The organism is Streptomyces sp. GLSS-08, from assembly GCF_056387915.1.
Map to the genome: position 1 here is coordinate 402,182 of NZ_JBWJAQ010000001.1, position 57,671 is coordinate 459,852.

Sequence of the window (57,671 nt, forward strand, 5' to 3'; positions counted from 1 at the left end):
GGTCGATGCCGATGGCCTTGAGGGGGACGACGATGTCGCTGAAGTAGATCGCCGCGTCCACGTTGTGCCGGCGGACCGGCTGGAGGGTGATCTCGGCGACCAGCTCGGGCCGCATGCAGGACTCCAGCATGGGGATGCCCTCGCGCACCTTCAGGTACTCGGGGAGTGAGCGCCCGGCCTGCCGCATGAACCACACCGGAGTGTGCGGCACGGGCTCGCGCCTGCACGCCTTGAGGAAGGCGGACTCGTACGTGGCTGTCGGCTGCTGGCCCGGGGGGCGGCGATCGTTGGCACTCACGTCGGAAAGTCTCGCACGGCCCGGCGGCGTCCCGTCCCGGGCACCGGACCGCCACGGCGCGGGACGCGTGTTCGCACGGCGCGATCCGGACAGTGGCGCCGTGCACGGGTGTCTCTCCCTGCGCGAAGGCTCCGTTCCCCTTAATCTTCCCCGCATGGCTGCGGCTCAGGGACGACTGTCGGACGGCGCTGGCGGAATGGACGACTCGAAGGAGGGGGACGGGGATGCGGCGGCGCCGCTGCCCTTCCGGGCCGCCGTCGAGGCGCTGAGAGCCGCGCGCCCGCGGCCGGAGATCGAGATCGACCCGACCCGGCCGCCGCAGCGCCTGGCGCCCTACGCGTACGCCCTGGAGGCCGCGGTCGTCCAGGACGACGAGGATCTGGCCGACGGCCGGCTCATCCTGCTGCACGACCCGGCGGGACACGACGCCTGGCAGGGGTCCTTCCGGCTGGTGACCCTGGTCCGGGCCGAGCTGGAACCGGAGATGGCGGCCGACCCGCTCCTTCCCGAGGTGTGCTGGTCGTGGCTGACCGGCGCGATGCAGGCGCGCGGTCTGTCCTACGGCGAGCCCAGCGGCACCGTCACGCGCGCGAGTTCGCACTATTTCGGCGGCCTCGCGGAGCGCCCGTCCGCCTCCCAGATCGAGATCCGGGCGTCGTGGACGCCGCGCGAGGGGCTGGGCGGTGTCCCGGAGACGGGGGCGCACTTCGCCGCCTGGTGCGATCTGCTGTGCCAGGTCGCCGGGCTCCCGCCGGCCGGTCCGGGCGACGCGTCGGTGGTCACCCTCCCGCAGCGCCGGGGTCCGCAGTCCCGCTGAGTCGCGCGGCGCGGCCCCCGTCCAGCGCACCGGCCTTCCCGGCCGGTGCGCTTCTTGCTGCGCCTGCCCGCCCGCGCCCTCTGGCCGCACGCCCTCCGGGCCCGCACGTCCGGCTGCTTCGCGCGGGCGGCCATTGATCGTCCCTTTGTCGATACGACCACTTTCGGACGCGTAATGACGCGGAACGACTCGGTTCGATCTTCGGATGATCGATAGCGTGTCCGAATTGCACGGATTGTTACTCACTAAATCGTGATCATTCTCTAAAGGCGGACGGGTTTGATGCCGAAGACGTCTGTGACCTTGAAAGCACGGTTCATCCCGGCTTCATCCCCACAGCCGGTCCCCCCGTCCCCGCACCCCAGGAGGCCTGGTGTCCGTTCTCCTTGAGCAGCCCGCAAGCCTGGTCGCCTACCGCCCGAACAAGCCGACCGCCATGGTGGTCGTGGCAGACCCACGGGTCCGTTCCACCGTCACACGCCATCTGTGGGCGCTCGGAGTACGCGACGTCATCGAGGCGTCGTCCGTCGCGGAGGCCCGTCCCCGAATCGGCAACCCGCGCGACATCTGTGTCGCCGAAGTCCACCTGCCCGACGGCAGCGGGCTCACCCTGCTGTCCGAGACCAGAGCCGCGGGCTGGCCCAACGGCCTGGCCCTGTCCGCGGCCGACGACATCGGCGCCGTGCGCAACGCCCTCGCGGGCGGCGTGAAGGGCTACGTCGTCACCGGTACGCGGACGAACCTGGGGCTGCCGAGCCGCCCCGGGGCCTCCCCCCTCGGCGGCGCCGCCCGCATGCACCGCCGTCCCCCGGGTGCCCCGAGCCACCCGGGCGGCTACCGCGAGCTGTCCGGCCGCGAGGTCGAGGTGCTCCGCCTCGTCGCGGAGGGACAGTCCAACAAGGCCATCGGTGTCTCGATGGGCCTGTCCGCACTGACCGTCAAGAGCCACCTCGCCCGGATCGCCCGCAAGCTCGGCACGGGCGACCGCGCCGGCATGGTCGCGGTGGCGCTGCGCACCGGCATCATCCACTGACCCTGCGACGGGTCCTCCCCGACCGTGAACCGGATCCTTCACCGCGGTGACTGGTTTACGCCCCCCGGACGCCCGCCGACGGAACGTTCCGTCGGCGGGCGTCGTCCATCCACGGATACCCTTGACAGGTGACCGACGCCCAAGAGACCGCAGCAGACACCTCACTGCGAACCACCGGAGGCGCCCCTCCGGACGACGTCGAACCGGCGCCGATCCCTTTGCTCGAGCCCCGGGACGGCATTCCGCCCGTGATCGCCGACGATGCTTCGCTCGCCGAGGTGGTCGCCGCCTTCGCCGCCGGCTCCGGCCCCGTGGCCGTGGACGCCGAACGCGCGTCCGGGTACCGATACGGCCAGCGCGCCTATCTGGTGCAGCTGCGCCGCGAGGGCGCCGGCAGCGCACTGATCGACCCCATGGCCTGCCCCGACCTGTCGGGGCTCGGCGAGGCGATCTCCGGAGTGGAGTGGGTGCTGCACGCCGCCACCCAGGATCTGCCGTGCCTGCGCGAAATAGGCATGATCCCCACCCGCCTGTTCGACACCGAGCTGGCCGGCCGCCTGGCCGGGTTCCCCCGGGTCGGGCTCGGCGCGATGGTCGAGGGCGTCCTCGGCTTCGTCCTGGAGAAGGGGCACTCCGCCGTCGACTGGTCGACGCGCCCGCTGCCCGAGCCGTGGCTGCGCTACGCGGCACTCGACGTCGAACTGCTCGTCGACCTGCGGGACGCCCTGGAGAAGGAGCTGGACCGGCAGGGCAAGCTCGAGTGGGCCCGCCAGGAGTTCGACGCGATCGCCCAGGCCGACCCCGCACCGCCCCGCAAGGACCCCTGGCGCCGCACGTCCGGCATGCACAAGGTGCGCAGGCGCCGGCAGCTGGCCGTCGTCCGGGAACTGTGGCAGGCCCGCGACCAGGTCGCCCAGCGACGGGACATCTCGCCGGGCAAGGTCCTCGGGGACGCGGCGATCGTCGAGGCCGCGCTGTCCCTGCCCGCCAACGTGCACGCCCTGGCCGCGCTGAACGGCTTCGGGCACCGCATGGGCCGGCGCCAGCTGGAGCAGTGGCAGAGCGCGGTGGACCGCGCGAGGGCGCTGCCGGACTCCGAGCTGCCGCAGCCCGGGCAGCCGGTCACCGGTCCCCCGCCGCCGCGCGCCTGGGCGGACAAGGACCCGGAGGCCGCGGCCCGGCTCTCCGCGGCGCGGGCCGCGGTGTCGGCGCTCGCCGAGGAGCTGAACATGCCGCAGGAGAACCTGATCGCGCCCGACACCGTCCGCCGGGTCTGCTGGGAGCCGCCGGCGGCGCCCGACGCCGACTCGGTCGCGGCCGCGCTCGCCGGACACGGGGCGCGCCCCTGGCAGGTCGAACAGGTCACCCCGGTTCTGGTGGCCGCGCTGCGGTCCGGCGCGGCCAAGGCCTGACGCATCGGGGCCTGACGCATCGCGGCGGGACGCGATCCCGGCGGGATCGCGTCCCGCCGCGTACGCCGGACCCTTCGTGCGGCCGTTCGGCGACGTCGAGATCACGCCAAGATCCGCGGATGCCTCCGGCGGGACGCCGGAGGTCCACGGCACCCCGGTGGTGTGACCTTCGCCGCTCCCGGCCGGGGGACTGGGCAGCATGGTTACCCGCAAGTAGCATGAGGGGTGAGCGCGCGCTCAGGCGTATGCGCCGCGCAGCAGTGCCATCCCGCATCTGGAGGAGAGCCATCGTGCCTCGTACCGTCAGGGACGTCGTCTTCGTCGACGGCGTCCGCACCCCGTTCGGCAAGGCGGGCCCGAAGGGCATCTACCACGAGACCCGGGCCGACGACCTCGTCGTGAAGGCGATCCGGGAGCTGCTGCGCCGCAACCCCGGCCTGGACCCCGCGAAGATCGACGAGGTCGCCATCGCCGCGACCACGCAGATCGGTGACCAGGGTCTGACGCTCGGCCGCACGGCCGGCATCCTCGCCGGGCTCCCCCAGTCGGTCCCGGGCTACTCCATCGACCGCATGTGCGCGGGCGCCCTGACCGCCGTCACGGCCACCGCGGGCTCCATCGCCTTCGGCGCGTACGACGCCGTCATCGCCGGCGGTGTCGAGCACATGGGCCGTCACCCGATGGGCGAGGGCGTCGACCCGAACCCGCGGTTCGTGTCGGACAAGCTGGTCGACGAGTCGGCCCTGTTCATGGGCATGACCGCGGAGAACCTGCACGACCGCTACCCCCACATCACCAAGCAGCGCGCCGACGAGTACGCCGTGCGTTCGCAGGAGAAGGCCGCCAAGGCGTACGCCAACGGCAAGATCCAGCAGGACCTGGTGCCGATCTCGGTGCGCAACACCAACGCGGAGGTCGGTGAGACCGGCTGGGGCCTGGTCACCGCCGACGAGCCGATGCGCCCGGGCACCACGCTGGAGAACCTGTCCGGCCTCAAGACGCCGTTCCGCGTGCACGGCCGGGTCACCGCGGGCAACGCGGCCGGTCTGAACGACGGCGCCACCGCGTCGATCATCGCGTCCGAGGACTTCGCCCGCGAGCACGACCTGCCGGTCAGGATGCGCCTGGTCTCGTACGCCTTCGCGGGCGTCGAGCCCGAGGTGATGGGCTACGGCCCGATCCCCGCCACCGAGAAGGCCCTCGCCAAGGCCGGACTCTCGATCGAGGACATCAACCTCTTCGAGATCAACGAGGCGTTCGCCGTCCAGGTCCTGGCCTTCCTGGACCACTACGGCATCGCGGACGACGACGCGCGCGTCAACCAGTACGGCGGCGCCATCGCGTTCGGTCACCCGCTCGCCTCCTCCGGCGTCCGTCTGATGACGCAGCTGGCCCGCCAGTTCGAGGAGCAGCCGGAGGTCCGTTACGGCCTCACCACCATGTGCGTCGGCTTCGGCATGGGCGCCACGGTGATCTGGGAGAACCCGCACCACAAGGACGCCGGAGGCGACAAGTGACCACCGCTGAACTCCTGAAGGGCGCAGCCGAGCTGTTCCCCGACGAGGTCGTGACCTCGGCGCACGTACGCCACCTCGACCTGCCGTTCAACGCCGGGCGCTTCGCGCTCGTCACGCTGGACAACGGCTTCGACCACACCAAGCCGACCACCTTCGGCCCGCAGTCGCTCGCGAACCTCAACGCCGCGCTCGACCAGGTCGAGAAGGAGGCCGCGGCCGGCGAGATCGTCGGTGTCGGCCTCACCGGCAAGCCGTTCATCTTCGCGGTCGGCGCCGACCTCAAGGGCGTCGAGCTGCTGAAGAACCACGACGACGCGCTCGCCATCGGCAAGGGCGGCCACGAGGTCTTCAAGCGCCTGTCCGGCCTCGCGGTCCCCACCTTCGCCTACTACAACGGCGCGGCCATGGGCGGCGGCGTCGAGGTCGGCCTGCACTGCAGGTACCGCACGGTGTCGGCGTCCATCGCGGCCTTCTCCCTCCCCGAGGTCTTCCTCGGCCTGGTCCCCGGCTGGGGCGGCTGCGCCCTGCTGCCGAACCTGATCGGTGCCGACAAGGCCGTCTCGGTGATCATCGAGAACTCGCTCAACCAGAACAAGCAGCTCAAGGGCCACCAGGTCTACGAACTGGGCATCGCCGACGCCCTGTTCGAGGGTGCCGACTTCCTGGAGCAGTCGCTGCTGTGGACGGCGTCCGTCCTGAAGGGCGAGATCGTCGTCGAGCGTCCGGAGATCGACCGCGGCGAGGCCTGGGACCAGGCCGTCGCCAAGGGCCGCTCCATCGCGGACGGCAAGGTGCACGGCGCGGCCCCGGCCGCCTACCGCGCGCTCGACATCATCGCCGCCGCCAAGAACGGCGACCTCCAGCAGGGCTACGACGCCGAGGACCTGGCGCTCGCCGACCTGATGATGGGCGGTGAACTGCGCGCCGGCATCTACGCGTTCAACCTGGTGCAGAAGCGCGGCAAGCGCCCCGCCGGCGCGCCGGACAAGTCGCTGGCCCGTCCGGTCACCAAGGTCGGTGTCGTCGGCGCCGGTCTGATGGCCTCCCAGCTCGCGCTGCTCTTCCTGCGCCGCCTGGAGGTCCCGGTCGTCCTCACGGACATCGACCAGGAGCGGGTCGACAAGGGTGTGGGCTACGTCCACGCCGAGATCGACAAGCTGCTCGGCAAGGGCCGCGTCAACCAGGACAAGGCCAACCGCCTCAAGGCGCTGGTGAGCGGTGTCCTGGACAAGGCCGAGGGCTTCGCGGACGCCGACTTCATCATCGAGGCCGTGTTCGAGGAGATCGGCGTCAAGCAGCAGGTGTTCGCGGAGGTCGAGGCGGTCGCCCCGGCGCACGCGATCCTCGCCACCAACACCTCCTCGCTCTCCGTCTCGGAGATGGCGTCGAAGCTGAAGAACCCCGAGCGGGTCGTGGGCTTCCACTTCTTCAACCCGGTCGCGATCCTCCCGCTGCTGGAGATCGTGCGCGGCGAGCAGACCGACGACGCCGCGCTCGCCACGGCGTTCGCCGTCGCCAAGAAGCTGAAGAAGACGGCGGTCCTGGTGAAGGACGCCCCGGCGTTCGTCGTGAACCGCATCCTCACCCGCTTCATGGGCGAGATCCAGAACGTCATCGACGAGGGCACCCCGGTCGAGGTCGCGGAGAAGGCGGTGGAGCCCCTGGGCCTGCCGATGTCTCCCCTGGTCCTGCTGGAGCTGGTCGGCCCTGCGATCGGTCTGCACGTCTCGGAGACCCTCAACCGGGCCTTCCCGGACCGGTTCACGGTGTCCCCGAACCTGGCGGCGGTCGTCAAGGCGGGCAAGCGGGGCTTCTACGTGTACTCCGCCGAGAACGGGTTCAAGCCGGAGCTGGACCCGGAGGTCGCCGCGCTGCTCAAGCAGGGCGACGTCGTCCTGACCGAGGAGCAGGTCCGTGACCGCGTGCTCGACGCCGTCGCCCAGGAGATCGGGCTCATGCTCGACGAGGGTGTCGTCGCCGAGGCGCAGGACATCGACCTCTGCCTGATCACCGGCGCCGGCTGGCCCTTCCACCTGGGCGGCATCACGCCGTACCTGGACCGCGAGGGCGTCTCGGAGCGGGTGAACGGCAAGCGGTTCCTGGAGCCCGGCGTGGCGAGCGTTCCCGCCTAGCCGGACCTACGATCCGTACGTTGCCCGGCACACCGACTGGCGTGCCGGGCAACGGCGTTCACGGGGCCGGCCGACCGGGGTCCGTGCCGGGACGCGGCGTCACACCGCCCGCCACGCCTCCAGCGCGAGGCCCGGTTCGTCCTTGCGGCGGGTGAGCAGGAGTTCACCGGCCGGGGCGAGCGTCGCCGCGACCACCCGGCCCTCCTCGTCCCGGGCCAGCGAGACCCGGGCCCCGTCCGGCAGCCGGGGCCCCGAGGGGGCCCACCAGGCGCCCGCGGACTCGTCCTCGGTCGGATAGGCGGCGAAGGCGACCCGGCCGTCGGCGGCGACCTGGGCGAGCAACGTGCAGTCGTGGCCGTCCAGTTCGGTGCGTACGGCCGTCACAGGGCCCGGTCCCGCGGCGGAGAGCAGCGTGACGGGCCCGGTGCCGGGACGCCAGACGCACAGATCCCCGGACTCGTCGGTGAAGAACAGGGAGGTGCGCCCGGGCGAGGTGGCCAGCGCCCGGAGCGTGCCCGGCCGCACCGGTGCCTCCGTGACGTCCTCCAGGACCGGCTGCTTGCCCGGTTCCTCCTGCCGCCAGTGCAGGAGCGCGCCGGGAGCGGACGCGTACAGCTCCACGCGTCCCGACTCCCCCGTCACGGCCGTCAGGGCGGTGTGGACGTCCTGCCCCGCGAGGTCCCGCCACGGCCCCCAGCCGCCCTTCTCCTTCTGGCCGAGCATGCTCACCCCGCCGCCCTTGTTGCGCACGAAGACGTGGGCCCGCCCCTGTGCGTCGACGGCGACGGCCGGGGTTCCGGTGCGGTCGCCGGTCCTGTCCGGGTGTCCGAGCGGGACCCAGTCGAGGGCGGCGAGGTGGGCTCGGTAGTGCGTGGAGTGGACGAGTCCCGACTCCCCGGGGACGGTCGGCCGCCAGGACACCAGGTGGGCGTAGCCGTCCGCGCCCCGGCCGACGGCGAGCACGGGGTGCAGGCGCTGGTCGCCGCCGACGACGCGTGCGGGGTCCCACGGGCCGCCGGGTCCGCGCTCGGCCCGGCACCGGACATCGGCGTCCGACGGCACGTACACACTCAGCCTGCCGTCGCGCCCGCGCAGGAACCAGTCCCCGTTCACCACCGTCGCCACGGGCTCACTCTAATTCGGCGTCCCTGCCGGCGCGGACGGGGCCTCCCCCTGTTCCGGGCCCCGCCGTGTCCGCCGGTCCGGGTACCCGCCCGGCCCCGGCTCTCGGGCACTCTGGCAGGGTGGTTTCCATGACGACCCTGCTCATCGTCGACGGCGCGAACGTGGTGGGCTCGGTGCCCGACGGGTGGTGGCGCGACCGCCGGGGTGCCGCCGTGCGCCTGCGGGACCGGCTGACCGGCTGCGCGGAGCGGGGGCTGCCCGGCCGCCCCGGCCCCCTGGAGGTCGTCCTGGTGCTGGAGGGCGCCGCGCGCGGTGTGGAGTCCGTGCCGGGAGTGCGCGTCGAGGAGGCCCCCGGCAGCGGCGACGACCGCATCGTGGAGCTGACGTCCGCCTCCCTGGGCCGCGCCCGCCTCGTCGTCACCGCCGACCGCGAACTGCGCCGCCGGGTGACCGCCCTCGGCGCGGAAGTGGTGGGCCCGCGCGCGGTGAACGGCCGGGCCTGACGCCCAGGGGGTACGGCCCGCCCCGCCGCCGAGCGCGTACGGCGGGCCCCGGTCGGCGGGAACGACCCGGCCCCGATCCGGCGCGTACGGTTTGCCCCCCACCCGGCGCGCGTACGGCCGCCCCCGACGTCCCGGGCGTACGGTCCGCCCCGGCTTCACGAACGTACGGCCGGAACCGCGTGCGTACGGCCCGCCCCCGCCCGGCGTCCGTACGGTCAGTTCCGGCCTCGCGCGGGTACGTACAGCACCGCGCCCGCCACCTCCCCCACCGCCTCGTACCGGGCCGCCAGCAGCCGGCGCAGTGACGGCACGCGCTCCGGCCGGTACGGCCCGTCGCCCGAGTCGTCGACGATCAGGGTCGGCGGACGAGCGGCCAGTTCCTCGCGGAAGACCGGCCAGGCGCCCTCCACGCCGTACTTCTCGCCGACCCGGGGGCCGCTGCGGCCGCCGCTGTAGTTGGTGAGGAGGCCCGCGGTCAGATAGCGGCTGGCGGGGGCACGGCCGGCGAGCCAGTAGACCTCCGGGTGTATGCCCCACACCAGGACGCGGTCGCCGGGTTCCGTCCGGCGGGCCACCGTGTCCGCGAGGCGCTGGGCGTGCGTGAGGCCGGACCGGGGGGCCAGCACGCCCCACGTCAGGAACAGCGCGCAGCAGCAGACCGACGTCACGACGGCGCGCACCCACCGCACGCGCGGCAGGCTCTGCAGTGCCGCCGTCGCCAACAGCGCCATCGGCGGGACGAGTTGCAGGTAGTAGTGCCCGAAGAAGTGGAATCCCAGGCACACCGCGGCCGCCGAGGAGGCGAGCCACAGCCAGAGTTCCGCCGGACCGCTGCGGGCGAGGCGCAGCACGCGGACGACCGGCGGGATCAGCCCCGCGCAGGCCACGGCCAGGATCGCGGTGTTGACCGAACCCCGTGCCAGCACGTGCAGTTCGGAACCGGTGAAGCTGGCGTACGCGCCCGACCCGGTGACCGTCCAGAACAGGAAGCCCGACGGGTCGGTGAGCAGTGCGGCGCCCAGCACCGGCACCGTCGCGCCCAAGCCCGTACGCAGCAGGGCTGTTCGTGGGCCGGCGTCCCGGTACAGCAGCCACAGCACCGGCACGAGCACCGCTCCGCCGGTCTGTTTCATGAGGAACGCGCACGCGACGGCCGCACCGGCCGCACCCCAGCGGCGCCGGTCCGCGCACCACATCGCCGCGGCCGTGCACGGCAGCATGAACACCTCGAAGGTCGCGGCCTGCGCGTCCTCGGGGTTGAGCCCGACGGAGGCCAGCAGGTACAGCGCTCCCGCCGTACGGCCGGCCGTGTCCCCCCACCGGCGCCGGGCCAGGGACGCCAGGAGTACGGCGGTCAGCAGCTGCGCCAGGGCCGCGAGGACCCGTACCGGGGTCAGCGAGTCCGAGCCGAAGAGCGCGAAGGCGCCCTCGTACAGCCACGGCACCAGCGGCGGCTTGCGGTCCACGACCGTCTCGTACAGCTCTCCCCCGTCGGCGAGCAGCCGCGCCTGTACGGCGAGATACCCCTCGTCCGGGTTCCACAGCGGCCGCAGGAAGGAGGGAACGCGCGTGACGCAGGTCAGCAGCGCCAGCGCGGGGAGCAGCCGTCCCCAGTAGCCGGGGTCCGTGCGCCTCCGGAGCGCGGGGGCGGAGCGGGGCGGGGCGAGGGGGCCGGCGGGCATACGGTGCACGCTATCCGGCCCCGCGGTCTCCGCCGGAGCGGGACATACGGGGCCGGGGCGGGAATCGGTCGGATCACTCGGTGGTGCGGCCGGGCGGGGGAACCGCGCCGCCCGCCGCGGCCTCCTGGCTCCTGCCGAGGCGGCTGTGCGAACGCCCGTACAGGAAGTACACGAGGAAGCCGATCAGCATCCAGATGCCGAACCGCAGCCAGGTCTCGGCGGGCAGGTTCAGCATGAGCCACAGCGAGGCGAGGACCGACAGGATCGGCAGGACGGGCACCAGCGGGGTGCGGAAGGAGCGGGGCAGCTCGGGACGCGTACGGCGCAGGATGATCACGCCGATGGCGACGACGACGAAGGCGAACAGCGTGCCGATGTTCACCAGCTCGGCGAGTTCACTCAGGCTGGTGAAGCCGGCGACGATCGCGATGATGACGCCGAGCAGGATGGTCGGCCGGTGCGGGGTCCTGAAGCGCGGGTGGACCCGCGAGAAGAAGCGGGGCAGCAGTCCGTCGCGGCTCATCGCGAAGAAGACCCGGGTCTGTCCGAGCAGCAGGATCATGCAGACGGTGGTGAGGCCGACGGCGGCCCCGAAGCTGATGAAGCCGGCGAACCAGGGGTGTCCGGTGGCCTTGAAGGCGTCGGCGAGCGGGGCGTCCACGGACAGCTGCTTGTAGTTCTGCATGCCGGTGACGACGATCGACACGGCGACGTACAGCGTGGTGCAGATGATGAGCGAGCCGAGGATGCCGCGGGGCATGTCGCGCTGCGGGTTCTTCGTCTCCTCGGCGGCCGTGGCCACGACGTCGAAGCCGATGAAGGCGAAGAAGACGACCGAGGCTGCGGTGAAGATGCCCAGCACGCCGAAGTTGGAGGGCGCCCAGCCGAACATCAGCTGGATGAGCGGGGAGTCGAGGCCGCCGCCCGCCTCCACGGGCTTCGCCTTCGGGACGAACGGGTCGTAGTTCTTGCCCTCGATGAAGAAGGCGCCGGCGACGATCACGACCAGGACGACCGTCACCTTGATGGCGACCACGACGGCGGTGACCCGCGCGGAGAGCTTCGTGCCGACCACGAGGATGGCGGTGAGCACCAGGACCAGGGCGGCGGCGAGGACGTCGAAGCCGAAGCCGTCGGCGCCCTCCCGTCCGCTGAGCGCCGCGGGCAGATGCCACCCGGCGTTGTCGAGCAGCGAGGCGACGTACCCGGACCAGCCGACCGCGACCACCGCCGTGCCGAGGGCGAATTCGAGGACAAGGTCCCAGCCGATGGTCCAGGCGGGCAGTTCGCCGAGGGAGGCGTACGAGAAGGTGTACGCCGAACCGGCGACCGGGACCGTGGACGCGAACTCGGCGTAGCACAGGGCGGCGAGCGCGCAGACGACGCCGGCCACCACGAAGGCCAGGGCGACCGCGGGACCGGCGTTGTTCTTCGCGACCGTGCCGGTGAGGACGAAGATGCCGGTGCCGATGATGACACCCACACCGAAGACGGTGAGATCCAGAGCGGACAGCGACTTCTTGAGTGCGTGCTCCGGCTCCTCAGTGTCCGAGATCGACTGTTCGACTCTCTTCGTCCTGAAGAGGGTGCTGCTCACGGGCGTACCTCCCACGCTTGTCGTGCTCGACATGATGCGAGGGGGCTCCCGCTGCGCATGCCGCGGCGCGTGGAGGTTCACGCGAACGGGCCGGTTCCACCACCCTTACAGGGCGGGGAACCGGCCCGACGGACCAGTGGCGCGTCAGTCGCGGGCGGACTCCACGGCGTGGGCCGCCGGGCGCTCGAACCGTCCGTCCAGCTTGGCGACGAGACCGGTGACCTGCCGGGCGATGTCCGGGGCGGTCAGGCCGATCTCCGCCATGACCTCCTTGCGGGAGGCGTGGTCGAGGAAGCGCGGCGGGATGCCGAAGTCGCGCAGCGGCACATCGACTCCGGCGTCGCGCAGGGCCTGCGCGATCGTCGAACCGACACCGCCGACCCGGGAGTTGTCCTCGACGGTGACGACCACACGGTGCTGCTCGGCGAGCGGGGCCATCGCCTCGTCGACGGGCTTGACCCAGCGCGGGTCGACGACGGTCGTGGAGATGCCCTGCTGGTCGAGGAGGCCGGCGATCTCCAGGCACATGGGCGCGAGGGCGCCGACGGAGACGAGCAGCACGTCGGGTGCGTCCGTGCCGGGTGCGCGCAGGACGTCCATGCCGCCGACTCGGCCCACCGCGGGTACCGCCGGGCCGACCGCGCCCTTGGAGAAGCGGACCACCGTCGGCGCGTCGTCGACCTCCACGGCCTCGCGCAGCTGGGCGCGGACCTGGTCGGCGTCGCGCGGGGCGGCCAGCCGCAGGTTCGGGACGACCTGGAGGATCGACATGTCCCACATGCCGTTGTGCGAGGCGCCGTCGGTGCCGGTGATGCCGGCGCGGTCCAGCACGAAGGTGACGCCGCACTTGTGCAGGGCGACGTCCATGAGGACCTGGTCGAAGGCGCGGTTGAGGAAGGTCGCGTAGACGGCGAAGACGGGGTGCAGCCCGCCGGTGGCGAGGCCGGCCGCGGAGACGGCCGCGTGCTGCTCGGCGATGCCGACGTCGTACACCCGCTTGGGGAAGGCCTTGGCGAACTTGTCGAGGCCGACCGGCTGGAGCATGGCGGCCGTGATGGCGACGACGTCCTCGCGCTCCCGGCCGAGCTTGACCATCTCCTCGCCGAAGACCGAGGTCCAGTCGGCGCCGGAGGTGGAGATCGGCAGGCCCGTGTCCGGGTGGATCCTGCCGACGGCGTGGAAGCGGTCGGCCTCGTCCTGGAGGGCCGGCTGGTAGCCGCGGCCCTTCTCGGTGAGGCAGTGCACGATGACCGGGCCGCCGAAGCGCTTGGCACGGGCGAGCGCCGACTCCAGGGCCTCGATGTCGTGGCCGTCGATCGGGCCGACGTACTTCAGGCCGAGGTCCTCGAACATGCCCTGCGGGGCGATGAAGTCCTTGAGGCCCTTCTTGGCGCCGTGCAGGGTCTCGTAGAGGGGCCGGCCGACGACCGGGGTGCGCTCCAGGAGGTCCTTGCCGCGGGCCAGGAAGCGCTCGTAGCCGTCGGTGGTGCGCAGGGTCGCGAGGTGGTTGGCGAGGCCGCCGATGGTGGGGGCGTAGGAGCGCTCGTTGTCGTTGACGACGATGACCAGGGGGCGGTCCTTGGCGTCGGCGATGTTGTTGAGCGCCTCCCAGGCCATGCCGCCGGTGAGGGCGCCGTCGCCGATGACCGCGACGACGTGGTCGTCCCGCTCCAGGACCTGGTTGGCCTTCGCCAGGCCGTCGGCCCAGCCGAGGACGGTGGAGGCGTGGCTGTTCTCGATGACGTCGTGCTCGGACTCGGCCTGCGAGGGGTAGCCGGAGAGGCCGCCCTTCATCTTCAGCTTCGAGAAGTCCTGGCGGCCGGTGAGCAGCTTGTGGACGTAGGACTGGTGGCCCGTGTCCCACAGGACCCGGTCCTTCGGCGACTCGAAGACGCGGTGCAGGGCGATGGTCAGCTCTACGACACCGAGGTTCGGGCCGAGGTGGCCGCCGGTCTTGGAGACCTCTTCGACCAGGAAGGTCCTGATCTCCTCGGCCAGCTGCGTCAGCTCTTCCAGGCTGAGCCGGTCCAGATCGCGCGGTCCCCTGATGCGGGTCAGCAGCGGCACCCGTGCCTCCTTGCAATAGAGCTGTTCGAGCTTTGCCGGGTCTGTCGAGTCTAATGTTCCGCCTCTGCCGCCGGTGCCGGGGCCATGCGTTGTACGTCACGCGAACGGTCTTACCCATTCTCGTACAAACGTTCCGCCGCGAGACGTCGGGGTGCGGGGACGGCGAAGTGCCCGGCACCGCCATGGGTGCCGGGCACTTCGGTCCGGGGCCGGAAGGAGCCGGGGCTGCTAGGCGCGGCCCGCGGTCTTCTGGGTCTTGCGGGTGACGGAGTCGATGACGACGGTCGCCAGCAGAACACCACCGGTGATCATGTACTGGATCGGCGTGGCGATGCCTTCGAGGGCCAGGCCGTACTGGATCGAGGTGATCACCATGACGCCGAGCAGGGCGTTCCACGTGCGGCCGCGGCCGCCGAAGAGGCTGGTGCCGCCGATGACGGCCGCCGCGATGACGTTCATCAGGAGGTCACCGGCACCGGCGCTCTGGTTGGCAGCGGCGATCTTGGACGACCAGAACAGACCGCCGACGGCGGCGAAGAAGCCCGCGATCGCGAAGACCGAGATCCGCACGGCCGTGACGTTGATGCCGGCACGGCGGGAGGCCTCGACGCTCCCGCCGAGCGCGAAGATCTTGCGGCCGTATCCCGTGCGGCGCAGCAGGAAGTCGGAACCGACCAGAACCACCAGGAAGAGCAGCAGGGCCAGGGGCATGCCCTTGTACTGGTTGAACATGATTGCCGCGGCGTATCCGACGATCGCGAGGAGCACCGTGCGCAGCACGATCTCGCTGAGCGGCCGGGACGGGACGCCCGCGGCCTCGCGGCGCCGGCTGTCCAGGAACGAGGTGACGAAGAAGACCGCGACCGCGACCGTGGCGAGGCCGTAGGCCACCGCGACGTCCGAGAAGTAGTACGTGGTCAGCTTGCCGACCACGCCGTCGCTGTCGATGTTGATCGTGCCGTTCTCGCCCAGGATCTGGAGCATGAAGCCGAGCCAGAACAGCAGGCCGGCCAGGGTGACCGCGAACGCGGGCGCCCCGATCCTGGCGAAGAAGAAGCCGTGGATCGCGCCGATGGCCGCGCCGCTGGCGAGCGCGATGACCACCGCGAGCCACTCGTTCATGCCGTGCGTGACGCTGAGCACGGCGGTGATGGCGCCCGCGACACCGCTGACCGAGCCGACCGACAGGTCGATCTCACCGAGCAGCAGCACGAAGATGATGCCGACGGACATCATGCCGGTGGCGACCATCGCGACCGCGATGTTGTTGAGGTTCTCGGAGGAGAGGAACGCCGAGTTCAGGCTCTGGAAGATCGCGCAGATGACGATCAGACCGACGACGACCGGGAGGGAACCCAGGTCGCCTGCGCGCATCTTGCGCTTGAACTCGTCGAGGTAGCCGGCGAAGCCGCGCTCGCGCACGAGCAGCCGGGGGTCGACGGCGGTCACCGCGGCGGCGGCGGCCTCGGGGTTCTCGACTGCGTGCTCGTCGGAGGTGGCGGAGGTCTTGTCGATGCTCACTTCTGAGCCTCCCCGTTGCTGCGCGCCGCACGACGGGTCACGGCGTTGTCCGTGGCACCGGTGATGGCGGAGATGATCTCTTCCTGCGAGGTCGTCTTGACCTCGAAGATGCCGTTGTTCCGGCCGAGCCGGAGCACGGCGACCTTGTCGGCGACAGCCTTCACGTCGGCCATGTTGTGGCTGATGAGGAGGACTGCGTGGCCGCGCTCGCGCAGCCGCTCGACCAGGTCGAGGACCTGTGCGGTCTGTTCCACACCGAGGGCCGCGGTGGGCTCGTCGAGGATGACCAGCTTGGGCTCGCCGAGCATGGAACGGGCGATGGCCACGGTCTGGCGCTGACCGCCGGAGAGCGAGGCGATCGGGATGCGCACGCTGGGGATGCGGATCGACAGCGTCTGGAGCAGCTCGCGGGAGCGGCGCTCCATCTCGACCTCGTTCAGGATGCCGCGCTTCTTCAGCTCACGGCCCAGGTAGAGGTTGCCGACGACATCGATGTTGTCGCACAGCGCGAGGTCCTGGTAGACCGTCGCGACGCCCAGGTTCTGCGCGTCGTGCGGCTTGTTGATCTGTACGGCCTTGCCGTCCCACTCGATGACGCCTTCATCGATGGGATGCACGCCGGCGATCGTCTTGACCAGCGTGGACTTTCCGGCGCCGTTGTCGCCCACCAGGGCGACCACTTCACCGGCGTGGACCTCAAGCTCTACGTCGGTGAGCGCCTGGACGGCACCGAACCGCTTGGAGACTCCGCGCAACGCCAGCACGGGCGTAGCGGACACGTGAACCATCTCCTTCGCCGCCTGGCCGGGCGGGAGGTTGTGCAGAAGTGTGGGAGGGGGTTGTTCGCTCCGGCGCCCCGCCCGAGCTTGCGGGGCTGGTGAGTGCGGGGCGCCGGAGGAGCTCTTGTGCGCAGGTCCCGTGGGGGAATCCGGGAGCGGATTCCCCGTACGGGAAGGAACCTGCCGCTGGCTACTTCAGGCCGGCCTTGTCGCAGGCGGCCTTGTACTTGGCGGTGCAGATGTCGTTGACCGTGTAGACGCCGTCCTTGACGACGGTGTCCTTGACGTTGTCCTTGGTCAGCGAGGTGACGGGGACGAGCACCGACGGGACACCCTTGGTGGTCGGGCTGTCGACCGAGTCCTTGGCGACGTCGCCGAGGTCCTTGCCCTGGGCGAGCGCGACGGCCATCTCGGCGGCGGCGTCGGCCTCGGGGGCGTAGGGCTTGTAGACGCTCATGTACTGCTCACCGGCGATGATGCGCTGCACGCCCGCGAGCTCGGCGTCCTGGCCGGTGACCGGCGGGAGCGGTGTGACGCCCGCGGCCTTGAGGGCGGTGATGATGCCGCCCGCCATGCCGTCGTTCGCCGAGTACACGCCGACGATGTTCTTCTTGCCGACCGCGGAGATCGCCGCGTCCATGTTGCTGTTGGCGTTCTCCGGCTTCCACTCCTTGGTGTCGTACGACTTCGCGATGGCGACCTTGCCCTTGAGCTCGGCCAGCGCGCCCTTCTTGAAGAGGGCGGCGTTCGGGTCGGTGATCGCGCCGTTCATCATGACGATCTTGGCGGAGGGCTTGGCCTTGTCACCCAGGGCCTCCAGGAGCGCCTTGCCCTGGACGTGACCGACCTCTTCGTTGTCGAAGGAGGTGTAGGCCTTGATCGGGCCCTCGGCGAGGCGGTCGTACGCGACGACCGGGATGCCGGCCTCGTCGGCCTTCTTCACCGAGTTGGCGATGGCCTTGGAGTCGACGGCGTCGACGATGAGGACGTCCACCTTGTTGGTGATCATCGTGTCGACCTGCTGCGACTGGGTGGTCGCGTCCTGCTTGGCGTTGGCGTAGACGACCTCGCCCTTGTTGTTCGTCAGCTCCTTGATCTTCTTCTCGATCAGGGGCTTGTCGAACTTCTCGTAACGCGCGGTCTGGTTCTCCGGGAGGAGCAGACCGACCTTGATCGCGTCACCCTTCTTGGCCGAGCTCGAACTGTCACTTCCACCGTCGGCCTTGTCCGCACTGCCACAAGCGGCCAGCGAAACGGCCATCGCACCAGCGGCAACGGCTACAGCTGCACTACGCATACGCGTGTTCACTTAAGAACCTCCCTGACGAGGCCGCGACGTTGCGGCCGAGGTGGCTGGAAGTCAACTCGGCCGCACGTGCGACGTCAAGAAGTAAATCCTTAACGAGATGGCAACGGTGCCATCCGTTCTCTAAGTGAAGGCAGGCGTGGCGGCTGTCAGAGACCCGTCCAAAAGGGTCGAATCACCCATCTCGCTGAGCGCGAGAGCGAGTGCCCCGAGGACCTCCGCACGGCCTCCAAGAGCCCCTGGCAACACCGAGAGTTGACGCGCGGCGCTGGGGATCGCGTACCGGCCGACCGACTCCCTGATGGGCCCGAGCACCAGCTCCCCGGCCTCGGCGAGATCGCCGCCGAGAACCACCCGGCTCGGGTTCAGCAAGTTACAGAGATTCGCGACTCCACTGCCGATGTGGCGGCCGACGTCGGCGATCACCCGACGGCAGCCCGGATCACCGTCCCGCGCCAGCCTGACGACGCCTTCCATGGTCAGATCCGTACCGTGACTGGACTGGAGGAGCGGCAGCACATAGCGCGCCGCCGCGAAGGTCTCCAGGCAGCCGCGGTTACCGCAACGGCAGACCGGGCCGGACTCGTCAAGAGTAATATGCCCGATTTCTCCCGCCGTGCCACCCGGGCCGCGGTAGATCTTGCCGCTGATCACCAGACCGGCTCCGACACCGCTGGCGACCTTGATGTACGCCAGGTCCCTGACGCCCCGGCCGCTCCCCCACACCAGCTCGCCGAGGGCGCCCAGGTTCGCGTCGTTGTCCACGTGCACGGGCACGCCGAGCCGCCCCCGCAGCTCCTCCGCGGGCCGCGCGCCGGTCCAGCCCGGCAGGATCGACGTGGAGCCCAGCGTGCCGGACTCCACGTCGATCGGGCCGGGCACGCCGAGGCCCACGCCGGCGATCTTCGACCGGTCGACTCCTGTCGCCGCGATCAGGCGGCTGACCAGTTCCTCGGCCCGGTCGAAACCCTGCGGCGCGGAGGCGTCGACATCCAGGGGCTCGGACTCCTCGGCGAGCACCTGATGGGCCAGATTCCCGATCGCGACGCGCAAATGCGTGTGCCCGAAGTCCACGCCGATGACGATGCCGGCGTCGCCGCTGAGCGACACGCTGCGGGCTCTGCGACCGCCCGCCGACGTGGGCGTGACCTCGACCGTTCCCCCGTCCTTCAGCTCCCGCACGATGTTGGAGACCGTCGCTGCGGACAGGCCCGTCGTCCTCGCGATCTCCGCCTGCGTGAGCGACCCGGCAAGGCGCACCGCACGGACGACGCGCTCCAGATTTGCTCGGTGCAGTGACGACTGCGACCCCGGAGTCTCCATCGACTCATCCACTCCTGCCCTCAGCCGGACGGCCACGAAGCCGCCCGTGTGACCCGGGCCACAGCAGCGGGACCCGGGTCACTTACAAGTTGTGAACTCCAAGCTCCGCTGAACGGGTTACCGGCGTCAAGTCCTTGAGGGAAATCGGGTGCAACCCGCCGGACCGTACACGGACGTGTCGGCGCCGCCCCGGGTTCACGGGCACGACGCCGACGCGTGAGGGCACACGGCCCTCCAGGACACCGCCGGGCTGCTGATCCGCGCCGACGGACGCTGCGTAGTCACACTGCTACTTCAGCGCTCCCGCGGTCAGACCCTGCACCACCTGGCGCTGGAAGACGATGTACGCGGCGAGGACGGGCAGCATCGCCATCACGAGTCCCGCGAACAGCCCCGACCAGTCACCCTTGTACCCCTGGCTGGTCGCGAGCTCCACCAGTCCCTGGGAGAGCACCTTCTTGTCCGGGTCGGTGTTCAGCACCGTCGGGAGCATGTACTGGTTCCACTGCCCGAGGAAATTGAAGATCCCTACGCTGATCAGGCCCGGCTTGGCCATCGGCAGCATGATCTGGAAGAAGGTCCTGGTGTGCGACGCCCCGTCGACGAACGCCGCCTCGGCGATGGAGCTCGGCAGCGTCCTGAAGAACGAGGTCAGGAAGAACACCGTGAAGGGCAGCGAGTAGGCGATGTAGACGAGGATCAGACCCGGGAGCGTGTTCAGCAGCCGCATGTTGTTCAGCACGTAGAACAGCGGCACCAGGGCCAGCATCACCGGGAAGCTCATGCCCCCGACGAAGAGGTAGTAGACGAAGCGGTTGCCCGGGAAGTCGAAGCGCGCCAGGACATAGGCCGCCATCGAGCCGAGCACGAGCGTGCCGGCCAGCGAGAAGCCCACCACGATCAGGGTGTTGGCGAAGTAGTCGCTCATGTGCGCCTGCGACCAGGCACGCGACCAGTTGTCGAAGTGCAGCTTGTCGGGCAGCGACCAGGGGGAGCTGAAGATCGAGTCGTCATCCTTGAAGGACGTCATCACCGCCCACAGCAGCGGCATCACGACCATGATCGCCCAGAGGACGAGGACGCCGTGGGAGAAGACGTTGAGGACGCCTCGCTCACTGCTCTTCGCCGGCTGGAGCGCGCCCGGCGCCCTGGTCACCGGGGAGTGGTCCTGGACCGGGCCCGCCGGCGGCGGGATCTCAGTGGTTTTCATCAGAACTCCAGCCGCTCGCGCCGGCCCAGCCGCATCACGACAGCCGCGAACAGCAGCGTGACGACGAGCAGGGCGACCCCGATCGTTGTTGCGTAGGCGGCGTTCGCGTCGCGGAACGCCGATTGGTACACGTACAGCGGAAGGACCGTGGTCGAGTAGTCCGGTCCGCCGGGGCCCACCGTCATGATCTGCACGGCGGCGAACGCCTCGGCGCCGAGGGACAGGATGCCCATGTAGACCCAGCCGGACTGCACGGTGTCCCAGAGCAGCGGCAGGGTGATACGGAAGAACGTGGTGAATCGACTCGCGCCGTCGAGGAGAGCGGCTTCGTAGAAGTCCTTCGGAATGGAGGCCATTCCCGCCGAGAACAGCACCACGAAGAATCCGACGGTGCTCCACAGGAGTACCGACATCACGCACCAGAGGGCGAGCCCTGGATCGCCCAGCCAGTCGGGCTGAACACTCCCGAGACCGATGGCCTTGAACGTCCCGTTGACCACGCCGTCATTCGGGTTGTACGCGAACTGGAAGAGAAGGGCGACGATCGCGATCGAGAGCACCTGCGGGAAGAAGTAGGCGATCTTGTAAAAACCTGAACCCCGCACTCCGGTGATGGCGGCGCCTTTACGGCGCCGCCCGCCGACATTGAGCATGAAGGCGAAGAAGAGCGCGAGGCCCAGCGTCACCAGCGGCAGCAACAACGCGAATACGAGGCTGTGCTGCAACGACTTCCAGAAGACGTCGTCGTCCAGCATCCTGGTGTAGTTCGCGAAACCGACCATCTTGAAGTCGGGGCTCAGGCCGGTCCAGTCCGTGAACGAATAGTAGATCGCCTGGATGAACGGCCAGATCACGAAGATCGCGTACAAGGCCAGAGGGGTCACCAAGAACCCCGTGATGAACCGGTACTTGCCGTGTTGCATGGTCACCGACCCCGATCGTTTCGCGGGTGCCGCCGCTGATGACGCGTCCGCACGTGCTGTTACTGGTGCTTGTAGTGCTTGATGGACTGGTCCTTGGCCGCCGCGTCCGCGTACGCCTGGATCTTCTTGATGGCCTCGACCGGGGTCAGCCGCCCTGCCATCATCTCGCCGAGACCGGAGACACCGATCTGCTCCTTCTGGAGCTTCACGTACCAGTCCTGCAGACGCGGGTTGACCACGTTGTCGCCGGCCTTGTCCAGGGCCGCGACGCCGGACTTGAGACCCGGCGTCAGCTCGATTCCGTCGGTGCCGCCGTTGAACGCGGTGAGCGACTTGACCTGGCTGGTGAAGTTCTTCGACGAGGCCTCGCTGAGCATGATGCGCAGCTGCTCCATGCCGCCCTCGGGGTTGTTCGCCCTGGCGGGCACGATGAAGGGTTCACCGCCGGACGCCCAGATGGTGCCGAACGGCATCTTGTCCGAGCCGTCCAGGCCGGACGGACCGCTGACGGCCAGGTTGAAGTCCGCGGGGATGACCTTCGCGGACTCGTTCTCCACCCAGGATCCGTTGGGGATGAAGAGCGCCTTGCCCTTGGCCCACGCGGTCTGCGACTGGATGTGGTCGATGCCCGGGGTGCCCTTGAGGATGTAGCCCTTCTTGTAGAGCTCGTAGTACGCCTCGAACGCGGCCTTGACGGCCGGGTCCTTCCAGGCGTTCGGCTCCAGGTTGTCGATCCTGTCGAGGACCTCCCGGCCACCGATCTTCGCGATGAAGGGGTACAGCGAGAACGGCAGGTAGTACGGGTACTTGCCCGCGTACGTCCAGCCGGCGATGCCCTTCTTCTTCGCCTTCGCGCACAGCGCGAGCATGGCGTCCCAGTCCTCGGGATACTCGGAGTCGAGCTTCTCCAGGGCGGTCTGCGAGTACCAGACGCCGTAGACCGTGTACGCGTAGTACATGATCCAGACGGGGTCGCCGTCGAACTGGCCCATCTCGACGATGCCGGGACGCAGTGTGTCGCGGACCTTCTTCGCCGGGTCGTCGATCGACGGCGCGTCGAGGAGCGGGGTGAGGTCGGTCAGCTGCTTCTTGCCGACGAGTACGCCCATGTCCATCTGCTGGGCGCCCGAGTTGTCGATCAGGTCCGGCGGCGTGCCGCCGTTGAACTTGGGCTGCAGCTCGGACTGGATCTTCTGGGTCTTGTGGAAATCGATCTTGACCTTCGGGTACGCCTTCTTGTACTCGGCGTTCGCGTCCGTCGCGTACTTCGTACCGAAACCACCGTCGAAGATGACGACGGCGAGCGGGGCGGTCGCGTTGACGCCCAGCGGGTTCTTCGTCGTCTTCTTGCCGGTCTTGGCCTTGTCCTCGGAACCGCTGTCCCCGCTGGCACACGCGGACAGGAAGCTCATCGTCGGGACGGAGATCAGGCCGAGCGCGGCGGACCGCTTGATCAGTGCGCGGCGGCCGACACCTTCGGTGTTGCTGTTCTCGGCGGAAGTGGATCCCATGCTCAAGTCCTCGCCTTCTCCAGGACTCAGGCGGTGAACCGGATCCTCCCCGGCACCGCGGTGTGGTGAAGCTGGGGTTGTGCGTGGGGGATTCAGCTGGACGGCACGGCGTTCGGCGCACTGGGCGCGGTTCGCGACATCGAGATTCCCCCCGGGGCCTGCCTGCCTCCCGACCATCGGAGACGGCGGAGCAGATGCCGACAGGTATAGTCCACTTCCCGTCGGCGGAGCAAGATCGAATGCAGGTTTGCCCGTGGGTCTTTTCCGAGTTGAGACCTCACGGAAATATGGGGCGCCTGTGCACTCCCACAGAGGGAAATCCTTGACATCAGGCCCGAATGCCGCATCCAACACCCTTGACATCTCTGGCAACTTGACTCCCTACTGGTCCTTGCGCAGCGAAATTGACAACGTTGTCCAAGCGCAGGGAGGGTGCTCGCGCATGCAGAGAACTCGGCTCAGACGGGGTTCCACGGCGGTCGTCGCAACGGCCGCCTTCGCTCTGGTGGTGGCCTCGCAAGGCGCCGCCGTCGCGCGGCCGGCCGAAAGGGCGGCCGCCGACCAGGAGTTCGCCTCCTCTTTCGAAACAGCCGATCCCGCACCGGACTGGCTGAACACGGTCGATACCGCACCGGACGGGACGAAACGCGCCTCCGGGGTCGACGGCGGCTACAGCAGCGGCATCCCGGGCAACGTCAGTGATCACGTCACGGACGTCCGGGCCAGCGGCGAGAACGCGGGCGGCGGCGAGGTGAAGGAGAACCTCGTCGACGGGGAGTCGAGCACCAAGTGGCTCACCTTCGCGCCCACCGGCTGGGTGGAGTTCGACCTGGACGCCCCGGTCAAGCTGGTCACGTACGCGCTGACGTCCGCCAACGACCACGACGAGCGCGATCCGAAGGACTGGATCCTGCAGGGCTCGGCGGACGGCAAGGACTGGAAGGACCTGGACAGCCGCTCGGGCGAGTCCTTCCCCGCCCGGTTCCGGACGAAGTCGTACGACCTCGCGGCACCGGCCGAGTACCGGCACTTCCGGTGGCAGGTCACGAGGAACAACGGCGCCTCGGACGCCACGCAGCTCTCCGACCTCCAGTTCTCCGTCGGCGGCAGCGACGACCCGGCGCCGAGGGACATGCTCTCGCTGGTGGACCGCGGCCCGAGCGGCTCCCCGACCGCGAAGGCGGGCGCGGGCTTCACCGGCAAGCGGGCCCTGCGCTACGCGGGTACGCACAAGGCGGACGGCCGCGCCTACTCGTACAACAAGGTCTTCGACGTGAACGTCGCGGTGGGCCGGAACACCGAGCTGTCGTACCGGATCTTCCCGTCGATGGCGGACGGCGACCGGGACTACGACGCCACCAACGTCTCCGTGGACCTCGCGTTCACGGACGGCACCCACCTCAGCGGCCTGAAGGCGACCGACCAGCACGGGTTCGCGCTGACCCCGCAGGGCCAGGGCGCCTCGAAGGCCCTGTACGTCAACCAGTGGAACAACGTCCGCTCGCGGATCGGGTCCGTCGCCGCGGGCCGGACGGTGGACCGCATACTCGTCGCCTACGACTCCGCCAAGGGGCCGGCGAAGTTCCGCGGCTGGCTGGACGACATCGCCGTGCGGGCGGTGGCGCCCGAGAAGCCGAAGGCGCACCTGTCGGACTACGCGCTGACGACCCGCGGCACCAACTCCAGCGGGGGCTTCTCGCGCGGCAACAACTTCCCGGCGACGGCCGTGCCGCACGGCTTCAACTTCTGGACGCCCGTCACCAACGCGGGCTCCCTGAGCTGGCTCTACGACTACGCCCGCGCGAACAACTCGGACAACCTGCCCACCATCCAGGCGTTCAGCGCGAGTCACGAGCCCAGTCCCTGGATGGGCGACCGGCAGACCTTCCAGGTGATGCCGTCCGCGGCGTCCGGCGCCCCGGACACCGGTCGCACCGCCCGCGCGCTCGCCTTCCGGCACGAGAACGAGACGGCCCGGCCCTACTACTACGGGGTCACGTTCGAGAACGGGCTCAAGGCGGAGATGGCGCCGACGGACCACGCCGCCGCGCTGAGGTTCACCTATCCCGGCGACGACGCGAGCGTCGTCTTCGACAACGTGACCGACCAGGCCGGTCTCACCCTCGACAAGGAGAGCGGGACCTTCACCGGCTACTCGGACGTGAAGTCGGGGCTGTCCACCGGGGCGACCCGGCTGTTCGTGTACGGCGTCTTCGACGCGCCGGTGACGGACGGGAGCTCGTCGGGCGTCAAGGGCCACCTGAAGTTCGAGCCGGGCGCCGACCGCTCGGTCACCCTGCGGCTGGCCACCTCGCTCATCAGCATCGACCAGGCGAAGGACAACCTGCGCCAGGAGATCCCCGAAGGCACCTCGTTCGGCACGGTGAAGACGCGGGCGCGGCAGCAGTGGGACAGGATCCTGGGCAAGGTCGAGGTGGAGGGCGCGACCCCCGACCAGCTGACCACGCTCTACTCCAGCCTGTACCGGCTGTACCTCTACCCCAACTCTGGTTTCGAGAAGGTCGGTTCGAAGTACCAGTACGCGTCGCCGTTCTCGGCGATGCCGAACCCGGACACGCCGACGCACACCGGGGCGAAGATCGTCGACGGCAAGGTGTACGTCAACAACGGCTTCTGGGACACCTACCGGACCACCTGGCCGGCGTACTCGCTGCTGACGCCCGGTCAGGCCGGGGAGATGGTCGACGGCTTCGTGCAGCAGTACAAGGACGGCGGCTGGACCTCACGCTGGTCGTCTCCCGGCTACGCGGACCTGATGACCGGCACCTCGTCGGACGTGGCGTTCGCGGACGCGTACGTGAAGGGTGTCGACTTCGACGCGGAGTCGGCGTACCAGGCGGCCGTGAAGAACGCCACCGTGGTGCCGCCCTCCTCCGGCGTGGGCCGCAAGGGCATGTCGACCTCGCCCTTCCTCGGCTACACGAGCACGGACACGCACGAGGGCCTGTCGTGGGCGCTGGAGGGCTACCTCAACGACTACGGCATCGCGAAGATGGGCCGGGCCCTCTACGAGAAGACCGGCAAGAAGCGGTACAAGGAGGAGGCCGCGTACTTCCTCAACCGGGCGCAGGACTACGTCAACCTCTTCGACTCCGAGGCCGGCTTCTTCCAGGGCCGCGACGCGAAGGGCGACTGGCGGGTCGAGTCCTCGAAGTACGACCCGCGCGTGTGGGGCTACGACTACACCGAGACGAACGGCTGGGGCTACGCGTTCACCGCGCCCCAGGACAGCCGGGGCCTGGCGAACCTGTACGGCGGCCGCGGCGGCCTCGCGGACAAGCTCGACACCTACTTCGCGACGCCGGAGACGGCCTCGCCGGAGTTCGTCGGCTCGTACGGCGGTGTCATCCACGAGATGACGGAGGCCCGTGACGTACGGATGGGCATGTACGGGCACTCCAACCAGGTGGCGCACCACGTCAATTACATGTACGACGCGGCGGGCCAGCCCTGGAAGACGCAGAGGAACGTCCGCGAGGTGCTCTCACGCCTCTACACGGGCAGCGAGATCGGCCAGGGCTACCACGGCGACGAGGACAACGGCGAGCAGTCGGCCTGGTACCTCTTCTCCTCCCTCGGCTTCTATCCGCTGGTGATGGGCAGCGGCGAGTACGCCGTCGGCTCCCCCCTGTTCACTAAGGCGACCGTGCACCTGGAGAACGGCCGGGACCTGGTGGTCAAGGCGCCGGGGAACAGCGCGAGGAACGTGTACGTGCAGGGCCTGAAGGTCAACGGCAAGAAGTGGAAGTCGACCTCGCTGCCGCACTCGCTGATCGCCAGGGGCGGGGTCCTGGAGTTCGACATGGGCTCCCGGCCGTCCTCCTGGGGCTCCGGCAGGAAGGACACGCCGGTGTCCGTCACCCAGGACGACAAGGTGCCCGCACCGCGGGCGGACGCGCTGAAGGGTGACGGCGCGCTCTTCGACAACACCTCGGCGACGGACGCGAGTGTGACGTCGGTGGAGCTGCCGGTCTCCGCGCGCACCAGGGGAGTTCAGTACACACTGACCTCGGCGGACCGCACGAAGGCGCCGACCGGCTGGACCCTGCAGGGCTCCTCGGACGGCACCCGCTGGTCGACCCTCGACAAGCGCTCCGGCGAATCCTTCGGCTGGGACAGGCAGACGCGGGCGTTCTCGGTGGCGGCCCCGCGGTCGTACACGCACTACCGCCTGGTCCTGACCGGTGAGGCGACGCTGGCGGAGGTGGAACTGCTGTCCTGACGCACCTCCTCCACGGGAGCGGGGCGGCACGGAGACTTCCTCCGTGCCGCCCCGCGGCGCGTCGGACGCACCCGGGGTGTGCCGGACGCTCGTGGGTCAGCCGACGGCGACCGTGAAGACGTGCAGGTCGTCGTTGCGCGGCAGCCGCACGCTCCTGATGGTCCGCCCGGCCGGTGCCTCGAAGGGCTTCGTGGCGAAGACGTACGTCGCCACCGGGTCCTTGCCGGCTCCCGCGACGTTCCGGTACTGGGCCCTGGCGACGACCTCGTTGCCGTACTGGACGGTGCCGCCTCCGCCGCCGACGGTCCAGTCGGTGAGGGCGAGGTCGACGGTGTCCGTGCCGCCGTCGGTGTAGGTGACCGTCGCCTCGGCACGCTGGTTGCCGTTGACCGCGCTCCCGACGAAGCTCACTCTGGCGACCGCGTCGGGAAGTAGTACGGTCTGGCCGGCCGCCGTCGCGTTGTCGGGGCGGCCCGCCGGGGAGTCGGGCCAGGTGAAGGAGAGGCCCCCGGACACCGTGCCCTGCCTGCCCGGCGTCAGCCCCGCGGCGGCCAGCGCCTGGCGGGAGTAGCTCCAGCCGCCGCCGTCGTAGTCCGCCTCGTCGTGGTCCCCCTCGTCGTCCGAGACACCGGTGTTGTCGTAGGCGGCGAGGAGCGAGCCGGGCGCCGCCACCGTCAGGGCCACCGGCTGCTCGTACGAGGTACTGCCGGAGGTCACGGTGACCTTGACGTCGTAGAAGCCCTGCCGGGCGGTGTCTGCCGCGGTCAGGACGATCCGCTGGGCGCCGCCGGTCACCGTTCCCTGTGCCGGGGTGGCCGTCACGCCGTCCGGCACGTCCACCCAAAAGCGCACCTCCGGGCCCGCGCCGCCGCTCAGCGCCAGCGCCCTGACACCGAGTTCGGTGCTGCCGCCCGGCGCGAGTGTCGCCGTCGTGGGACCGACGCCGATCTGGTAAGGCTGCTCGCCCGTACGGAAGGACGGCGGGGCGTCGGCCGCGGCGCTGCCCCACGCCGTGTCGGGGGTGCCGCTGAGCGTGTAGTCGAGGGTGCCGCCCGTGCGGACGAAGGAGGCGGGCAGCCAAGGGCGGTCACTGGAGCGGCCGTCGACCTTCAGCGAGTGCACGTACGGAGCGTCCGGCGCCGCCCCGGCCGCGCGGATCCTGATGTCCCCACCGCCGGGGCGGGAGATCTCGACGCGCGGGAACAGCGGTGACGCCAGCACCAGTTCGGACCGGGAGGGGACCTGCGGATACATGCCGAGCGAGGAGAAGACGTACCAGGAGGACATCTCCCCCAGGTCGTCGTTGCCGGGGATGCCGCCCGGCTGCGTCGACCAGAGCTGCCGCACGGCGGCCCGGACGGTCTCCTGCGTCTTGTACGGCGCGCCCGCGTAGGCGTAGAGGTAGGGGACGTTGATCGACGGCTCGTTGTCCAGCTCGGACTTGTCGCCGCCGCTGCCCGTGAGGGCCCAGCCGCCGTCGGCGTCGTGGAAGAAGGTGTCGAGGCGGTCGAGCGCCTCGGCCCGGCCGCCCATCGCCGCGAAGAGACCGGCCGGGTTGTGCTGCACCATCCAGGTGTACTGGGCGGCCGTCCCCTCGACGAAGCCGTTGCCGGTGGCCGGGGTGAAGCCCGTGACCCAGCTGCCGTCCGCCTTGCGGTTGGCGATGTAGCCGCCGGTGGTGTCGGCCGCGAGGTTGAAGTTGTTCTGCCACCACTGGGACCGGCCGGCGAAGGTCCTCGCGGTCCGCTTCTCCCCCGCCGCGGCGGCCAGTTGGGAGATCGCGAAGTCCGCTCCGGACATCTCCAGGGTCTCGGCCGCACCGCCCCAGGCGTTGGAGACGGACGGCATGTAGTGGTGCTTCAGGTACTTGTCGAGGGAGGGCCGCTGGCCCACCGACAACACCGGCTTGCCCGCGGGCGACAGATCCTTCTCCGTCGGCACGGTCGCCGCCCTCACCAGCGAGTCCAGTGCCCCGCGCAGGTCGAAGCGGGTGCCGCCGAAGGCACGGATCCCGGCGAGCGCGGCCGGCGAGGGGTCGCCGTTCATGACGTGGGTCCCGCTCGCGCCGTGCAGCCAGCGGTCCCAGATCCCGCCGTTCTGCCGGGCCAGCTGGAGCAGTGACTGCGCGATGTCGGAGCCGACGTCCGGGTCGAGGAGGGTCAGCAGCTGGACCTGGGAGCGGTAGACGTCCCAGCCGGAGAAGGTGCCGTACTGGGCCCGGTGACCCCGGCCGACGGCATGGACCTCGCCGTCGCCGCCCCGGTATCTGCGGTCGGCGTCACTGATGACGTTCGGGTGCAGGAGGCAGTGGTACAGCGCGGTGTAGAAGGTGGTGCGGTCGGTGTCGCTGCCGCCGCCGACCCTGATCGCGCCGAGGCGTTCCCGCCAGGCGCGCCGGGCGGCCTCCCGCACGGACGCGAAGGACCGCGACGGCGGATTCTCCGCCGCGAGGTTCGCCGCCGCGCCCGCCCGGTCCACGTACGAGATGCCGACCTTGACGTGCACGGGGCCCGTGCCGGGCGCGAACTCCACGTAGCCGCCCGCCCCCTTGCCCGCGACGGGCCGTCCGCCGTCGGCGAAGCCTCCGGTGCCGCCGCTCGCCTCGGTGGCGCCCGGGCTCAGCCTGTCGTCCTTCCAGGTGCCCGTCTCCTCGAAGTCCCGGTCGAAGCGGGCGGTGAAGTACAGGGTGTAGTAGCTGCGCCGGCCCTCCGGGGCGAGGTAGCCGCAGAAGTCGCCGGACGTGACGGACCCGGAGACCGTGCGCGTAGCCGGGTCGATGCGCAGGTCCGAGTCGGTGGACCCGACCTCGGAGTTGGCGGTGCGGATGAGCATGGAGGCGGGTTTGTCCGCCGGGAAGGTGAAGCGGCCTGAGCCGGTGCGCGCGGTCGCGGTGAGGTCGGCGGTGACACCGGAGGCGAGGGCGGCCTTGTAGTGGCCGGGTTCGGCCTTCTCGTCGGTGTGCTTGAAGTCGGCGGCGTACACCGCGTCCTTGGTGTCGCTCGCCGGGGAGGACGTCACCTGCCCGGCGTACGGGAAGAACGGGATGTCACCGCTGCCGCCCGCACAGCCGGTGCCGGACATGTGGGTGAGGCTGAAGCCCCGGATGCGGGTGGCGTCGTAGTGGTACCCGCCGGGCGCGGCGGTGCGGGTGGCGTCGCCGCGGGTGTTCTCGGGGCTCCAGGAGAGCATGCCGAAGGGGACGACGGCGCCGGGGAAGACGTTCCCGCCGTTCCTGGTGCCGATGAGCGGGTCGACGTAGGCGGTCGGGTCGCGGACGAGGTCCGGCGGGCCGGACGCGGGGGCGGCCAGGGCCGGAGTGGCACCGCCGGCCGCCAGGGCGACGGCGAGCAGCACGGATGACGGACGGAAACGCATGACGCGGCCCCTCCTCCTTCGGACGGGTCGCGCACCACGGGTCGCACAAGCCGCAGGGACAGTAGCGTGCGCCACCGGTACCACGGAAGACCGCGTCCGGGGCCACCCGGCACGCGGCAACCCGGAGTGGGCTGCCCCGATTCGCGTCGGGGCAGCCCACTCCAGTACGCACGCCCTCCCCGGTCCGGCGCCCACCCCGTGGCGGAGAACCGTTCGTGACCTTCGGTGCAACTGGCTTGACATCGTTGTCCGTTGAGGCGGTAGAGTCATGTACAGACCATTCGACAACGTTGTCGCACACCACGGTCGCCACAAGCCACGCACCACCCCGGGCCGGCACTCCCCCCTTCGGCCGGCCCGGGCTCGCGGACCGGGTGAGTCCAAGCAGCCACCCGGTCCGCCCCGAGCCGTCGACCGCCCGAGGGGCGGTGCGGACGGGCGAGGCGGGGACGGCCCCTCGGGGCGGGTTCCGGTCCGCCACCATGGGAGCGCTCCCACCCCACGGGGAAGTTAGCGCGCACGGGCACCGCTGTAAACGGCTGTCACACGATGGAACCCCACCCTGCACACCTCTCGCACCGGAACGCACGAGAACCGCTCCCGCCCGTCGGGGCGAGGCCGTCCCGGCGAGCGGCGAGGGCCGCACCCCCGTCCTGCGGGGATGCGGCCCTCGAACTGCGTGCGGAGGGGCCTCGTGGTGGGCCTCCCGGTCCGCCTACTTGCGGATCAGGCTGCGCAGCACGTACTGCATGATGCCGCCGTTGCGGTAGTAGTCCGCCTCGCCGGGGGTGTCGATGCGGACGACCGCGTCGAAGTCGACGCCCGTGTCGGTGGTGACCTTGACGGTGCGCGGCGTGGTGCCGTTGTTCAGCTCCTCGACGCCGGTGAAGGAGAAGGTCTCCTCGCCGGTGAGACCGAGGGACTCGGCGGTCACGCCCTCCGGGAACTGGAGCGGCAGGACGCCCATGCCGATGAGGTTCGAGCGGTGGATGCGCTCGTACGACTCGGCGATGACGGCCTTGACGCCGAGGAGCGCGGTGCCCTTGGCGGCCCAGTCGCGGGACGAGCCGGAGCCGTACTCCTTGCCCGCGAGCACGACGAGCGGGATGCCCTGCTCGATGTAGTTGCGCGAGGCGTCGTAGATGAACGACACCGGGGCGCCGTCCTTGGTGAAGTCGCGGGTGTAGCCGCCCTCGGTGCCCGGCGCGATCTGGTTGCGCAGGCGGATGTTGGCGAACGTGCCGCGGATCATGACCTCGTGGTTGCCTCGGCGCGAGCCGTAGGAGTTGAAGTCACGACGCTCCACACCGTGCTCGGTGAGGTACTGGCCCGCCGGGGTGTCGGCCTTGATCGCGCCGGCCGGGGAGATGTGGTCGGTGGTGACCGAGTCGCCCAGCTTGGCGAGGACGCGCGCGCCCGTGATGTCGGAGACCGGGGTGGTCTCCATCGTCATGCCCTCGAAGTACGGGGGCTTGCGGACGTAGGTGGACTGCGGGTCCCACTCGAAGGTGTTGCCGGTCGGGATCGACAGCGCCTGCCACTGGGCGTCGCCGGCGAAGACGTCCTGGTAGGACTTGTTGAACATGTCCTCGCCGATGGCGTTCGCCACGACCTCGTCGACCTCGGCCTCGGTCGGCCAGATGTCCTCGAGGAAGACCGGCTTGCCGTCCTGGTCGGTGCCGAGCGCGTCCTTGGTGATGTCCACCTTCATGGAACCCGCGAGGGCGTACGCGACGACCAGCGGCGGGGACGCCAGGTAGTTCATCTTGACGTCGGGGTTGATCCGGCCCTCGAAGTTGCGGTTGCCGGAGAGCACCGAAGTCACGGCCAGGTCATGGTCGTTGACGGCCTTGGAGACCTCGTCCGGCAGCGGGCCGGAGTTGCCGATGCAGGTGGTGCAGCCGTAGCCGACGAGGTTGAAGCCGACCTTGTCGAGGTAGGGGGTCAGGCCCGCCTTGTCGAAGTAGTCGGTGACGACCTTGGAGCCCGGCGCGAGGGTGGTCTTGACCCACGGCTTGCGGGTCAGGCCCTTCTCGACGGCCTTCTTCGCGACGAGCGCGGCGGCGACCATCACGTAGGGGTTCGAGGTGTTGGTGCAGGAGGTGATCGCGGCGACGGTGACGGCGCCGTGGTCGATCTCGTACGTCGAGCCGTCGGGGGCGGTCACCGTGACCGGGCTGGACGGCACGGTGGCACCGGTGACGGCGGCGTGCTCGGGGGCGCCGGCGCCGTTGTCGTCGTTGCCGTAGGCCGGGGCGTCGCTGGCCGGGAAGGACTCGGAGCTCGCCTCGTCGACCGGGGAGGCCACACCGTGCGGCTTCTCCTGCGCGGGCACGCCCGGCTTGCGGTCGTCGCCGCCGGTCACGCCGGCCTCGACGTAGTTGAGGACGTCCTGCGCGAACTGCTCGGCCGCGTTGGCGAGGACGATGCGGTCCTGCGGGCGCTTCGGACCGGCGATCGAGGGGACGACCGTGGAGAGGTCGAGCTCCAGCTTCTCGGAGAAGTCGGGCTCGGCGGCCGGGTCGAGCCAGAGGCCCTGCTCCTTGGCGTACGCCTCGACGAGGGCGACCTGCTGTGCGTCGCGGCCGGTCAGGCGCAGGTACTTCAGCGTCTCGTCGTCGATCGGGAAGATCGCGGCGGTGGAGCCGAACTCCGGCGACATGTTGCCGATGGTCGCGCGGTTGGCGAGCGAGGTGGCGGCGACGCCCTCGCCGTAGAACTCGACGAACTTGCCGACGACGCCGTGCTTACGCAGCATCTCGGTGATCGTGAGGACCAGGTCGGTGGCGGTGGTGCCGGCCGGGAGCTCGCCGGTCAGCTTGAAGCCCACGACGCGCGGGATGAGCATCGAGACCGGCTGGCCGAGCATCGCGGCCTCGGCCTCGATGCCGCCGACGCCCCAGCCCAGCACGCCGAGGCCGTTGACCATGGTCGTGTGCGAGTCGGTGCCGACGAGGGTGTCGGGGTACGCCTGGCCGCCGCGGACCATGACCGTGCGGGCCAGGTGCTCGATGTTGACCTGGTGGACGATGCCGGTGCCCGGGGGGACGACCTTGAAGTCGTCGAAGGCGGTCTGGCCCCAGCGCAGGAACTGGTAGCGCTCCTTGTTGCGGCCGTACTCCAGCTCGACGTTCTGCGCGAAGGCCTCGTGCGTGCCGAACTTGTCGGCGATGACGGAGTGGTCGATGACCAGCTCGGCCGGGGAGAGCGGGTTGACCTTCGCCGGGTCGCCGCCGAGCTCCTTCACGGCCTCGCGCATGGTGGCGAGGTCGACGACACAGGGCACGCCGGTGAAGTCCTGCATGATCACGCGCGCCGGCGTGAACTGGATCTCCTGCGACGGCTGCGCCTGGGAGTCCCAGCCGCCGATCGCCCGGATGTGGTCGGCGGTGATGTTCGCGCCGTCCTCGGTGCGGAGGAGGTTCTCCAGCAGCACCTTCAGGCTGTACGGCAGGCGGGCCGAGCCCTCCACCTTGTCCAGCCGGAAGATCTCGTACGACTCGTCGCCCACCTGCAGCGTGCTGCGGGCGTCGAAGCTGTTCGCCGACACGACAGTCTCCTTCATATATGTGCGCGTACCCACCGCAATCCTGCCGCCACGACGGCCGGCCGATCCGCTAAGGTAAGGCTAAGTTAGGTAACCCTTACCTGACGTGGCGGCTACGGGGCGCCCCGGCAGATATCTCGATGTCGAGATAACTCTAGTACATGACCCCTGCGCGCGACCAAGCACGTACCCCTGTCATGCCCCCTCATCGTCATACGGGGCGCACAGGTGCACCAGCGCTACAGCGACGGGACGGCCCTCAGCCCGCCTTCGTCGGCGCAGCGCAGCTCCTTCGCCATCGCGAGGGAGAAGGAGTGGGCGACGGTCGCGTAGGCGCGCTTCAGCTTCCGGGGGTCGCCCTCGGGCTCGTGGAGCACGTCCGGGTTCTCGACTTCGACGGTGATGTGGTCGGCTTCGGAGGGGGACTCGTCCTCGGCGCGGCAGGCGAAGGAGACGAAGGCGCCGTCGGTCGCGCCGCCCGCCCGCTCACCCATCGGGAACAGGGTGAACTTCGACGCGGAGGGCCCCTTCGGGGCGGTGTCCCACGTCTCCCAGGTGAGGCGCAGCTCCCCGACAGGGGAGTCGTACGGCGGGTAGATCCGGCAGATGTCGCCGTTCGCCCTGGCCGTGGAGCCGATCGTGCCGGACAGCTCCGCGGCGGCGGCCGCGACCGTGGCCTTCTTGTCCGAGGGTTCGAACCGGTCGGAGCCGGTGATCACCTCCAGGGCCTTGCCGGCCTCCTTCGACACGGCCGAGCCGCCGCAGAGTTCTTCCGCGTCCGCGACGAAGCCGGGCGTCGGCGCCGCGGTCCCGCCGTCGCCGGAGTCGCAGCCCGCGACGGCGAGCACCAGGAAACCGGTCACGAGCGCGCAGCGGACCCCGTGTGTGGTGGTGCGGGTCGTCATCATCAGAGTCCTTCTACGTTCCACGTGAGCGATGCCGGGGAGTGGGGGAAGCGGTGCCCGAGGGGCGGTCGGGAGCGGGCTCGAGGGGGCGGGCTCAGCCCGTTTCCGGGTCGTTGCCCTGCTGGTTCTCGCGGTCGTTGCCGGCGCCGTAGCCGACCCGCATGGACTCCTTGAGGTCCTGGCCGAAGGGGCTGTCGGACATCACGCCCCGGCTCCGCATGAACTCCTCCATCGGGGACTCGGCCAAGCTCTCACCCGAGGAGTAGATCTTCCTCCGCTCCTGCGCCGTGAGCTCCTCGATCTTCTCCTTGTGCTTATCGACCGAGTTGTCGGAAATGTCGCCGACCATCTGCCCGATGCCCTGCTCAAGGGCGCCGCTCGCGGTGTCCGTCGCGAGGGGAATGAGGATCGCGGCCGTACCCACCGCCGCGGTCGCGGGCAGGAAGGCCACGCCCGCGGCCACACCGGCGGTCGCCCCGAACTCGATCCAGCCGGCCCGCTTGGCGACCGCCTTCTCGTAGTCCTCGTGGGTCTTGAGGTTGGTGGCCTCGACCTGGTCCGCGCGGGACTGGTCGAGCATGCCCTGCACCTCGGCGCCGACGTGCACGGTCGACCTGGCCATGCCCTCGTCGATCTTGCCGCCGGGGCCGACGGTGCCCTCCAGGACACTGCGGGTGTAGACCTGCTCGGCGGCCGAGACCGTGGCGTAGGCGTCGGGGTGCTGGCCGAGAGAGCTGAGGAAGCCGCGGGCGACGCTGCGTCCGTTGCCGTCGGCTGTGTCCGAGAAGTCGAGGTGGCCCTCGGGGTTCCTGCCCGGCGCGAAGGGGCTGTTCGGGTCGTTCTTGTCGAGGGCCCAGTTGATGTCGTCGATGTATCCGGCGCCCATCGTGCCGAGACTGTCGGAGAGGGCTTCCTGCGTCTTGAGCAGGCCCGCGTCCGACCCGTACTTCTCCATGACCTGCTGCATGACCGCGGCGTTGTCGGCGTCCCTCACGACCCCGCCGTCGGGGTGTCCCGCGGGGTAGCCGAGGGTCGCGGCCTCCAGTGCCTTGCCCAGGGCGTCGGGCATGTGGTTCAGGGAGCCCTCCAGCTCCTTCTGCTCCAGCGAGTTGACGTCGCCGAAGCTCTCCCACTTGTCCGTGCCGAAGAAGTCGAGGTAGTTGTCGACCGGCTGCCCGTCGGCCTTGCCGAGGTCAGCGGTCGCGCCGCGGTTGACCGTGCCGTCCTCGTTGTACGCGGTCGGCGGGTCGGCGAAGAAGTGCTTGGCCGCGTCCGGGCTGTTGCCGAGGGCTTCCAGCATGGCGGTCGTCGGGTCGTAGCCCGCGCCGTTGACTCCGGAGGGGTTGAACGGGTTCTTGAACGGGCTGTTCACCACCTTGTTGCCGGCGAACAGGTACGGGTCCTTCTGGTGGAGCTGCGCCACGTGCTCGGCGATCGGGTTGAGGAACTGCTTGTCGTAGTTCCCGTACCGCATGATGCCGCCGAGGAGCTGGTACCCGTAGGGCCCGCCGTAGTCGTTCTTGGCCAGGGGGATGCGCTCCGTACCCAGCTTGCGCAGTTCCGGGCCCCACTTGTCGCTGAACTCCTTGTCGTGGGAAGCGGTCGCGAGGTTCAGTCCCAGATTGCGCTGGAGTTCCTGGACGTCCTTGAGACGCTCCTTGTCGACCTTTCCGTACTCGTACGTGTCGGTGGAGAGCTGACCGAAGAACGCGAGGGACTTCTCGGGGCCGAGCTTCTCGTAGAAGTTCCTGGCGAACTCCGGTGACTTCCCGTTGTCCTTCAGGAGTTCGTTGAGGGCCTGGAGTTCGGTGTGGGTGATGTCGCGGCCCTTGGCGGCCAGGTCGGCGGCGCGGGCAGCCTCCTCCTGGTCCATCTTCGTGTACTTCGGAGCGCTGAAGTCCTTGCGGTCGGTGACGTTGGCCTCCAGTGAGTTCCTGAAGGACACGTCGGTGTCGTTGCAGTTCTCCACGACGGCGTCGATCCTGCGCTGCCAGGAGGCGATGTTCGCCTTCTCCTGCCGCACCAGCTCGGGGTAGTCCGGGTCGTGGTGGCGCAGGGCGGGCGGCACGTCCTCCATCGGGTGCAGTGCGCTGACCTTGCCCCCGCCGTCCACGCGGATGCCGGCCGCCGGCCCCTGGTGGTCGCGGATGTCGATCAGCTCGTCCCTGGCCTTCTTGATGGCCGCGTGACCTTCCTCCAGGATCAGCTTCACGCCCTTGGCCTCGGCGGCGGCGTCCCTGAACTCCTTGGCGGTCTTGCCGATGAACGCCTTGCCGACACCCGCGTTGACGCCCTCCCAGTCGGCCTTGTTCGCCCGGGCCAGCATCCCGTCCTCGGCCTGACCCGCCAGCCGGTCCAGGTTGCCCGCCATCTCGGTCCAGTCGTCGACGGCGGTCTTCAGCTTCCCCACCGGCGCGTCGATGATGTCCTCGTACTTGAGCATGTCGGAATTCCCCGGGCCCCTACTGCAGATATTCGGAGAGCTTGGATATGGAGGTCAGGTCGCCCTGGATCTTCACGTCGTCCTTGGCGTGCTGGGCCTTGGTGTAGTCCAGGTGGTTCGAGATCTGCGCGCAGGCGTCGAGCAGCGTCTTCACGTGGGTGTTCCAGCGGTCGTGCACCTTGAGCAGGGCGGCACCGCTGACGAACTCGCCGTTGGTCAGCGCGATGGCCGCGTCGAAGGTGGCGGGCCGGGCCTGGTCGCCGTCCTTGGAGAGCCGGGTGCGCAGCTCGTACGCGTCATTTCCGATACGCCCCAGTTCATCCCGGTGGGCCACCAGATCGGCCGTTCCGCCACCCCCGCCGCCCTCCGCTGGAAGGCTGTTGAGCTGCACGGCGCCGTGGCGTGCCGCTGCCGCGTCCCGTAGTTCGGCCCATTCCTCGTCGAACGACATGAGTCCCCACCGGTTCAACGGCCGCCCCCGTCTGGTTCTCGCGGCCACGAATCCGCCTACCGTAACCGTCTCGCTCTTGCCGTCGTCAAGAGCGGAAGGACCGGACCCTCAGCGCTCGGGGCGGACAGATCCCGTGCGAGGTCTCGGAGTTGGCGGGCACGGTGGCCAACTCAACCCCGGAGTGCGGCCATTCACGTCGAATTATCGCGGGAGGCGCGGGTAGCCGTACGGCATGGCTATCACTTTCCGCAAGAGCTTCCGCATCCTCCCCGGCGTCCGCCTGAACATCAACCGTCACTCCTGGTCCATCACCACGGGCGGCGCGAACGGGCCGCGCCAGACGCACAGCAGCACCGGCCGGCGCACGACGTCGATGGACCTCCCGGGCCCGTTCGGCTGGCGGCGCACCCGTACCTCCAAGCGGCGGTAGGTCCGGGCCGACGGCACGTCACCCCGCCGGGGGGTCCACGACTGAGAGTGCGTCACCTGAAGGGACCCCCCGGGAGGCACCATCTCATATCTGAGATAACCTCGGCATCATGGCAGACGACTACCTCGTACGCATCGGCAAGCTCATCCGTGACGCCCGGCAGCACCGGGGCTGGACACAGTCGCAGCTCGCCGAGGCGCTCGGCACCAGCCAGAGTGCCGTCAACCGCATCGAGCGCGGCAATCAAAACATCAGCCTTGAGATGATCGCCCGAATCGGTGAGGCGCTGGACAGCGAGATCGTCTCGCTGGGGTACGCGGGTCCGATGCATCTGCGGGTGGTCGGCGGCCGTCGCCTGTCCGGCTCCATCGACGTCAAGACCAGCAAGAACGCCTGCGTGGCGCTGCTGTGCGCCACGCTGCTCAACAAGGGCCGCACCGTACTGCGCCGGGTCGCCCGCATCGAGGAGGTGTACCGCCTTCTGGAGGTGCTGGGCTCCATCGGCGTACGCACCCGGTGGATCAACGACGGCGTGGACCTGGAGATCGTGCCATCGGCCGACCTCGACATGGACACCATCGACGCGGACGCGGCCCGCCGCACCCGCTCGATCATCATGTTCCTCGGCCCGCTGCTCCACCGCCTGGACAACTTCAAGCTGCCGTACGCGGGCGGCTGCGACCTCGGTACGCGCACGATCGAGCCGCACATGATCGCGCTGCGCCGGTTCGGTCTGGACATCGCGGCCACCGAGGGGCTCTACCACGCGCAGGTCGACCGGTCGGTCTCCCCCGGCCGGCCGATCGTGCTGACCGAGCGCGGCGACACCGTGACCGAGAACGCGCTGCTGGCCGCCGCCCGCCACGACGGCGTGACGGTCATCCGCAACGCCTCGTCGAACTACATGGTCCAGGACCTGTGCTTCTTCCTGGAGGCCCTGGGTGTGCGGGTCGAGGGCATCGGCACGACGACGCTCACCGTGCACGGCGTGCCGAACATCGACGTCGACGTCGACTACTCGCCCTCCGAGGACCCGGTCGAGGCGATGAGCCTGCTCGCCGCCGCCGTGGTCACGGAGTCCGAGCTGAAGGTGTGCCGGGTGCCGATCGAGTTCCTGGAGATCGAGCTCGCGGTCCTGGAGGAGATGGGACTCGACCACGACCGCACGGCCGAGTACTTCGCCGACAACGGGCGTACGCGCCTTGTGGACCTGACGGTGCGGCCCTCCAAGCTGGAGGCGCCGATCGACAAGATCCACCCGATGCCGTTCCCCGGCCTGAACATCGACAACGTGCCGTTCTTCGCGGCCATCGCGGCGTCCGCGCAGGGCAAGACGCTGATCCACGACTGGGTCTACGACAACCGGGCGATCTACCTCACGGACCTCAACCGCCTCGGCGGGCGGCTCCAGTTGCTGGACCCGCACCGCGTCCTGGTCGAGGGCCCGACCCGCTGGCGCGCCGCCGAGATGATGTGCCCGCCGGCGCTGCGGCCCGCCGTGGTCGTGCTCCTCGCCATGATGGCGGCCGAGGGCACGTCCGTCCTGCGGAACGTGTACGTCATCAACCGCGGTTACGAGGACCTCGCCGAGCGGCTCAACACGATCGGCGCGCAGATCGAGATCTTCCGCGACATCTGAGGGGCGGGGCGGCAGCGGTACGGCGCCGCTGCGTGCTGCCGCCCACGCCACGGCCCGGCGGAAGGGGCCACGGAAGGACGCGAGCCTGGACCATCCGAACGAGACGTCCGGGTCAGGACGGTACGGCTCTCCCGGTACGTGGCCGTCCTCCGCGTCGCCCCGGCGGTGCCGCTCCCCTCCCGCACCGGCACGCCGGAGCGGTGGGCCCGACGCCGGCGGACCCGCCCGGTCCTCAGCCCTGGGCGAGCATGATCTGCTGCCGGACGACCGCGTGGATGTGCGGCAGCGGGAGGCCGTTGAAGCCGGGCCGCAGTTCCATCAGCGTGGCCTCGACGTGCGCGTCGCCCGCCTCGAGTGTGGCCGACGCGGGGCGGGACGCGTTCGCCCAGCGGTGTTCCGCGCCGTCACAGACCGCGCGGGTGCCGCCGATGCCGTGCCTGACGTTGCTGTCGCCCTGCACCAGGGTCGAGCTCACGAAGACCGGGCCGGTCGTCACCGAGCAGCGGTAGGTGCCGGACAGGGTCACGGTGCCGTCGGAGCCGAGCCGGCCCGCCGCCTCCACGGTGACCGAGTCGGCCGAGGCGGTGGGAGCCGTCGGAGCGGCTGAGTCCGCCGACGTGACCGGGGTGCTCGGGACGAGCGGTTCGTCGAGGGCGTGCGCGGTGGGGACGAGGAACAGGAGCAGCGCGGCACCGGTGGCCGTGCCGACGGCCTGACGGAAGGACATGGAGTACCTCCTGGAGTAGGGGGCCCGCGAAGGGGCCTCCAAGGGGTCTTCCACCTGTACCGGTCCGCCGCCGCCCCGCGCCGCGACTGTCACCCCATCGGTGGCGGGCCCTACGGTGGGCCGCCTCCGCGACCTGTGCCCGTGCGCCCCTGGGCGGGGCGACCGTTCCTCCCGGAAGCGAGCGCGCCTCTCCTCGCCGTCGGGACCGCTTGCCCATGCGGCGGAGACGAGGACCGACGCACCTCGCCTCCCATGTGCCGACGCCCGTCCCCCGGCGACGGGACCGTCTCCCCGACCCGGCGAAACGCCCCTCTCCCCGGCCAGGAGCGGCATCTCCCCTGTGCCCCACGCGCCTCCCCCGGTGCCGGATGCGCCGCGGCCGTCTTCGCGGCGTACCCGTGTTGTCCGCGTGTTGTCACGCTTCACGGCCGGCTGTTCCGCCGGTTTCGTCACGGGAGGATGGTCTACCCATGCGAGGCCGCGGCAACGCTGCCGCCCACCGATCGCATCCGACGTGGAGGTGCGCCATGTGTTCCCACCAGTCCTCGGACCGACCCGGCCGCGAGGCCCCGCACATCGTCGCCGCCCACCCCGAGCAGGGGTGGAGCCTCAGGTGCGACGGGGCGATCGTCTTCGACGACACCGGGGAACTGCTGCCCGACGGCAGCGTGGTCGCACCCCGCCGCGTCTCCGTCGAGCAGCTGACCGTCGCCGCCTGACACCAGGCCCCCGGCCCGGCAGCCGCGGTCTAGGGCAGCACCGCGAACCCGTCGAGTTCGACCAGGGCCTGTTCGTCCCAGAGCCGGACGGCGCCGATGACGGCCATCGCGGGATAGTCACGGCCCGCCAGACCGTGCCAGACGCGGCCGAGTTCGGCTGCCCGGGCGCGGTAGCCCACGACATCGGTCGTGTAGACGGTGACGCGCGCCAGGTCGGCGGGGGTGCCACCCGCGGCGCGCAGTGCGGTGAGCAGATTGGCGAGTGCCGTCGCGAACTGTTCCGTGAGCGTCTCGCCCACCACCTTCCCTTCGGCGTCGAGCGCGGTCTGCCCGGCGAGGAAGACCACCCGGCCGCCGGTGGCGACGACCGCGTGCGAGAAGCCGGTGGGCGGCGAGAGCCCGGGCGGGTTGATGCGCTCGGCGGTCACGGCGCGTCCCCTTCCTCGCACTCGCTCCGGCGGGCGGTGCCCGAGGGCCGTTGCCTGTACAACTCCTTGGCTATGACCTCCCGTTGGACCTCGCTCGCCCCCTCGTAGATACGGGGCGCGCGCACCTCGCGGTAGAGGTGTTCGAGCAGGTGGCCGCGGTGCAGGGCGCGGGCGCCGTGCAGCTGGACGGCCGCGTCGACCACGTACTGGGCGGTCTCGGTGGCCAGCAGTTTCGCCATCGCGGCCCGCCGGGGCACGTCCGGCGCACCTTCGTCGTAGGCCGCGGCCGCCGCGTAGACCATGAGTCGGGCCGCCTCCGTGCGCAGGGCCATCTCGGCTACCTGGTGCGCCACGGTCTGCAGGTCCCACAGGGTGCCGCCGAACGCCTCGCGGCGGCAGGTGTGCGCGAGAGTCGCGTCCAGGGCCGCCTGGGCCATGCCGACCGCGAAGGCCCCCACGCTCGGCCGGAAGAGGTTGAGGGTGCCCATGGCCACCCGGAATCCCCGGTCGCTCTCGCCGAGGACGTCGTCGGCCGTCACGGGTACGCCGTCGAAGTCGAGTGCTCCGACGGGGTGCGGGGACAGCAGGTCGAGCGGGGTGCCGGTGAGTCCGGGGCGGTCGGCGGGGACGAGGAACGCGGTGACGCCACGGGCGCCGGCGTCCTGGGTGGTCCGGGCGAAGACGGTGTAGAAGTCGGCCTCGGGGGCGTTGGAGATCCAGCACTTCTCTCCGGTGAGCCGCCAGCGGCCGGGACCGTCCGCGTCGGCGCGCAGGGCCAGCGCCGCCGCGTCCGAGCCCGCGCCCGGCTCGCTGAGCGCGAACGCGGCCACGGCCGTGCCCTCCCGCACGCCCGGCAGCCAGCGGTCCCGTTGCGCGTCCGTGCCGTACGCGTGCACCGGGTGGGCACCGAGGCCCTGCAGCGCGAGGGCCGTCTCGGCCTCGGTGCAGGCCTGCGCCAGGGACTCGCGCATCAGGCACAGATCGAGTGCGCCCGAGGTGAACAGCCGCGCGAGCAGGCCGAGTCGGCCCAGCTCCGCGACGAGCGGGCGGTTGACGCGGCCCGGTTCGGTCCGGTCCGCCAGGGGCCGCAACCGCACGCCCGCGGTGCGCAACTCGGCGCACCAGGCGGCCTGTTCGTGATCGAGCGAGAAAACGGTCACCACCGGTCCCCTCCCTGCCGAGCGCCCGTACGTGAGGCACGGGCCGCCGAACGAGTCGTACGGGCAAGCGGGTTCACCCGGGACGCACCACGCCGCCCTCCGCCGCACGCCCCCGGGCGGCGAACGGCCCGGGGCCCGACCCCACGACCGTATCGCGGACCGTTGACTGTCGTCACCATCACGATACGCTCGTGGGGCGAGCCCACCACGACTAGGGGGCGAACGGCCATGGAACCCAGGACGCCCGGGGACAGGACCGCGACGGACGCCACGGGCACGGCCGGCGCCGTACGGCTGTCCCTCTCGGCCCACGTGGACACCTTCACTCGCGACCACCTCCCTCCCCCGGACCAGTGGCCCGACCTCCGCTTCGAGCTGCCCGGGCTGCGCTACCCCGACCGGCTGAACTGCGCCGTCGAGCTGCTGGACCGCACGGTGGAACGGTTCGGCGCCGGGCGCCCGGTGTTCCGCACCGGCTCCGGCGCAGCGTGGACGTACGGGCAGCTGCTCGACCGTGTGGACCGGATCGCCCATGTCCTCACGCGCGAGCTGGACGTCGTACCGGGCAACCGCGTGCTGCTGCGCGGACCGGCCACACCGTGGCTGGCCGCGTGCTGGCTGGCGGTGCTCAAGGCGGGTGCGGTCGCCGTGACGGTACTGGCCCGGCACCGGCCGCGGGAACTGCGCACGATGTGCGCCATCGCCCGGGCGACCCACGCGCTCTGCGACATCCGTTCCGTGGACGACCTGGTCACCGCGGGGATCGACGGACTGCGCGTGACGACGTACGGCGGGGACGTGCCCGACGACCTGCTGCTGCGGATCACGGGCGCGCCCCCGGAGCCGTACGCCCCGGCCGACACCGCCGCGGACGACGTCGCGCTGATCGCGTTCACCTCCGGCACGACCGGGCGGCCCAAGGGCTGTCTGCACTTCCACCGTGATGTGCTGGCGATCGCGGACACCTTCTCCGCGCAGGTACTGAAGCCGCACGCGGGCGACGTCTTCACCGGCAGTCCCCCGCTGGGGTTCACGTTCGGGCTCGGCGGGCTCGTGGTCTTCCCCATGCGGGCCGGTGCCAGCGCCCTGCTGCTCGAACAGGCGGGCCCCAGGCAGCTGTTGCCCGCCATCGCCGAGCACCGGGTGTCGGTGCTCTTCACGGCGCCGACGGCGTACCGCGCGATGCTGGACGACCTGGACGCCCACGACATTGGGTCGCTGCGCCGGTGCGTCTCGGCGGGCGAGAACCTGCCCGCCGAGACCTGGCACGCCTGGCACGAGCGCACCGGCCTGCGGATCATCAACGGCATCGGCGCCACCGAGCTGCTGCACATCTTCGTCTCCGCCGCCGACGAGCACGCCAGGCCCGGCGCGACGGGGCTTCCCGTACCGGGCTGGGAGGCGCGCGTGGTGGACGACTCGGGCGTCCCCGTCCCCGACGGCCGGCCGGGACTGCTCGCCGTGCGGGGGCCGGTCGGCTGCCGCTACCTCGCCGACCCGCGCCAGCGGGAGTACGTGCGCGACGGCTGGAACCTCACCGGCGACACCTATGTGCGGGACCCGGACGGCTACTTCCGCTACGTCGCCCGCGCCGACGACATGATCATCTCGGCCGGGTACAACATCGCCGGGCCCGAGGTCGAGGAGGCGCTGCTGCGCCACCCCGACGTGCTGGAGACGGCGGTGGTGGGGCATCCCGACGAGGCGCGCGGACAGGTCGCCGTGGCCTACGCGGTGCTGCGGCCTGGCGCGCGGCGGGACGCGGAGGCGCTGCGCGCGTTCCTCAAGTCCGAGCTGGCGCCCTACAAGTGCCCGCGCCGGATCGTCTTCCTGGACGCGTTGCCGCGCACGGCGACGGGGAAGCTCCAGCGGTTCCGGCTGCGCGCGACGGCCGGGGGCCCGGCCGTCGACGCCGGTCCGGGCGCCCCGGACGGCGCGGCCCGGCCGCCGGGCGGCGCTCCCCGGGCGGCCGTCGTGGACGGCGCCCCCGCGCCGGCCCTCCTGGACGCCGCCCCCGTCCCCGCCGACAGCACGTCCGTGCCCGCCGACGGCACGTCCGTCCCCGTCGACGGCACGTCCGTCCCCGGGGACGGCGCTCGCGGCCCCCGGGAGGGCCAGCAGGAATGATCTACGCTTTAGAGTGATCAACGTGTCCGAGCAGCACGCCCCCCGGTCCCTCATCGTCACCTTCTACGGCGCCTACGGCCGCTTCGCACCCGGTCCGGTGCCGGTGGCCGAACTGATCCGGCTCCTCGCCGCGGTCGGCGTCGACGCGCCCTCCGTACGGTCGTCGGTGTCGCGGCTCAAGCGGCGGGGGCTGCTCCTGCCGGAGCGCACGGCGGGCGGTGCGGCCGGGTACGCGCTGTCGCCCGACGCCCGGCAGTTGCTCGACGACGGCGACCGGCGCGTGTACGCGTCCGCGGCCCCGCACGACGAGGGCTGGGTGCTGGCGGTGTTCTCCGTCCCGGAGTCGGAGCGGCAGAAGCGGCACGTGCTGCGCTCCCGGCTGGCCGGGCTCGGCTTCGGTGCGGCGGCCCCCGGCGTGTGGATCGCTCCCGCGCGGCTGTACGAGGAGACTCGGCACACCCTGGCACGGCTGCGGCTGGACCCGTACGTGGACCTCTTCCGCGGTGAGCACCTGGGCTTCGCGGCGACCACGGAAGCCGTCGCCCGCTGGTGGGACCTCGCCGCGATCGCCAAGCAGCACGAGGCGTTCCTGGACCGCCACGCCCTCGTGCTGCACGGCTGGGAGCGCCGCGCGGACACCCCGCCCGAAGAGGCGTACCGCGACTATCTGCTGGCCCTGGACTCCTGGCGTCATCTGCCGTACGCCGACCCGGGACTGCCCGCCGCACTGCTGCCGAAGGACTGGCCGGGCGCCCGGTCGGACGCCGTCTTCCGGGCGCTGCACGAGCGGCTGCGGGACGCCGGGGCCGAGTTCGCGGGCATCTCCGTGACGGGGTGAGGCGGTTCGCGAGGCGCGACCCCGGTCGCCGGCGGCGCGGGGACTCGTACGGCCCCGGGCCCTGGGGGCGTGCCCGCCCCTCTCAGGTGCCGAGTCTCAGGCGGGGCTTGGGGCCCTCCGTCCGTCCGGTCCGCGGGCGCCGGCTGCCCGCCCGGTACGGCTGCGGCCAGACGGCGCCCGGCCCGGCGTACCCCTGCTCGGCCGCCGCGTGCAGGGTCCAGTGCGGGTCGTAGAGGTGCGGCCGGCCGAGCGCGCACAGGTCCGTGCGCCCGGCCAGGATCAGAGAGTTGACGTCGTCCCAGGAGGAGATCGCGCCGACGGCGATCACCGGGATCCCGGCCTCGTTGCGGATGCGGTCGGCGAACGGCGTCTGGTAGGAGCGCCCGAAGTCGGGGTGCTCGTCCGCGACGACCTGCCCGGTCGAGACGTCGATCGCGTCGGCGCCGTGGTCGGCGAAGGCACGGGCGATCGCGACCGCCTCGTCGGCGCTGGTGCCGCCCTCGGCCCAGTCGGTGGCGGAGATCCGCACCGTCATGGGCCGCTCCTGCGGCCACCCGGCCCGTACGGCGTCGAAGACTTCGAGCGGGAACCGCAGCCGCCCGGCGAGGGAACCGCCGTACCCGTCACTCCGGTGGTTGGTGAGGGGCGAGAGGAACCCGGAGAGCAGATAGCCGTGGGCGCAGTGCAGTTCGAGCAGGTCGAAGCCGCAGCGGGCGGCACGCCGCGCAGCGGCGGCGAACTGCTCGCGGACGTCCGTGAGTTGCGGGCGGCCGAGCGCGCGGGGCAGCTGGGCGTCCGGCCGGTACGGGATCGGGGAGGCGGCCACGAGCGGCCAGTTGCCGTCCTCCAGCGGCTCGTCGATGCCCTCCCACATCAGCTTCGTCGAACCCTTGCGGCCGGAGTGGCCGAGCTGGACACCGATCGCCGTACCCGGTGACCTGCGGTGCACGAAGTCGGTGATCCGGCGCCACGACTCGGCCTGCCGGGGTGTGTAGAGGCCGGCGCAGCCGGGGGTGATGCGGCCCTCGGCGCTGACGCACACCATCTCGGTCATGACCAGTCCGGCGCCGCCCAGTGCCCGCGCCCCGAGGTGGACGAGGTGGAAGTCACCCGGCACGCCGTCCACCGCCGAGTACATGTCCATGGGCGAGACGACGACCCGGTTGCGCAGGCTCAGTCCGCGCAGCCGGAACGGCGTGAACATCGGGGGCGTGCCCGGCGGACAGCCGAACTCGCGTTCCGCGGCCGCCACGAAGTGCGGGTCCCGCAGCCGCAGGTTGTCGTGCGTGACGCGCCGGCTTCGGGTGAGCAGGTCGAACGCGAACCGGCGGCCGGTCCGGCCGAGATGGAGCCCGAGGTTCTCGAACCAATCCAGGCTGGCGCGGGCGGCGCGCTGCGTGGAGGCGACGACGGGGCGCCGCTCGGCCTCGTACGCGGCCAGGGCCTCGCCGAGCGCCGGTTGTTCGTCGACACAGGCGGCCAGTGCGAGGGCGTCCTCGACCGCGAGCTTCGTACCGGAGCCGATGGAGAAGTGGGCGGTGTGGGCGGCGTCGCCGAGGAGGACCAGATTGCCGTGCGACCAGCGGTCGTTGACGACGGTGCGGAAGGTGGTCCAGGCGGACCTGTGGGAGCGCAGGGGCCGGCCGCCGAGGGCGCCGGCGAAGATCTTGGCGCACCGCTCGACGGACTCCCGCTCGTCCAGTCCGGCGAACCCGGCCGCCCGCCACACCTCTTCACGCATCTCGACGATGACGGTCGAGGCGCCGGCCGCGTACGGGTAGCCGTGCAGCTGCAGCACGCCGTGCTCGGTCTCGGCGATCTCGAAGCGGAACGCGTCGAAGGCGAAGTCGGCGGCGAGCCAGATGTAACGGCAGCGGTGTTCCTCGACGGACGGTCCGAACACGTCGGCGTGGGTCCGGCGGGTGAGGCTGTGCACGCCGTCGGCGGCGACGACGAGATCGTGGGTGGTCATCAGCTCCGCCGCGGGCGGGGCCTCGGTCCCAAAGCGCAGCTCCACCCCGAGCGCACGGCAGCGTGCGTGCAGGATCTCCAGGAGCCGGCGCCTGCCGAGCGCCGCGAAGCCGTGGCCGCCGCAGGTGTGGCGCACCCCGCGGCGCACGATGTCGATGTCGTCCCAGCGCACGAACTCGGCCCGAAGCGCCTCGTACACGACGGGGTCGGCGTGCTCGATGCCGCCGAGCGTCTCGTCGGAGAGCACGACACCGAAGCCGAAGGTGTCGTCGGGAGCGTTGCGCTCCCAGACGGTGATCTCGCGGTCGGGGCGCAGCCGCTTGAGGAGGGCGGCGGCGTACAGACCGCCGGGCCCGCCCCCGATGACGGCGACCCGCAGACCGCGCCGACCCCCGTCGGGTGCCTCTCGGGTGCCGTGTTCGTCCCGCACGGTCACCGCCCCCGCCACTCGGGCGGCCGCTTCTCGGTGAACGCCGCGTGGAACTCCGCGTAGTCCTCGCCCTTCATGAGCAGTGCCTGGGTGGCGGCGTCGAGTTCCACCGAGGCGGCGAGCGGCATGTCCAGCTCGGCGGTGAGCAGCGCCTTGGTCTGCGCGTACGCGAGCGCCGGGCCCCCGGCGAGGCGCCTGGCGAGCCGCTGCGCGGCCTCGTCGGCGCGGCCCTCCCCGGCGAGTTCGCTGATCAGGCCGATTCGTTCGGCCTCGGGTGCCCGCACCGGTTCGCCGAGCATCAGCAGCCGGGTGGCGTGCCCGAGCCCGACCACCCGGGGCAGCAGATAGGCGGCGCCCATGTCGCCGCCGGACAGTCCGACGCGGGTGAAGAGGAAGGCGAAGCGGGCGGAGGGGTCGGCGACCCGGAAGTCGGCGGCCAGGGCGAGGACGGCTCCCGCCCCGGCCGCGACCCCGTGCACGGCCGCGATCACCGGGAACGGGCACTCCCGCAGCGCGCGCACGACCTGCCCGGTCATCCGGTTGAAGTCGAGCAGCCGGGCGGTGTCCATGGAGAGGGTCGCGCCGATGATCTCGTCGACGTCGCCGCCGGAGCAGAACCCGCGGCCCTCCCCGGCCAGCACCAGGGCGCGCACCGACCTCTCGCGGGACAGCTCGGCGAGCAGGTCGCGCAGGTCCGCGTAGGCGCCGAAGGTGAGCGCGTTCAGCTTCTCCGGGCGGGCCAGGGTGACGGTGGCGACGCCGTCGGCGATCCGGCACCTCACGTGCTGCCAGTCGGGGGTGCGGGCGGCGGAACCCGTGAACGGACTCATGGCGTGCGGCCTCCTCGGACGAGGGCGGCGGGCGGCGGTGCCGGGCGGCGGCCGCCCGCGGTTGCGTGCGGCCGCTCCACGAAGCTATCACCCATCTGTGACTGTCGTCACGACCGCGCGATAGAGCGTTCGGGAATTGACGGCCTGCGGCCGGGGAGCCGACGGGCACCGTCACGGAGTCACGGATCGTCGATGGCCGGGTAACGGCGGGAGCATCCGTGCGCGACGGGCCCTTCGCCCGGGTACACGGCCCGGTACGCGGGACGGACGTCCCACGCCACCGCCCGCCGACCGTCTCCGGGCGGGAAGCCGTACCATTCCTGTGTTGAAAGCAGGACAGCCTGCTGATGAACGGATCCGCCTTGCACGAGCCGCCCTCCGCCCCCGCCTCCTGGCGCATCGCGCTGCCGCACACGGCTGCGGCGGTGCCGGTCGCCCGCGCGCTGGTCCGGACGGCGCTCGCCGAGCTGGAGCACGCGGCCGACAGCGACACCGCCGAGCTGCTGACGGCGGAGCTGGTCGCCAACGCCGTGGAGCACGCCGCCGGGGACGGTCCGATAGAGCTGGTGGTGGAGCTGTTGCCGTCGGGCTGTCAGGTCGAGGTCCACGACCCGGACCCGGCGCCGCCCGGCGACCTCACGATCCCGCGGCAGGCCGGGCCGCCCGACCCCTGGCAGGAGCACGGGCGCGGCCTTCTCCTCATCCGCACCCTCAGCTCCTCCTGCGGCCACCGGCCCACCGAGTCCGGCAAGGCGGTCTGGTTCAGGCTTCCCGTCGTGCCGCCGCAGCGCCGGTACGCCCACTAGTCGCGCCCTCGGCGAGCCGCGAGTGGCGGCGACCGTAGCCCACGTACACCAGCAGTCCGGCCACGAGGAACGCGGCGAACTGAAGCCAGGTCCTCCAGCCGGTCTCGTACATGAGGTAGAGGCAGAAGCCGACTCCGAGCACCGGCATGACGGGGTAGAGCGGCACACGGAAGGTGCGGGCGAGGCCGGGCTCGCGGCGCCGCAGGGCGATCACCACGACGTTGACGACCGCCATGACGGCGAGAGTGCCGATGGTGGTGAGGTCGACGACCGCGTCCAGCGACGCGAAGGCGGCCGGAACCGCGAAGACCGCCGCGACGATGAGCGTCCCGGAGACCGGGGTCGAGGTCTTCGGGGAGACCCGCTCGAAGACGCGCGGGACGAGTCCGTCGCGGGACATGGACATGAGGACACGGGTCTGTCCGTACATCACCGCGAGGACGACCGAGGCGATCGCGACGACCGCTCCGAAGGCGACGATCCCCCCGCCGACGGCGGAGCCGGTGACCTCGTTGACGACGTAGGACAGCGCGGCGGGCCGGTCGCCGACCCGGTCCGCGCCGACGGCGCCGATCGCGGCGAGGGCCACGGCGCAGTACAGCAGCGTGACCAGACCGATGCAGATCAGGATGGCGATCGGGATGTTGCGGCGCGGGTTCCTGGCCTCCTCGCCGGCCGTGGTGATCGCGTCGAAGCCGATGTACGAGAAGAAGGCGGCCGTGGTGCCCGCGCCGATGCCGCCGAGGCCGGCCGGCGAGAACGGGCTGAGGTTGCCGTCCTCGAAGGCGGTGAAGCCGATGGCGCAGAAGAGCACGAGGATGGCCAGCTTCAGGATCGCCATGGCGGCCGTCGCCCGGGCACTCTCCCGCACGCCGCGGACCAGCAGGACCGAGGCCAGCGCGATCACGACGACCGCCGGGAGGTTGACGACCCCGCCGTCGCCGGGCCCCGCGGACACCACGTCGGGCAGCTGCACACCGAACAGGCTCCTGAGCAGCTCGTTCACGTACTGGCTCCAGCCGACGGCGACGGCCGACACGGAGACGCCGTACTCCAGGAGCAGACACCAGCCGACGAGGAACGCCGTGCCCTCACCCAGTCCGGCGTAGGCGAAGGAGTACGAGGATCCGGAGACGGGGATCGCGCCGCCGAGTTCCGCGAAGGAGAACGCGGTGAAGACGCAGGTGAGCGCGGCGAGGACGAAGGAGACGACCACGGCGGGTCCCGCCTGGCCGACCGAGTCGGACAGGCCGACGAAGATGCCGGTGCCGACGATCGCGCCGACGCCGAAGCAGACGAGCTGGAAGAGGCCCATGGTGCGCTTGAGGCCATGACCCTCGAGGTCCGCGCCGGATTCGGCGACCAGGAGCTCGGTGGACTTGATGCGGGGAGCGCGCTTGCCGCGGGCGGCGGGCTCGGTGCGTGGAGCGGGCATGCGGGTGGTGCTCATTTCGGTGCAGCGGGGACGCGACGGGGTCGGTCGCAGGACGGGCTGCGGAAGGGATGGTTCCGCATCTCGCCGAGGATCGTACGGCGAGATGCGGCGGGAGCGGTACACAAGGCCGGACCGGGGCGGCCCGTGACCGGCCGCGGAGAGCGCGGACGGGCCCGCCCCGGGCCGGGCCACGTCAGGCCGGGCCAGGCCGTCAGGCCGGGCCAGGCCGTCAGGCCGGGCCAGGCCGTCAGGCCGGGCCAGGCCGTCAGGCCGGGCCAGGCCGTCAGGCCGGGCCGGGCCACGTCAGGCCGGGAGCCGGTGCCGTGCGGTCGGGAGCCGGTGCCGTGCGGTCGGGAGCCGGTGCCGTGTGGTCGTCGGGTCAGGGGCGGTCAGGCCGGGCGAGAGTCGCGACCAGGATCGCCTTGATGGTGTGCAGCCGGTTCTCCGCCTCGTCGAAGACGACCGAGTGCGCCGACTCGAAGACCTCGTCGGTGACCTCGAGCGAGTCCATGCCGTGGGCTTCGTGAATGTCCCGGCCGACCTTCGTGCCCAGGTCGTGGAAGGCCGGCAGGCAGTGCAGGAACCTGACGTCCGGGTTGCCGGTGGCGCGCAGCACGTCCATCGTCACGGCGTACGGCGACAGGGCGGCGATGCGCTCGTCCCACACGTCCTTGGGCTCCCCCATGGACACCCAGACGTCGGTGGCCACGAAGTCGGCCCCGCGGACGCCCTCGGCGACGTCCTCGGTGAGCGTGATCCCGGCGCCGCTGTGCTCGGCGAGCTCGCGGGCCCGGGTGACGATCTCCTCGGCGGGCCAGTACGCCCGCGGTGCGACGATCCGCACGTCCATGCCGAGCAGGGCGCCGGTGACCAGGTAGGAGTTGCCCATGTTGAAGCGGGCGTCGCCGAGGTAGGCGAGGGCGATCCCGTCGAGCGGCTTGTCGCTGTGCTCCGTCATGGTGAGGACGTCGGCCAGCATCTGGGTGGGGTGCCAGTCGTCGGTCAGCCCGTTGTAGACCGGCACCCCGGCGTACGCGGCGAACTCCTCCACGCCGGCCTGGCTGTCGCCCCGGTACTGGACCGCGTCGAACATCCGGCCGAGCACGCGGGCGGTGTCCTTCACGGACTCCTTGTGGCCCAGCTGCGATCCGGACGGGTCGAGGTACGTGGTGGAGGCGCCCTGGTCCGCGGCGGCGACCTCGAACGCGCACCGGGTGCGCGTCGAGGTCTTCTCGAAGATCAGCGCGATGTTGCGCCCTTGCAGGTGGCGCTTCTCCGTGCCCGCCTTCTTGGCCGCCTTCAGCTCCGCGGCCAGCTGGACCAGGGCGCGGAACTCCTCCGCGGTGAAGTCCAGCTCCTTGAGGAAGTGGCGGCCGGCGAGGGCGGTCGGGACTGTCGCCATTGGGGGCGCTCCAGGGTGACGATGACGGGGACTTCTGGAATTCTATACGACCTCCAGCATTTCTATACGGACCCCGCGTCCGGCCGCCCGGGAGCCCTGTGTCCTACACGGCGTCCCGCTCGACGGGGCAGCTCATGCAGCGGGGGCCGCCCCTCCCCCGGCCGAGTTCGCTGCCCGGGATCTCTATCACCTCGATGCCCTGCTTGCGCAGATGGGTGTTGGTCGTCGAGTTCCGCTCGTAGGCGATGACGACGCCCGGCTCGACCGCGAGGACGTTGCAGCCGTCGTCCCACTGCTCGCGCTCGGCGGCGTGCACGTCCTGCGTGGCGGTCAGCACGCGGATCTCACTGAGCCCGAGGGCGGCGGCGATCGCGCGGTGCATGTGCTCCGGCGGATGATCGGTGACCTTCAGCTCCTTGTCCCCGGCGCCCGGCTCGATGGTGTAGGAGCGGAGCATGCCGAGCCCGGCGTACTGCGTGAAGATGTCGCCGTCGACCATCGTCATCACGGTGTCCAGGTGCATGAAGGCCCGGCGCTTGGGCATGTCGAGCGCCACGATGGTGCGGGCCGAGCCGGCCGCGAACAGCTTGTGCGCGAGCATCTCGACGGCCTGCGGCGTCGTGCGCTCGCTCATGCCGATGAGGACCGCGCCGTTGCCGATGACCAGCACGTCGCCGCCCTCGATGGTGGACGGATAGTCCGCCTGCCCCTCGGACCAGAGCGAGAAGGACTCGTCGCGGAAGAGCGGGTGGTGCCGGTAGATCGCCTCGAAGTGCACGGTCTCCCGCTGACGCGCCGGCCAGCGCATGGCGTTGATGGACACCCCGTCGTAGATCCAGGCGGAGGTGTCCCGGGTGAAGAGGTGGTTGGGCAGCGGGCCGAGCAGGAAGTCGTCGAGGTCCATGACGTGGAAACGCACGGAGGTCGGCTCGGCGTGCGCCTCCAGGAACTCCCGCTTGGTCATGCCGCCGACCAGCGCGGCGGCCAGGTCCGGGGCGGACATGCCCTCGAAGGCGGTCCGCAGGTGGTCGGTGGCCAGCGGGCCGTACTCCTTCTCCTCGAACACCCGATCGAGGACGAGCGAGCGGGCCGCCGGGATCTCCAGGGCCTCGGTGAGCAGGTCGCCGAAGAGGTGGACGGCCACCCCGCGGTCGCGCAGGACGTCCGCGAAGCCGTCGTGCTCCGCGCGCGCCCGGCGCACCCAGAGCACGTCGTCGAAGAGCAGCGCGTCCTTGTTGCTGGGCGTGAGCCTTTTGAGCTCGAGGTCCGGCCGGTGCAGGATGACGCGGCGCAGCCGCCCGGCCTCGGAGTCGACATGGAATCCCATGACTCCATCCTGACCACCCGGACGCGTTTCACCCGCCCATCCGCGCGAACCGGACCCACTTGATTTCGTCCCCTTGACGATAAGCGGGCCCCACGGTTATCGTCTCAATGACGACAACGGGCGGGGGTTCGGAACCCCGCCCGGCGACGAGGGGATAGTTCCATGGCCGACATCACCCGGCGCATCGGCTGGCGCCACCTGCGTGGCGCACCCACCGCGCATGTGCGCCACCACCGGTCGGGCCGGCTGGTGCACGACGGGCCGGGGCTCAGCTTCTGGTACCGCGCACTGAGCGCGGCGCTCTCCGAAGTCCCGGTCGACGACCGCGAGTTGGCGATGACCTTCCACGCCCGTACGTCCGACTTCCAGGACGTGGCCGTGCAGGCGACCGTCACCTACCGGATCAGCGACCCGGGCCTCGCCGCGGCCCGCCTCGACTTCTCCATCGACCCCGACACGGGCGTGTGGCGCGGTGCGCCGCTCGAACAGCTGGGGACCCTGCTGACCGAGACGGCCCAGCAGCACGCGCTGGACGTCCTGGCCCGTACGCCTCTGGCGTCGGCCCTGGTGGACGGGGTGGCGGCGGTGCGCGAGCGGATAGCGGGCGCACTCGCGGCCGAGCCGCGGCTGCCCGCGACCGGGATCGAGGTGGTCGCCGTCCGGGTCGTGGCCCTGCGCCCCGAACCCGAGGTGGAGCGGGCGCTGCGCACCCCGGCGCGGGAGCAGATCCAGCAGGACGCGGACAAGGCGACGTACGAACGGCGCGCCGTGGCCGTCGAGCGGGAGCGGGCGATCGCCGAGAACGAACTGGCCAGCCAGATCGAACTCGCGCGGCGCGAGGAGCAGTTGGTCGACCAGCGCGGTACGAACGCGCGCCGCGAGGCCGAGGAGCACGCGGCGGCGGACGCCGTGCGGGCCACGGCGGAGGCGGCCCGCACGGTGCGCCTGGCCGAGGCGGAGGCCGCGCGCACGGTACGGCTGGCCGGCGCGGAGGCCCGGGCGGCGCGCGAGGTCGGCGAGGCGCGGGCCGAGGCCCAGGCCGCCTGGCTCCGGGTCCACGGGGACGCGGACATCGCCACGCTGCACGCCCTGACGGGCACCCGGCTGGCGGAGAACCTGCCCCGGATCGACAGTGTCACGGTGTCGCCGGACGTGCTGACGGGTCTGCTGGCCAGGCTCGGCGGCGGCGCCCCGCAGGAACCGGCGTGAGTCTGGCACCCCGGGCCGTGCTGGTGCACCGCACCACCGAGTACGAGGAGTTGGTGGCCCGGCACGGCACGCACGGGCAGGCCGCCTTCTTCCTGGCCTCACGGGGACGTGACATCACGGAGGTCGCGGACCGGCACCGGCGCACCCGCGAGGCGCTTGCCGAGGTCGCCGCCGCGATCCCGCTGACCTGGCGTCAGGCCCGCGTGGAGCGACGCGATCTGGACCGGTTCCTGTTCGGTCCGGAGGACGTCGTGGTCGTCGTCGGCCAGGACGGGCTGGTGGCCAACGTCGCCAAGTACCTGGCGGGGCAGCCCGTGGTCGGTGTCGACACCGATCCCGGGCGAAATCCGGCGGTGCTGGTGCGCCATCGGCCACGTGACGCGGGCGCGTTGCTGGCCTCGGCGGCCGGCCGCGGCGGGCGGACGGACGATCTGACCATGGTCGAGGCGGTGGCCGACGACACCCAGCGGCTGGTCGCCCTCAACGAGATCTACCTCGGAGCCGCGGGCCATCAGACGGCCCGCTACCGGCTGGGGCTCGACGGCGACAGGGGTGTCGTCGAGCCCCAGGCCTCGTCCGGGGTCCTGGTGGGGACGGGGACGGGGGCGACCGGGTGGCTGCGGTCCGTGTGGCAGGAGCGCGGCGGCCGCCTTCCCCTGCCGGGGCCCTCGGACGACCGGCTGCTGTGGTTCGTCCGCGAGGCCTGGCCGTCACCGGCCACCGGCACGTCCCTGGTGGCCGGCACCCTCACGAGCGGGTCCCGCCTCACCCTCACCGCGGAGTCCGACCGCCTCATCGCCTTCGGCGACGGCATGGAGGCCGACGCGGTGGAACTGACGTGGGGCCAGACGGTACAGGTGGGGGTGGCTCAGACTCGGCTGCGGCTGGTGGGGTGAGCCGGCCCCCGGGGACCGGCTCCGCCGGAGCGAGTCCAGCTCCTGCCGGCACAACTTCGCCCAATACGTCGCCGGTTGAGCCCCGGACGGGGACGGTTCAGCCCTTCCGGCGTTTGAGGAGCGGGGTCCGGGGCGGAGCCCCGCTTCGGTGCGGAGACCAGGACCAGCGCGTGTCCCGGGCCCGGGCGGAGGCTCGGTCCCGGGACGGAACCCTGGCCCGGGACGGAACCCAGGCCCGGGCCCGCCCCAGCGTGGGGAGGGGCCGAGGAGGACGGACCTGTCAGAGACGGGGATCCACCGGTTCGGACTCCAGCGCCAGCACCCCGAACACCGCCTCGTGCACCCGCCACAACGGCTCCCCCTCGGCCAGCCGGTCCAGCGCCTCGAGGCCGAGCGCGTACTCCCGGATCGCCAGCGACCGCTTGTGGTTCAGGAAGCGCCCGCGCAGCCGCGCGAGGTTTTCGGGCCGCGTGTACTCGGCGCCGTAGATGATCCGCAGGTACTCCCGTCCCCGGCACTTGATCCCGGGCTGCACCAGCCGCCCCCGCGGCGACCGCACCACGGCCTGTACGGGCTTGACGACCATGCCCTCGCCCCCGCGTCCGGTCATCTCCAGCCACCAGTCGACCCCGGCCCGCACGGACTCCGCGTCGCCCGTGTCCACGAACAGCCGCCGGGTGGTCTGCAGCAGACCGCTCCCGTCGTGCTCGACGAGCCGGTCGATCAGCGCGAGCTGCTCGTCGTGCGGGAGCGCGGCGAGGCTGCGGCCCTGGACGGCGAGGATCTGGAAGGGCGCGAGACGCACGCCCTCCAGTCCGTCCGTCGTCCAGCAGTACCGCCGGTAGGCCTCCGTGAACGCCGCCGCGTCGGCGGCCCGTTCACGCTGCTTGACCAGGAGATCCCGCACGTCGACACCCCGCGCCGCCGCCCCTTCGAGCGCGGCGAGCGCCGCCGGGAACACCGCCCCCGAGGCGGCGCCGACGGCCGCGTACTGCGTCCGCAGCAGCCCGGACGCCTTCAGCGACCACGGCATCAACTCGGCGTCGAGCAGCAGCCAGTCGGTCCCCAGCTCCTGCCACAGCCCCGCCTCGTCGGCAGCGGCCCGCAGCCGGCCGAGGATCTCCTCGGTCACCGCGCCGTCGTCGAAGAAGGGCCGGCCGGTGCGGGTGTACAGCGCCCCGGTGGGCCCGTCCGCGCCCACGCCGCCGTCCGGGCCGAAGACCCCGCCCACGCCGAACCGCTCGCGCGCCGTCGCCGCGTCCCGGCAGACCAGCGCGACCGCCCGCGACCCCATGTGCTTCTCCTCGCACACGACCCGCGCGACCCCGTCCTCCCGGTACTGCGCGAAGGCCTCGGCCGGGTGCTCCAGGTAGCCGTCGACGTGCGAGGTCGCGGTCGGCGCCATGGTGGGCGGCAGGTACGGAAGCAGCCGCGGGTCCACGGCGAAGCGGCTCATGACCTCGAGCGCGGCAGCCGCGTTCTCCTCGCGCACGGACACACGTCCGGCGTGCCGCGTCTCGACGACCCGCCTGCCGTGCACGTCCGCCAGGTCGAGCGGCCGGCCCTCGTGCCCGCCG

41 protein-coding genes (2 of these 41 running past the window's edge) are annotated in these 57,671 nt (G+C 71.1%); 15 read left to right on the forward strand and 26 right to left on the reverse strand.

Translation table 11 applies throughout. The features are described from left to right. Positions 1 to 298: the beginning of a uroporphyrinogen decarboxylase gene (gene hemE, locus AC0ZLC_RS01595; protein ID WP_388781649.1), read on the reverse strand. It extends 773 nt beyond the left edge of the window; only the first 298 of its 1,071 coding nucleotides appear in the window; its start codon is at positions 296 to 298; its stop codon lies off the left edge, out of view. Between the two features lie 154 nt (positions 299 to 452). Here hemE and AC0ZLC_RS01600 point away from each other — a divergent pair, with 154 nt between their 5' ends. From AC0ZLC_RS01600 to AC0ZLC_RS01620, 5 genes are all read left to right on the forward strand, one after another. After that, on the forward strand, positions 453 to 1,115 hold the full coding sequence (locus tag AC0ZLC_RS01600) for a DUF3000 domain-containing protein (protein ID WP_476750010.1): 663 nt from the start codon (positions 453 to 455) through the stop codon (positions 1,113 to 1,115). 373 nt (positions 1,116 to 1,488) lie between these two features. After that, the gene (locus AC0ZLC_RS01605; protein WP_358853112.1) at positions 1,489 to 2,148 is read left to right on the forward strand and encodes a helix-turn-helix transcriptional regulator; all 660 of its coding nucleotides are present in this window, start codon (positions 1,489 to 1,491) and stop codon (positions 2,146 to 2,148) included. A 128-nt stretch (positions 2,149 to 2,276) separates the two neighbouring features. Continuing rightward, the gene (locus AC0ZLC_RS01610; protein ID WP_476750011.1) at positions 2,277 to 3,560 is read left to right on the forward strand and encodes an HRDC domain-containing protein; all 1,284 of its coding nucleotides are present in this window, start codon (positions 2,277 to 2,279) and stop codon (positions 3,558 to 3,560) included. A 290-nt stretch (positions 3,561 to 3,850) separates the two neighbouring features. Continuing rightward, positions 3,851 to 5,077 carry a thiolase family protein gene (locus AC0ZLC_RS01615; protein WP_476750012.1) on the forward strand — a complete coding sequence of 409 codons (1,227 nt, stop codon included), beginning with the start codon at positions 3,851 to 3,853 and terminating at the stop codon, positions 5,075 to 5,077. After that, positions 5,074 to 7,209 (forward strand): 3-hydroxyacyl-CoA dehydrogenase NAD-binding domain-containing protein, encoded by a 2,136-nt coding sequence (locus tag AC0ZLC_RS01620; RefSeq protein ID WP_476750013.1) that lies wholly within the window; start codon positions 5,074 to 5,076, stop codon positions 7,207 to 7,209. The genes AC0ZLC_RS01615 and AC0ZLC_RS01620 overlap by 4 nt, the downstream gene beginning before the upstream one ends. Positions 7,210 to 7,308: 99 nt before the next feature. Here the strand turns inward: AC0ZLC_RS01620 and AC0ZLC_RS01625 are convergent, their stop codons facing one another. Continuing rightward, positions 7,309 to 8,322 (reverse strand): PLL family lectin, encoded by a 1,014-nt coding sequence (locus AC0ZLC_RS01625; protein WP_476750216.1) that lies wholly within the window; start codon positions 8,320 to 8,322, stop codon positions 7,309 to 7,311. A gap of 140 nt (positions 8,323 to 8,462) precedes the next feature. On the opposite strand from AC0ZLC_RS01625, the gene AC0ZLC_RS01630 reads away from it, so the two are divergent. Next, on the forward strand, positions 8,463 to 8,837 hold the full coding sequence (locus tag AC0ZLC_RS01630) for a PIN domain-containing protein (protein ID WP_476750014.1): 375 nt from the start codon (positions 8,463 to 8,465) through the stop codon (positions 8,835 to 8,837). Between the two features lie 215 nt (positions 8,838 to 9,052). Here the strand turns inward: AC0ZLC_RS01630 and AC0ZLC_RS01635 are convergent, their stop codons facing one another. The 10 genes from AC0ZLC_RS01635 to ngcE all read right to left on the reverse strand — a co-directional run bounded on the left by AC0ZLC_RS01635 (position 9,053) and on the right by ngcE (position 22,756). After that, a complete protein-coding gene (locus AC0ZLC_RS01635; protein ID WP_476750015.1) occupies positions 9,053 to 10,519 on the reverse strand; it encodes an ArnT family glycosyltransferase in 1,467 nt (488 codons plus the stop codon). 73 nt (positions 10,520 to 10,592) lie between these two features. Then, on the reverse strand, positions 10,593 to 12,116 hold the full coding sequence (locus AC0ZLC_RS01640) for an amino acid permease (protein ID WP_476750016.1): 1,524 nt from the start codon (positions 12,114 to 12,116) through the stop codon (positions 10,593 to 10,595). Between the two features lie 144 nt (positions 12,117 to 12,260). Further along, positions 12,261 to 14,183: a 1-deoxy-D-xylulose-5-phosphate synthase gene (dxs, locus tag AC0ZLC_RS01645; protein WP_476750017.1), complete on the reverse strand. Its 1,923-nt coding sequence runs from the start codon at positions 14,181 to 14,183 to the stop codon at positions 12,261 to 12,263. 228 nt (positions 14,184 to 14,411) lie between these two features. Next, entirely contained in the window at positions 14,412 to 15,704 is a 1,293-nt protein-coding gene (locus AC0ZLC_RS01650; protein ID WP_476750018.1) for a sugar ABC transporter permease, read from the reverse strand. Further along, positions 15,701 to 16,492: an ATP-binding cassette domain-containing protein gene (locus AC0ZLC_RS01655; protein ID WP_476750019.1), complete on the reverse strand. Its 792-nt coding sequence runs from the start codon at positions 16,490 to 16,492 to the stop codon at positions 15,701 to 15,703. Before AC0ZLC_RS01655 ends, AC0ZLC_RS01650 begins: the two co-directional genes overlap by 4 nt. Before the next feature lie 181 nt (positions 16,493 to 16,673). Continuing rightward, complete coding sequence (locus AC0ZLC_RS01660) at positions 16,674 to 17,780, reverse strand: substrate-binding domain-containing protein (RefSeq protein ID WP_476750020.1); 1,107 nt, start codon at positions 17,778 to 17,780, stop codon at positions 16,674 to 16,676. 132 nt (positions 17,781 to 17,912) lie between these two features. Next, positions 17,913 to 19,112 carry an ROK family transcriptional regulator gene (locus AC0ZLC_RS01665; protein ID WP_358853101.1) on the reverse strand — a complete coding sequence of 400 codons (1,200 nt, stop codon included), beginning with the start codon at positions 19,110 to 19,112 and terminating at the stop codon, positions 17,913 to 17,915. A gap of 289 nt (positions 19,113 to 19,401) precedes the next feature. Continuing rightward, positions 19,402 to 20,322, reverse strand: a complete 921-nt coding sequence (locus AC0ZLC_RS01670) for a carbohydrate ABC transporter permease (protein WP_476750021.1) — start codon at positions 20,320 to 20,322, stop codon at positions 19,402 to 19,404. Further along, entirely contained in the window at positions 20,322 to 21,245 is a 924-nt protein-coding gene (locus AC0ZLC_RS01675; protein ID WP_476750217.1) for a carbohydrate ABC transporter permease, read from the reverse strand. Before AC0ZLC_RS01675 ends, AC0ZLC_RS01670 begins: the two co-directional genes overlap by 1 nt. A gap of 59 nt (positions 21,246 to 21,304) precedes the next feature. After that, complete coding sequence (ngcE, locus tag AC0ZLC_RS01680) at positions 21,305 to 22,756, reverse strand: N-acetylglucosamine/diacetylchitobiose ABC transporter substrate-binding protein (RefSeq protein WP_476750022.1); 1,452 nt, start codon at positions 22,754 to 22,756, stop codon at positions 21,305 to 21,307. Positions 22,757 to 23,198: 442 nt separating this feature from the next. On the opposite strand from ngcE, the gene AC0ZLC_RS01685 reads away from it, so the two are divergent. Continuing rightward, on the forward strand, positions 23,199 to 26,999 hold the full coding sequence (locus tag AC0ZLC_RS01685; protein WP_476750023.1) for a GH92 family glycosyl hydrolase: 3,801 nt from the start codon (positions 23,199 to 23,201) through the stop codon (positions 26,997 to 26,999). 96 nt (positions 27,000 to 27,095) lie between these two features. On the opposite strand, the gene AC0ZLC_RS01690 is transcribed toward AC0ZLC_RS01685, so the two are convergent. From AC0ZLC_RS01690 to AC0ZLC_RS01710, 5 genes are all read right to left on the reverse strand, one after another. Beyond that, positions 27,096 to 30,374, reverse strand: a complete 3,279-nt coding sequence (locus tag AC0ZLC_RS01690; protein WP_476750024.1) for a GH92 family glycosyl hydrolase — start codon at positions 30,372 to 30,374, stop codon at positions 27,096 to 27,098. A 715-nt stretch (positions 30,375 to 31,089) separates the two neighbouring features. After that, positions 31,090 to 33,924, reverse strand: a complete 2,835-nt coding sequence (locus tag AC0ZLC_RS01695) for an aconitate hydratase (RefSeq protein ID WP_476750025.1) — start codon at positions 33,922 to 33,924, stop codon at positions 31,090 to 31,092. Positions 33,925 to 34,160: 236 nt separating this feature from the next. Further along, positions 34,161 to 34,829, reverse strand: a complete 669-nt coding sequence (locus AC0ZLC_RS01700; RefSeq protein ID WP_476750026.1) for a hypothetical protein — start codon at positions 34,827 to 34,829, stop codon at positions 34,161 to 34,163. Between the two features lie 91 nt (positions 34,830 to 34,920). After that, positions 34,921 to 37,269: a hypothetical protein gene (locus tag AC0ZLC_RS01705; protein WP_476750027.1), complete on the reverse strand. Its 2,349-nt coding sequence runs from the start codon at positions 37,267 to 37,269 to the stop codon at positions 34,921 to 34,923. Between the two features lie 19 nt (positions 37,270 to 37,288). Then, positions 37,289 to 37,720: a hypothetical protein gene (locus tag AC0ZLC_RS01710; RefSeq protein WP_476750028.1), complete on the reverse strand. Its 432-nt coding sequence runs from the start codon at positions 37,718 to 37,720 to the stop codon at positions 37,289 to 37,291. Between the two features lie 232 nt (positions 37,721 to 37,952). Between AC0ZLC_RS01710 and AC0ZLC_RS01715 the strand changes: the two genes are divergently transcribed. Together AC0ZLC_RS01715 and AC0ZLC_RS01720 are read left to right on the forward strand one after the other, a co-directional pair. After that, on the forward strand, positions 37,953 to 38,150 hold the full coding sequence (locus AC0ZLC_RS01715) for a DUF4236 domain-containing protein (RefSeq protein ID WP_476750029.1): 198 nt from the start codon (positions 37,953 to 37,955) through the stop codon (positions 38,148 to 38,150). A 109-nt stretch (positions 38,151 to 38,259) separates the two neighbouring features. After that, complete coding sequence (locus tag AC0ZLC_RS01720; RefSeq protein ID WP_476750030.1) at positions 38,260 to 39,789, forward strand: helix-turn-helix domain-containing protein; 1,530 nt, start codon at positions 38,260 to 38,262, stop codon at positions 39,787 to 39,789. A 232-nt stretch (positions 39,790 to 40,021) separates the two neighbouring features. Here AC0ZLC_RS01720 and AC0ZLC_RS01725 read toward each other — a convergent pair whose 3' ends face one another. Beyond that, the gene (locus AC0ZLC_RS01725) at positions 40,022 to 40,516 is read right to left on the reverse strand and encodes a DUF6299 family protein (protein ID WP_476750031.1); all 495 of its coding nucleotides are present in this window, start codon (positions 40,514 to 40,516) and stop codon (positions 40,022 to 40,024) included. Between the two features lie 527 nt (positions 40,517 to 41,043). Between AC0ZLC_RS01725 and AC0ZLC_RS01730 the strand changes: the two genes are divergently transcribed. Continuing rightward, a complete protein-coding gene (locus tag AC0ZLC_RS01730; RefSeq protein WP_476750032.1) occupies positions 41,044 to 41,235 on the forward strand; it encodes a DUF5999 family protein in 192 nt (63 codons plus the stop codon). Positions 41,236 to 41,264: 29 nt separating this feature from the next. Here AC0ZLC_RS01730 and AC0ZLC_RS01735 read toward each other — a convergent pair whose 3' ends face one another. Together AC0ZLC_RS01735 and AC0ZLC_RS01740 are read right to left on the reverse strand one after the other, a co-directional pair. After that, a complete protein-coding gene (locus AC0ZLC_RS01735) occupies positions 41,265 to 41,663 on the reverse strand; it encodes a RidA family protein (RefSeq protein WP_476750033.1) in 399 nt (132 codons plus the stop codon). Then, the gene (locus tag AC0ZLC_RS01740; protein ID WP_476750034.1) at positions 41,660 to 42,823 is read right to left on the reverse strand and encodes an acyl-CoA dehydrogenase family protein; all 1,164 of its coding nucleotides are present in this window, start codon (positions 42,821 to 42,823) and stop codon (positions 41,660 to 41,662) included. Before AC0ZLC_RS01740 ends, AC0ZLC_RS01735 begins: the two co-directional genes overlap by 4 nt. A gap of 294 nt (positions 42,824 to 43,117) precedes the next feature. On the opposite strand from AC0ZLC_RS01740, the gene AC0ZLC_RS01745 reads away from it, so the two are divergent. Beyond that, complete coding sequence (locus AC0ZLC_RS01745) at positions 43,118 to 44,950, forward strand: AMP-binding protein (RefSeq protein ID WP_476750218.1); 1,833 nt, start codon at positions 43,118 to 43,120, stop codon at positions 44,948 to 44,950. Between the two features lie 13 nt (positions 44,951 to 44,963). Beyond that, positions 44,964 to 45,788, forward strand: a complete 825-nt coding sequence (locus AC0ZLC_RS01750; RefSeq protein WP_476750035.1) for a PaaX family transcriptional regulator — start codon at positions 44,964 to 44,966, stop codon at positions 45,786 to 45,788. A gap of 82 nt (positions 45,789 to 45,870) precedes the next feature. On the opposite strand, the gene AC0ZLC_RS01755 is transcribed toward AC0ZLC_RS01750, so the two are convergent. Beyond that, positions 45,871 to 48,189, reverse strand: a complete 2,319-nt coding sequence (locus tag AC0ZLC_RS01755) for a bifunctional salicylyl-CoA 5-hydroxylase/oxidoreductase (protein ID WP_476750036.1) — start codon at positions 48,187 to 48,189, stop codon at positions 45,871 to 45,873. Positions 48,190 to 48,191: 2 nt separating this feature from the next. Further along, the gene (locus AC0ZLC_RS01760) at positions 48,192 to 49,019 is read right to left on the reverse strand and encodes an enoyl-CoA hydratase family protein (RefSeq protein WP_476750037.1); all 828 of its coding nucleotides are present in this window, start codon (positions 49,017 to 49,019) and stop codon (positions 48,192 to 48,194) included. Positions 49,020 to 49,366: 347 nt separating this feature from the next. On the opposite strand from AC0ZLC_RS01760, the gene AC0ZLC_RS01765 reads away from it, so the two are divergent. Then, positions 49,367 to 49,825: an ATP-binding protein gene (locus AC0ZLC_RS01765; RefSeq protein ID WP_476750038.1), complete on the forward strand. Its 459-nt coding sequence runs from the start codon at positions 49,367 to 49,369 to the stop codon at positions 49,823 to 49,825. On the opposite strand, the gene AC0ZLC_RS01770 is transcribed toward AC0ZLC_RS01765, so the two are convergent. The 3 genes from AC0ZLC_RS01770 to AC0ZLC_RS01780 form a co-directional block, all read right to left on the reverse strand. Beyond that, positions 49,782 to 51,260, reverse strand: coding sequence for an amino acid permease (locus AC0ZLC_RS01770; protein WP_476750039.1), 1,479 nt, complete (start codon positions 51,258 to 51,260; stop codon positions 49,782 to 49,784). The genes AC0ZLC_RS01765 and AC0ZLC_RS01770 overlap by 44 nt on opposite strands. Positions 51,261 to 51,639: 379 nt before the next feature. After that, positions 51,640 to 52,662 (reverse strand): ornithine carbamoyltransferase, encoded by a 1,023-nt coding sequence (gene argF / locus AC0ZLC_RS01775; protein ID WP_476750040.1) that lies wholly within the window; start codon positions 52,660 to 52,662, stop codon positions 51,640 to 51,642. Positions 52,663 to 52,765: 103 nt separating this feature from the next. Next, positions 52,766 to 53,989 (reverse strand): arginine deiminase, encoded by a 1,224-nt coding sequence (locus tag AC0ZLC_RS01780; RefSeq protein ID WP_476750041.1) that lies wholly within the window; start codon positions 53,987 to 53,989, stop codon positions 52,766 to 52,768. A 162-nt stretch (positions 53,990 to 54,151) separates the two neighbouring features. On the opposite strand from AC0ZLC_RS01780, the gene AC0ZLC_RS01785 reads away from it, so the two are divergent. Beyond that, positions 54,152 to 55,198 carry an SPFH domain-containing protein gene (locus tag AC0ZLC_RS01785; protein WP_476750042.1) on the forward strand — a complete coding sequence of 349 codons (1,047 nt, stop codon included), beginning with the start codon at positions 54,152 to 54,154 and terminating at the stop codon, positions 55,196 to 55,198. Next, a complete protein-coding gene (locus AC0ZLC_RS01790; protein ID WP_476750043.1) occupies positions 55,195 to 56,094 on the forward strand; it encodes a hypothetical protein in 900 nt (299 codons plus the stop codon). The genes AC0ZLC_RS01785 and AC0ZLC_RS01790 overlap by 4 nt, the downstream gene beginning before the upstream one ends. Positions 56,095 to 56,374: 280 nt before the next feature. Here the strand turns inward: AC0ZLC_RS01790 and AC0ZLC_RS01795 are convergent, their stop codons facing one another. Then, positions 56,375 to 57,671, reverse strand: the 3' portion of a protein-coding gene (locus tag AC0ZLC_RS01795; protein WP_476750044.1) for a polynucleotide kinase-phosphatase. It continues 1,283 nt past the right edge of the window; the window shows 1,297 of its 2,580 coding nt (coding positions 1,284–2,580); its start codon lies off the right edge, out of view — the gene reads right to left on this strand; its stop codon occupies positions 56,375 to 56,377.

Excerpts from the sequence above, each read along its gene's own strand:
- AC0ZLC_RS01685 (WP_476750023.1), top strand. The coding sequence starts at position 23,199 with ATGCAGAGAACTCGGCTCAGACGGGGTTCCACGGCGGTCGTCGCAACG.
- AC0ZLC_RS01600 (WP_476750010.1), top strand. The coding sequence starts at position 453 with ATGGCTGCGGCTCAGGGACGACTGTCGGACGGCGCTGGCGGAATGGAC.
- ngcE (WP_476750022.1), bottom strand. The coding sequence starts at position 22,756 with ATGGGATCCACTTCCGCCGAGAACAGCAACACCGAAGGTGTCGGCCGC.
- AC0ZLC_RS01765 (WP_476750038.1), top strand. The coding sequence starts at position 49,367 with ATGAACGGATCCGCCTTGCACGAGCCGCCCTCCGCCCCCGCCTCCTGG.
- AC0ZLC_RS01670 (WP_476750021.1), bottom strand. The coding sequence starts at position 20,322 with ATGAAAACCACTGAGATCCCGCCGCCGGCGGGCCCGGTCCAGGACCAC.
- AC0ZLC_RS01635 (WP_476750015.1), bottom strand. The coding sequence starts at position 10,519 with ATGCCCGCCGGCCCCCTCGCCCCGCCCCGCTCCGCCCCCGCGCTCCGG.
- AC0ZLC_RS01730 (WP_476750032.1), top strand. The coding sequence starts at position 41,044 with ATGTGTTCCCACCAGTCCTCGGACCGACCCGGCCGCGAGGCCCCGCAC.
- AC0ZLC_RS01660 (WP_476750020.1), bottom strand. The coding sequence starts at position 17,780 with ATGCGTAGTGCAGCTGTAGCCGTTGCCGCTGGTGCGATGGCCGTTTCG.
- AC0ZLC_RS01655 (WP_476750019.1), bottom strand. The coding sequence starts at position 16,492 with ATGGTTCACGTGTCCGCTACGCCCGTGCTGGCGTTGCGCGGAGTCTCC.
- AC0ZLC_RS01760 (WP_476750037.1), bottom strand. The coding sequence starts at position 49,019 with ATGAGTCCGTTCACGGGTTCCGCCGCCCGCACCCCCGACTGGCAGCAC.
- AC0ZLC_RS01675 (WP_476750217.1), bottom strand. The coding sequence starts at position 21,245 with ATGCAACACGGCAAGTACCGGTTCATCACGGGGTTCTTGGTGACCCCT.
- AC0ZLC_RS01725 (WP_476750031.1), bottom strand. The coding sequence starts at position 40,516 with ATGTCCTTCCGTCAGGCCGTCGGCACGGCCACCGGTGCCGCGCTGCTC.
- AC0ZLC_RS01705 (WP_476750027.1), bottom strand. The coding sequence starts at position 37,269 with ATGCTCAAGTACGAGGACATCATCGACGCGCCGGTGGGGAAGCTGAAG.
- AC0ZLC_RS01770 (WP_476750039.1), bottom strand. The coding sequence starts at position 51,260 with ATGCCCGCTCCACGCACCGAGCCCGCCGCCCGCGGCAAGCGCGCTCCC.
- AC0ZLC_RS01690 (WP_476750024.1), bottom strand. The coding sequence starts at position 30,374 with ATGCGTTTCCGTCCGTCATCCGTGCTGCTCGCCGTCGCCCTGGCGGCC.
- AC0ZLC_RS01710 (WP_476750028.1), bottom strand. The coding sequence starts at position 37,720 with ATGTCGTTCGACGAGGAATGGGCCGAACTACGGGACGCGGCAGCGGCA.
- AC0ZLC_RS01720 (WP_476750030.1), top strand. The coding sequence starts at position 38,260 with ATGGCAGACGACTACCTCGTACGCATCGGCAAGCTCATCCGTGACGCC.
- AC0ZLC_RS01715 (WP_476750029.1), top strand. The coding sequence starts at position 37,953 with ATGGCTATCACTTTCCGCAAGAGCTTCCGCATCCTCCCCGGCGTCCGC.
- AC0ZLC_RS01785 (WP_476750042.1), top strand. The coding sequence starts at position 54,152 with ATGGCCGACATCACCCGGCGCATCGGCTGGCGCCACCTGCGTGGCGCA.
- AC0ZLC_RS01780 (WP_476750041.1), bottom strand. The coding sequence starts at position 53,989 with ATGGGATTCCATGTCGACTCCGAGGCCGGGCGGCTGCGCCGCGTCATC.
- argF (WP_476750040.1), bottom strand. The coding sequence starts at position 52,662 with ATGGCGACAGTCCCGACCGCCCTCGCCGGCCGCCACTTCCTCAAGGAG.
- AC0ZLC_RS01665 (WP_358853101.1), bottom strand. The coding sequence starts at position 19,112 with ATGGAGACTCCGGGGTCGCAGTCGTCACTGCACCGAGCAAATCTGGAG.
- AC0ZLC_RS01700 (WP_476750026.1), bottom strand. The coding sequence starts at position 34,829 with ATGATGACGACCCGCACCACCACACACGGGGTCCGCTGCGCGCTCGTG.
- AC0ZLC_RS01630 (WP_476750014.1), top strand. The coding sequence starts at position 8,463 with ATGACGACCCTGCTCATCGTCGACGGCGCGAACGTGGTGGGCTCGGTG.